This window comes from Niveispirillum fermenti (assembly GCF_048066175.1).
Classification (GTDB): domain Bacteria; phylum Pseudomonadota; class Alphaproteobacteria; order Azospirillales; family Azospirillaceae; genus Niveispirillum; species Niveispirillum fermenti.
On record NZ_JBLTXA010000005.1, the window covers coordinates 288,358 to 334,059 of the forward strand.

The 45,702-nt window shown below is 67.1% G+C and carries 36 protein-coding genes (1 of these 36 only partly in view); 22 read left to right on the forward strand and 14 right to left on the reverse strand.

Features of this window, described 5'->3' with window-relative positions:
- The 9 genes from ACM9LZ_RS07615 to ACM9LZ_RS07655 all read left to right on the forward strand — a co-directional run.
- Nucleotides 1–3,746, forward strand: partial view of a beta strand repeat-containing protein gene (locus ACM9LZ_RS07615; RefSeq protein WP_416618779.1) — the 3' portion only. The gene continues 1,837 nt to the left of window position 1, outside the view; 3,746 of the gene's 5,583 nt are visible here — the last part of the coding sequence; the start codon falls outside the window, past its left edge; it ends in the stop codon at nt 3,744–3,746.
- Between the two features lie 127 nt (nt 3,747–3,873).
- Nucleotides 3,874–6,012, forward strand: a complete 2,139-nt coding sequence (locus ACM9LZ_RS07620; protein ID WP_416618780.1) for a glycosyltransferase family 9 protein — start codon at nt 3,874–3,876, stop codon at nt 6,010–6,012.
- 39 nt (nt 6,013–6,051) lie between these two features.
- The gene (locus tag ACM9LZ_RS07625) at nt 6,052–6,456 is read left to right on the forward strand and encodes a hypothetical protein (protein WP_416618781.1); all 405 of its coding nucleotides are present in this window, start codon (nt 6,052–6,054) and stop codon (nt 6,454–6,456) included.
- 50 nt (nt 6,457–6,506) lie between these two features.
- Entirely contained in the window at nt 6,507–8,216 is a 1,710-nt protein-coding gene (locus ACM9LZ_RS07630; RefSeq protein ID WP_416618782.1) for a glycosyltransferase family 4 protein, read from the forward strand.
- A complete protein-coding gene (locus ACM9LZ_RS07635) occupies nt 8,216–9,427 on the forward strand; it encodes a glycosyltransferase family 4 protein (RefSeq protein WP_416618785.1) in 1,212 nt (403 codons plus the stop codon). Before ACM9LZ_RS07630 ends, ACM9LZ_RS07635 begins: the two co-directional genes overlap by 1 nt.
- Nucleotides 9,428–9,454: 27 nt before the next feature.
- The gene (locus tag ACM9LZ_RS07640) at nt 9,455–10,021 is read left to right on the forward strand and encodes a hypothetical protein (RefSeq protein WP_416618786.1); all 567 of its coding nucleotides are present in this window, start codon (nt 9,455–9,457) and stop codon (nt 10,019–10,021) included.
- Between the two features lie 166 nt (nt 10,022–10,187).
- The gene (locus ACM9LZ_RS07645) at nt 10,188–11,942 is read left to right on the forward strand and encodes a type I secretion system permease/ATPase (protein WP_416618787.1); all 1,755 of its coding nucleotides are present in this window, start codon (nt 10,188–10,190) and stop codon (nt 11,940–11,942) included.
- Nucleotides 11,943–11,978: 36 nt separating this feature from the next.
- Nucleotides 11,979–13,340: an HlyD family type I secretion periplasmic adaptor subunit gene (locus ACM9LZ_RS07650; protein ID WP_416618788.1), complete on the forward strand. Its 1,362-nt coding sequence runs from the start codon at nt 11,979–11,981 to the stop codon at nt 13,338–13,340.
- A gap of 20 nt (nt 13,341–13,360) precedes the next feature.
- Nucleotides 13,361–13,795 carry a hypothetical protein gene (locus ACM9LZ_RS07655; RefSeq protein ID WP_416618789.1) on the forward strand — a complete coding sequence of 145 codons (435 nt, stop codon included), beginning with the start codon at nt 13,361–13,363 and terminating at the stop codon, nt 13,793–13,795.
- Between the two features lie 211 nt (nt 13,796–14,006).
- Here ACM9LZ_RS07655 and ACM9LZ_RS07660 read toward each other — a convergent pair whose 3' ends face one another.
- On the reverse strand, nt 14,007–14,939 hold the full coding sequence (locus tag ACM9LZ_RS07660; protein ID WP_416618791.1) for a 3-keto-disaccharide hydrolase: 933 nt from the start codon (nt 14,937–14,939) through the stop codon (nt 14,007–14,009).
- A 161-nt stretch (nt 14,940–15,100) separates the two neighbouring features.
- Here ACM9LZ_RS07660 and ACM9LZ_RS07665 point away from each other — a divergent pair, with 161 nt between their 5' ends.
- Complete coding sequence (locus ACM9LZ_RS07665) at nt 15,101–15,568, forward strand: low molecular weight protein-tyrosine-phosphatase (protein WP_416618792.1); 468 nt, start codon at nt 15,101–15,103, stop codon at nt 15,566–15,568.
- 106 nt (nt 15,569–15,674) lie between these two features.
- Nucleotides 15,675–16,421: a helix-turn-helix transcriptional regulator gene (locus ACM9LZ_RS07670; RefSeq protein WP_416618793.1), complete on the forward strand. Its 747-nt coding sequence runs from the start codon at nt 15,675–15,677 to the stop codon at nt 16,419–16,421.
- A 5-nt stretch (nt 16,422–16,426) separates the two neighbouring features.
- On the opposite strand, the gene ACM9LZ_RS07675 is transcribed toward ACM9LZ_RS07670, so the two are convergent.
- The 4 genes from ACM9LZ_RS07675 to ACM9LZ_RS07690 all read right to left on the reverse strand — a co-directional run bounded on the left by ACM9LZ_RS07675 (nt 16,427) and on the right by ACM9LZ_RS07690 (nt 19,506).
- Nucleotides 16,427–16,717: a sigma factor-like helix-turn-helix DNA-binding protein gene (locus tag ACM9LZ_RS07675; RefSeq protein WP_416618794.1), complete on the reverse strand. Its 291-nt coding sequence runs from the start codon at nt 16,715–16,717 to the stop codon at nt 16,427–16,429.
- A gap of 125 nt (nt 16,718–16,842) precedes the next feature.
- Entirely contained in the window at nt 16,843–17,589 is a 747-nt protein-coding gene (locus ACM9LZ_RS07680) for an autoinducer binding domain-containing protein (RefSeq protein WP_416618795.1), read from the reverse strand.
- Nucleotides 17,590–17,641: 52 nt separating this feature from the next.
- On the reverse strand, nt 17,642–18,364 hold the full coding sequence (locus ACM9LZ_RS07685) for an autoinducer binding domain-containing protein (RefSeq protein ID WP_416618796.1): 723 nt from the start codon (nt 18,362–18,364) through the stop codon (nt 17,642–17,644).
- Complete coding sequence (locus ACM9LZ_RS07690) at nt 18,361–19,506, reverse strand: MFS transporter (protein WP_416618797.1); 1,146 nt, start codon at nt 19,504–19,506, stop codon at nt 18,361–18,363. Before ACM9LZ_RS07690 ends, ACM9LZ_RS07685 begins: the two co-directional genes overlap by 4 nt.
- A 277-nt stretch (nt 19,507–19,783) precedes the next feature.
- Between ACM9LZ_RS07690 and ACM9LZ_RS07695 the strand changes: the two genes are divergently transcribed.
- Nucleotides 19,784–20,260 carry a YbjN domain-containing protein gene (locus tag ACM9LZ_RS07695; RefSeq protein WP_416618798.1) on the forward strand — a complete coding sequence of 159 codons (477 nt, stop codon included), beginning with the start codon at nt 19,784–19,786 and terminating at the stop codon, nt 20,258–20,260.
- Between the two features lie 203 nt (nt 20,261–20,463).
- Here ACM9LZ_RS07695 and ACM9LZ_RS07700 read toward each other — a convergent pair whose 3' ends face one another.
- Entirely contained in the window at nt 20,464–21,396 is a 933-nt protein-coding gene (locus ACM9LZ_RS07700) for a LytTR family DNA-binding domain-containing protein (protein WP_416618799.1), read from the reverse strand.
- A gap of 80 nt (nt 21,397–21,476) precedes the next feature.
- On the opposite strand from ACM9LZ_RS07700, the gene ACM9LZ_RS07705 reads away from it, so the two are divergent.
- From ACM9LZ_RS07705 to ACM9LZ_RS07720, 4 genes are all read left to right on the forward strand, one after another.
- Entirely contained in the window at nt 21,477–22,652 is a 1,176-nt protein-coding gene (locus tag ACM9LZ_RS07705; RefSeq protein ID WP_416618800.1) for an acyltransferase family protein, read from the forward strand.
- Nucleotides 22,653–22,763: 111 nt separating this feature from the next.
- A complete protein-coding gene (locus tag ACM9LZ_RS07710; RefSeq protein WP_416618801.1) occupies nt 22,764–23,330 on the forward strand; it encodes a PAS domain-containing protein in 567 nt (188 codons plus the stop codon).
- A gap of 120 nt (nt 23,331–23,450) precedes the next feature.
- Nucleotides 23,451–26,132 carry a DNA mismatch repair protein MutS gene (gene mutS / locus ACM9LZ_RS07715; RefSeq protein WP_416618820.1) on the forward strand — a complete coding sequence of 894 codons (2,682 nt, stop codon included), beginning with the start codon at nt 23,451–23,453 and terminating at the stop codon, nt 26,130–26,132.
- A gap of 170 nt (nt 26,133–26,302) precedes the next feature.
- Entirely contained in the window at nt 26,303–26,938 is a 636-nt protein-coding gene (locus ACM9LZ_RS07720; RefSeq protein ID WP_416618802.1) for a class I SAM-dependent methyltransferase, read from the forward strand.
- Nucleotides 26,939–26,998: 60 nt separating this feature from the next.
- Here the strand turns inward: ACM9LZ_RS07720 and ACM9LZ_RS07725 are convergent, their stop codons facing one another.
- From ACM9LZ_RS07725 to bioD, 7 genes are all read right to left on the reverse strand, one after another.
- The gene (locus ACM9LZ_RS07725) at nt 26,999–28,837 is read right to left on the reverse strand and encodes a GMC family oxidoreductase (protein WP_416618803.1); all 1,839 of its coding nucleotides are present in this window, start codon (nt 28,835–28,837) and stop codon (nt 26,999–27,001) included.
- 20 nt (nt 28,838–28,857) lie between these two features.
- Nucleotides 28,858–29,340: a hypothetical protein gene (locus ACM9LZ_RS07730; protein ID WP_416618804.1), complete on the reverse strand. Its 483-nt coding sequence runs from the start codon at nt 29,338–29,340 to the stop codon at nt 28,858–28,860.
- Nucleotides 29,341–29,397: 57 nt separating this feature from the next.
- Nucleotides 29,398–30,807 (reverse strand): hypothetical protein, encoded by a 1,410-nt coding sequence (locus ACM9LZ_RS07735; RefSeq protein ID WP_416618805.1) that lies wholly within the window; start codon nt 30,805–30,807, stop codon nt 29,398–29,400.
- Nucleotides 30,808–30,923: 116 nt separating this feature from the next.
- Nucleotides 30,924–31,931, reverse strand: coding sequence for an asparaginase (locus ACM9LZ_RS07740; protein WP_416618806.1), 1,008 nt, complete (start codon nt 31,929–31,931; stop codon nt 30,924–30,926).
- A 141-nt stretch (nt 31,932–32,072) separates the two neighbouring features.
- A complete protein-coding gene (locus ACM9LZ_RS07745) occupies nt 32,073–33,035 on the reverse strand; it encodes a diguanylate cyclase domain-containing protein (RefSeq protein WP_416618807.1) in 963 nt (320 codons plus the stop codon).
- Nucleotides 33,032–36,751 (reverse strand): PAS domain S-box protein, encoded by a 3,720-nt coding sequence (locus ACM9LZ_RS07750; protein WP_416618808.1) that lies wholly within the window; start codon nt 36,749–36,751, stop codon nt 33,032–33,034. The genes ACM9LZ_RS07745 and ACM9LZ_RS07750 overlap by 4 nt, the downstream gene beginning before the upstream one ends.
- A 147-nt stretch (nt 36,752–36,898) precedes the next feature.
- Nucleotides 36,899–37,609: a dethiobiotin synthase gene (gene bioD / locus ACM9LZ_RS07755; protein WP_416618809.1), complete on the reverse strand. Its 711-nt coding sequence runs from the start codon at nt 37,607–37,609 to the stop codon at nt 36,899–36,901.
- Nucleotides 37,610–37,796: 187 nt separating this feature from the next.
- Here bioD and bioB point away from each other — a divergent pair, with 187 nt between their 5' ends.
- The 6 genes from bioB to ACM9LZ_RS07785 all read left to right on the forward strand — a co-directional run bounded on the left by bioB (nt 37,797) and on the right by ACM9LZ_RS07785 (nt 44,629).
- A complete protein-coding gene (bioB, locus tag ACM9LZ_RS07760) occupies nt 37,797–38,804 on the forward strand; it encodes a biotin synthase BioB (RefSeq protein ID WP_416618810.1) in 1,008 nt (335 codons plus the stop codon).
- Nucleotides 38,801–40,081, forward strand: coding sequence for an adenosylmethionine--8-amino-7-oxononanoate transaminase (locus ACM9LZ_RS07765; RefSeq protein ID WP_416618811.1), 1,281 nt, complete (start codon nt 38,801–38,803; stop codon nt 40,079–40,081). Before bioB ends, ACM9LZ_RS07765 begins: the two co-directional genes overlap by 4 nt.
- Nucleotides 40,078–41,274 (forward strand): aminotransferase class I/II-fold pyridoxal phosphate-dependent enzyme, encoded by a 1,197-nt coding sequence (locus tag ACM9LZ_RS07770; protein WP_416618812.1) that lies wholly within the window; start codon nt 40,078–40,080, stop codon nt 41,272–41,274. The genes ACM9LZ_RS07765 and ACM9LZ_RS07770 overlap by 4 nt, the downstream gene beginning before the upstream one ends.
- On the forward strand, nt 41,271–41,942 hold the full coding sequence (locus tag ACM9LZ_RS07775; RefSeq protein ID WP_416618813.1) for an alpha/beta fold hydrolase: 672 nt from the start codon (nt 41,271–41,273) through the stop codon (nt 41,940–41,942). The genes ACM9LZ_RS07770 and ACM9LZ_RS07775 overlap by 4 nt, the downstream gene beginning before the upstream one ends.
- A complete protein-coding gene (locus ACM9LZ_RS07780; protein WP_416618814.1) occupies nt 41,936–42,694 on the forward strand; it encodes a methyltransferase in 759 nt (252 codons plus the stop codon). Before ACM9LZ_RS07775 ends, ACM9LZ_RS07780 begins: the two co-directional genes overlap by 7 nt.
- A 141-nt stretch (nt 42,695–42,835) precedes the next feature.
- The gene (locus ACM9LZ_RS07785) at nt 42,836–44,629 is read left to right on the forward strand and encodes a PHA/PHB synthase family protein (protein WP_416618815.1); all 1,794 of its coding nucleotides are present in this window, start codon (nt 42,836–42,838) and stop codon (nt 44,627–44,629) included.
- Nucleotides 44,630–44,681: 52 nt separating this feature from the next.
- Here ACM9LZ_RS07785 and ACM9LZ_RS07790 read toward each other — a convergent pair.
- Nucleotides 44,682–45,702 (reverse strand): LysR family transcriptional regulator (locus tag ACM9LZ_RS07790; RefSeq protein ID WP_416618816.1); only part of this gene is annotated, 1,021 nt, incomplete at its 5' end.

Here is a 45,702-nt window from a genome sequence, read left to right on the forward strand (position 1 = left end):
TGACGCTGGGCGCCAACGCCGCCGCCGCGGGTATCACCACGCTGACCGAATCCGGCACCGGCGCGCTGAGCCTGACGGTTGCCAGCGGCTATACCGGCACCCTGACGGTCAACCTGAGCGGTTCCGGCGACTCGGTCTCGGTCGCTTCCGGCTCGACCGCCAATGTGGTGGTGAATGCCAGCGTCGCCAGTGTTTCCGGCCTGACCTTCGCCGGCTCCACCGGCACCGGCTCCACCGACACGCTGTCGGTCACCGGCACGGGCTCGGTCACGATCGGCACGGGCGTGACGGACATCGACGTGCTGAAGCTGACCAGCACGGGCGCGCTGTCGGTCACGACCAGCAACGCCAATGTCGGTTCCGGCCGCATCCTGTCGGTCGATGCCTCGGCGGTCTCCGGTTCCACCGGCACCGGCGCCAATGGCCTGACCTTTGACGGCACTGCCGAGAATGATGGCCGTTTCTCCATCACCGGTAGCGCCGTCAATGACAGCATCACGCTGAGCAGCGGTGCGCACACCGTTGTGGCCGGCGCCGGCAATGACACGATCGACGCCACGGCTGGCGGCAATGTCAGCCTGGATGGTGGTGCGGGCAACGACACCTTCGTCGTCGATCTGACCACGCTGGGCACCGGCGCCACCATCAATGGCGGCGAAGGCTCCGATACGCTGTACGTCCAGGGCACCGGCACGGTCACCTCGGCCAACCTGGCCAATGTGTCCAATGTCGAGCGTCTGGTGTTCGATGGCAACGCCACGCTGAACACGGCGATCCAGTTCTCCACCTTCGATCTGAGCGGCTCGACCGGCGCCAACACGCTGACCCTGGCCTCCGGCTACACCGGCGCCACCACGGTCACGCTGGGTTCCGGTGACATTGTCGACAATACCGGCGCGCGCGTCGACCTGACGGTCAATGTCACGGCGGCCGATTATGTCGCCACCAAGGGCGACGTGATCCGCGGCGGCAGCGGTTCGCACACCGTTACCCTGAACCTGGAAGCCAGTGTCGAAGGCACCGGCAGCCAGGTGGTCCTGGGGACCGGCGCCTATGTCGACGTGCTGAACATCGTCGATGGCGGTGACGTGGCCTCCGGCACCGGCGCCAATGCCGGCAAGGATGTCTCGGTCCAGCTGGCTTCGGGCTACAGCAACAACATCATCGTGAACGCCTCGGCGCTGGACGCCGGTACGTTCAGCACCGGTGGCTCGCCGAACGCCGACTTCGAGAACCTGCTGTTTGACGGTTCCCAGGCTCTCGGCACCATCGTCGCCACGGGCGGCGCCGGTAACGACACCATCTCCGGTGGCATGGGCAAGAACACCCTGCTGGGCGGTGACGGCGCCGACTACCTGTATGCCGGCAACGGCGGCACGGGCAGCTTCGACAGCATCAATGGCGGCAATGGCGACGACATCATCGTCTTCACGTCCGGCAATTTTGACGGTAACGACACCGTTGATGGCGGTGCGGGCAACGACATGCTGGTCGTGGCGCCGGGTACCGGCGGCATCCAGGATCTGGCTTTCCTGAATGTCAGCAATATCGAGACGCTGGGCCTGAGCGGTGGCGGCACCGGTACGGTCGTTCTGGATACCCGTGCGCAGGCTGCCGGCCTGACCGGCATCAAGCTTGCGGCGACCGGAAACTTCGTGGTCAACGCTGCCGGCTTCACGAACGGCCTGACCTTCGACGCCACCTTGAGCACCGGTGACGTCAGCCTGACCGGTGGCGCTGGCAACGACACGTTCGTCTTCGCCGGCTCCGGCCTGAATAACAGCGACCTGATCGTTGGCGGCTCCGGCACCAACAATCTCGTCCTGTCGAACAGCGGTGGCGGGGTCTCGGCCCAGATCGGCACCAACATCTCCGGCATCAGCGAGATCGTGGTCCGTGACGACGCGACCGGCACCGGTAGCACCGCCGGCGCCACCATCACGCTGAGCGGCTACACTGGTTCGGCGCTGAAGATCGATGCTTCGGCCCTGAACGCCACCGGCGAGACGCTGACCTTCACCAACAACACCAGCGTGGTCGTCACGGTGGTCGGTGGTTCGGGCAACGACATCATCACTGGTGGTTCGGGCAACGACGTCCTGTCGGGCGGCGCTGGCAATGACAGCATCATCGGCGGTGCGGGCAATGACCTGATCGTCGGTGGTGCCGGCAATGACACGCTGAGCGGCGGCGTCGGTGTCGACACCCTGACGGGTGGCGATGGCAACGATGTGTTCGTGTTCACCCCCGGTGATAACACCAGCACGGGTGCCGACGTCATCACCGACTTCGGTTCGGGTGACGTGATCGTCCTGAAGCACACGGTTGGCGCCAATGCGTCGATCGATGCGAACTACAAGGGCGCTGCCAACACCTACGCCGACGCCCTGTCGCTGCTGCAAGGCTCGACGGGCACCAACGCCGGCCAGTACGTCTACATCAACAGCCTGAACCAGCTGGTGATCGACGTGGACGGCAATGGCCTGATCCAGGCGAACGACCTGTACATCACCCTGCAGGGCACGAGCGGCTTCACCAGCGGTTCGGTGGCACTGGACCTGACCGTGACGGGCGCCGGCTCGACCATCTCCGGTGGTGCGGCGGATGACACCATCACCCTGTCGGGTGCCAGCTCGGCGACCATCGTCGGTGGCGCTGGCAATGACACGCTGAAGGTTGCCGGTTCGGGCAATACCGGCAGCTTCACGGGCGGTGCGGGTACCGGCGATGCCGTGATCTTCCTGAGCGGGGCCACCAGCGGCGCCGTGACGGTGACCACGGTGGAGACCGTTACCCTGGCGTCCGGTGCGGGCGCTGGCAATAACGTCACCTTCGGTGCCACCGGCAGCAGCCTGACCGTGTCCAACCTGAACGGTACGGGCACCTTGCTGACCGTCAATGGCTCCACCGGTGCGGACAGCCTGACGATCGCCTCGGGCAGCAGCGGCGCTGTCGGCGTCATCAACACCGGCGGTACCATCACGGTGACCGGTTCGGATGGTAACGACTACGTTGCCTTCCGCGGCACGGGTGGCACCATCAACCTGGGCAGCGGTGACGATACGCTGCTCCTGACGGGCGCCAGCTCCGTCACGATCTCCGGTGTCGAGCACGTTTCCGGCGCCACGGGCACCGGTGACATCTTCACCGTGACCCTGGGCAACACCGGCAGCGATGTTGTCCTGCTGGGCGGTGCGACCGGGTCGGGCGCCACGGTGTCCTTCAGCGGCTTCAACAGCGGTGACACCATCGACCTGGGTGCTTCCGGTGGCAGCGACACTGTGGTGTTCGGCACGGGTTCCACGGGTTCCGGCCCGGCGATCTCGAACTTCGACGCCGGTGCCAGCGGCGACGTGCTTGACTTCTCCGCGCTGAACGATGCCGGTTCCATCAACAACATCGGCGCGGCCTACAACCTGTCCGGTACGGGCGCCGACCTGTCGGTCGGTACCGGTGACGGTGTCGTGCTGGTGTATGGCAACGGCGGCGTGCTTTCCGAGGCCGATTTCACGGGGGTGGCGGGTGCAAACTCCGCGCTGGTTGTGGATGCGGCCAACAAGTTCATCGTGCTGTCCGCGGCTGACACCACCTCCACGTCGCTCAACGTCTACCTCGTTGATACGTCGCTGGCTGGTGGCGGTGCGACGGTCGATGCGGGTGATGTCCAACTCATCGGGACTATCAACCTGCTGACCGGTGACAACATCAACAGCTTCGTCGCAGGCAACTTCGGCGGCATCGTCTAAGTCGTCGGTTTGTTCACGAAGACTGAGTGACGTTTCTACCTCCGCCGCCCCTTACCGGGGCGGCGGATTTTTTTCGAGATGATGACGGCGGGTGCCGGTGGCGGCCGCCGACCAAGAGGTTTTCCGCATGCAGGCTTTTCTTCCCAGCGAGGACCATACGCTGTCGACCAACCGCTTCGTCCGTCATTATGTCGGCGGCAGCATCGACAAGGAGGTGCCGGTCGATCGGTTGATCATCGATATCGGGGGAGAAGCAGATATCCTGAAGAAGGCGCTGCTGCAGGCCCACAAGGAGCGGCATGCAAAGGACGAGGTCCTGCAGATCGGCAGCGGAGAGGCCGGCACGGCGGCGTCCGGTGCCGACGCGGCGTCCGGCGCTGCCGCGGATGGTTCCGGCGCTGCCGATGGGGCCACGGCCGATCAGGACGCACCCAAGGTGCATGTTGTGCAGGAGCATATGCTTCTGCCCTGGAGCGCCTTCCCGCCGCGGCTTGGCCGGGTTTCAAGCCGTTACGTCAATGACGGCCTGTTCCGGCATCCCGATGAGGGGGATGTGCTGTCCGGGCAGTTGACCGCGCTGAAGGCCCGCCATCCGGCCAAGAAACATTTCCGCCTGGCGGTCGTGAATGCCTTCGGCACCAATCTTGGCGACTGCATGCTGGGCATGACGGCGATGCGGCACATTGCCGGATATCTGCGCCGCCACCTGGACAGCGTGACCATCGATCTGCTGCTGGGCGCCAATTCCGGGGCCACCAATTTCGACATTGCCGGACATGAGGACTGGGTCGGCGAGCAGCACCTGCTGGGGCCGACACTGAATGATTTCGCCCGGTATGATGCCTATTTCGATTTCACGGGGCTGATCGGCCTGCCCCGGATCACCGAGCTTGCCATCGGCGACTGGTATCTGTGGTGGAGCGGCCTGGACCCGGCGACGGTACCCGTCCAAGAGAAACGCAACATCATGTATCATTCCTGGCCCGTCTGGCAGGAGGTGAGCCAGCACCTGCAGGGGATCAAGGGTCGCAAGGTCTTCTTCAACCCCAAGGCCAGTGTGCCGCTGCGCACCTTCCCCGACGAGCAGGCGGCCAAGTTCGTCAAAAGCCTGCTGAAGGCAGCACCCGAGTTGCATATTGTCGTGGACCGCGAGTTGAAGGTGAGCCACCCGCGCCTGATCGACCTGTCGAAGGAGATCAACTCCGCGACCAAGTTCGCGGCCCTGGTGGCCCAGATGGACGGCATGATCAGCGTCGACAGTTTCGCGCTGCACGCCGCCGACGCCGCCTCGGTGCCCAGTGTCGGGCTGTTCGCGTCCATCGATCCCTACGCTTATCCCTACTATCCGCATCACAAGGGGCTGCTGATCCCCGGCGGGGAAACGCTGCCCGCCTATAAGCGGTTCAAGATCGATGACGAGCAGGAATGGGCCAAGATGAAGGATGCCTATACCGGCGCCTGGGCCCAACTGAAGGCGGCCGATGTGCTGTCGGTTCTGCAGGACCGGATGAACGCCCGCAACGGCGTGCCCACCCATAATGGCATCCGGTTCGCCAATACCCCCCACGCCGTGCGTCGCCATGTGGAAACACCGCAGGGCCGCACGCCGCCGCATGAGAACGTGCCGGAGATCTGGCAGAAGGGGTACAATCGGGTGATGGAGATCGCCCGCACATTGGTGCGTCCCCGCACCAATACGATCCTGGTGACACCCGGTTCAGCCCCGCTGGCCGTTCAACTGGCCAACAATGCCGGCCTTGAAGGCCAGTTGCATATTTTCGAGCCGCGCCGCTTGCGCCGGGAACTGCTATCCCTCGACCTGATGGAGCGGGCATCGCAGGCGCGGGTGCATTGGCACGACACCATTCCCAGCAATGCCGAGCTGTTTGGCATGCCGCTGGATGACGAACTGTCGGAGACCAGCCCCGCCGCCTGGGGCAATCTGCGGCAGAAGCGGCAGATGGTCGGTGGCAGCATCGACAAGCTGGGGCTGACACCGCTGAATGCCATCATCATGGTGGCGCCCATGGCCTTCAAGATGGGGCTGGAAACCGCATTCCAGTCCTTGGAGACGTATCAGCCTGCCATCCTGTGCGGCCCGATCATGCAACTGGACGAGGTGCGCCAGATGGCGGCAATGCTGCATCCCCGCAAGTACCAATGCTGGATCGAGCAGATGCAGGCCGGCAACGCGCAGGCGTGCATCATGCTGGCTGTTGCGGCACATGTGAAGGTGCAAGGCCTGAAAAAGGTGCAACTGGACTGACCCGGCGGGCCGATCCCGTCTGACCATGGAGTTGAGTACATGTCCGCGAACTGGACCGATATTCCGCAATTGCCCGTCGCCTGGGGCGAGGTCTTCGACAAATGGACCATCCTTGTCATCAAGGAGGAGCGCATCGGCGATGCCGCGAAAATGCGCAATGTCCAGCGGGAACGGGTGGAGATCGAGAAGGTGATCGGCGACCGCACCCGGTTTCCCGCCGGGCTGGACGGGCTGGTCGAGGGGCTGCACGCGATCAATGCCGCGCTGTGGGATATCGAGGATGGCAAGCGCCGCTGCGAGCGGGAGAAGCAGTTCGATGACGGCTTCATCCAGCTGGCCCGCCAAGTCTATATGAAGAATGATGAGCGCGCCCGCCTGAAGAAGGAAATCAACCTTCTGCTGGGCAGCGCCATTGTGGAGGAGAAATCCTACAAGCCCTATTGATCCGGCCCGGCCCGCCGGGCCCTTTTTTCGTCCCCGTCGGGAGCCGACCCGTGCCTGCCAATACCGCAATCCTGTTTCATCCCGAAGCCTTCGACACGAACAGTCCGACGCTGATGGGCCGGCATGCGGCGGGCGAGGGTTTCCTGAAGGCATGGGCCCGGCATGCAGGGCATGAAAGGCTTTACTGCTATATCCAGCAGGCTCCCCATGCCGACGCATTCTTGCAGGTAGCAGCAAGCGCCGGCTGGCGGGGCCAGGTGGAGGGGATCGGTTGGGACAACCCGGCCGCCCTGGCGGGGCCGGGCGGTCTTTTCATACCGGGTCCCGGTCTGGACCGGCAGGCGTGGTTCCGGCATAGCCATGGCCTGTCGCATGCCTATTCGCTGGTCGGGATCACCCATACGACCGCCTCCGCCATGGCGCTGGACGATATCGGCAGCCTGCTGACCGGACCGGTGGAGGAATGGGACGCCGTCATCTGCACATCCGAGGCGGTCCGGTCGATGGTGGAACGCACCCTGACGGACCAGTTGAACCATCTGCGCCAGCGGCTGGGTGTCACCGGCACCCCGTCCGCCCCGCGCCTGCCGCAACTTCCCGTCATCCCGCTGGGCGTGGATTGCGATCAGTTCACCCCCCGGCCCGCCGCCCGTCAGGCCTGGCGGGAACGGTTGGGTATCGCCGCTGCGGATGTGGCCGTGCTCTTCATGGGCCGCCTCAGCTTCCATGCCAAGGCGCATCCGGTTGCCATGTACAAGGCCATGCAGGCCGCACTGCCGTCGTTGCCCGCCGGTGCCCGCCTGCACCTGATCGAAGCGGGCTGGTTCGGCAATGATGCGATCCGCGAGGCCTTCGACGCGGCCGCAACCCTGCACTGCCCCAACATCGTCCGGCATGTGGTGGATGGAAGGCAGGCGGATGCACGGCAGGAGATCTGGCACGCGGCCGACATCTTCTGTTCGCTGTCCGACAATATCCAGGAAACCTTCGGGCTTACACCCGTGGAGGCCATGGCGGCGGGTCTGGCCTGTGTCGTTTCGGATTGGAACGGTTACAAGGAAACCGTGCGCGACGGCATTGACGGGATGCGCATCCCCACCTGGATGCCGCAGGCGGGAATGGGTGCGGATTTCGCGCTGTACCACGCCATGGGTTTCCTGGAGTACGACCTTTATTGTGGTGCTGCCTGTCAGTTCGTGGCGGTCGATATCGCACGGGCCACCGACGCCTTCCGCGCACTGATCGCCGATCCCGCCCTGCGCCGGCGCATGGGGGAAGCAGGGCGTGCCCATGCCCGTGCCCGTTTCGACTGGCGGGTCGTGATCCCGGCCTATCAGACGCTGCTGTCCGGTCTGGAAGCACGCCGGACGGCAGCGCGGCAGGCCAGGGGCGAGGGGCCGCGGCGGGCCGGCACTTGGCCGTTGCGCGCCGACCCTTTCCATGCCTTCGCGCACTATTCCACCCATCATCCCGACGCCGATGTGCGGGTGGCCCTGGCACCGGACAGCACCACCGCCGATCTGGACGGGCTGCTGTCCGGTGCCATGGTCCGATATGCCGCCCCCCTGTTGCCGAAACGGGCCGACATGGCGCATGTGATCGCCACGCTGTCGGCCGCCGGTGGCATGATGACGGTGGCCGGTCTGCTCAACACCGTTCCAGCGGGACGCAAGGGCTTCTTCCTGCGTTCTCTTCCATTCATGGCCAAGCACGGCCTGTTGCTGTTGGCCCCACCCGACGGGCCGAGGGGACCCGCCTGATGCGCATACTTTTCGTCCACCAGAATTTCCCGGGACAGTTCAAGCACCTGGTTGCCGCCCTGGTCGATACCGGGCATGAGGTCGTCGCCCTGGCCATTACCGGCCAGAACATGCCCGGTGTCAGACTTGTCGACTACAAGCCCACCCGCGGCACCACGCCCGGCATGCATCCCTGGGCCGCCGACACGGAGACCAAGGTGATCCGGGGCGAGGCCTGTGCCCTGAAGGCGCAATGGCTGAAGGAACAGGGCTTCACACCCGATGTGATCGTCGGGCATCCGGGCTGGGGGGAGATGCTGTTCCTGAAGGATATCTGGCCTCGCGTGCCGCAACTGCATTTCCTGGAATTTCACTACAGCCCGGCCGGCGCCGATGTCGGTTTCGATCCGGAATTTTCCCAGCAGGGCTGGCGGGCACAGGCCCGCATCCGGGCCAAGAACGCCGTCGGCCTGCTGTCGCTCAACAGCATGGACGCGGCCTACAGCCCCACCCAATGGCAGAAATCGAGCTATCCCACGCTGTATCACGGCAAGATCGATGTCGTGCATGACGGCATCGACACCGATGCGCTGACGCCCAGCCCGCAGGCATCCGGCAAGCTTGGGGACCTGCCGGTCCGCGCCGGGATGGAGATTGTCACCTTCGTCAACCGCAACCTGGAACCTTATCGCGGCTATCACAGCTTCATGCGCGCCCTGCCGCGGATGCAGGCCCTGCGGCCGGAGGCGATCTTCATCGTTGTGGGGGCGGACGGCGTTTCCTATGGTGCTGCCGCGCCGGCAGGCCAGACCTGGAAGAACATCTTCCTGGAGGAGATGGGCGACCGTATCGACCGGTCCCGCCTGTTCTTTCTGGGCACTGTGCCCTATACCGCCTTCATCACCATCCTGCGCATGAGCGCCGTCCATCTCTATCTGACCTATCCGTTCGTACTGAGCTGGTCGATGATGGAGGCCATGAGTTGCGGGGCACTGGTCGTGGGCAGCCGGACGGAGCCCGTGGAAGAGGTTCTGGAGCATGGGCATAACGGCCTGCTGGTCGATTTCTTCGATTATGACGGCATCGCCGACACCGTGGCCGAGGGGCTGGCCAACCCCCAGCGGTATCTGCCATTGCGCGCCAACGCCCGGCAGACCATCATTGACCGCTATGACCTGCGGCGGCATTGTCTGCCGCGCCAGGGCAAGCTGATCGAGAAATTGCTGGCGTGACCGGCTGGTGCGGGTTTCAGGTGCTGTATGGATTTTTTTGAGGCGACGGCCATCGACATCCGCTTCCTGGTCGAGGAAGACCGGATGCATTTCACCCTGCGCACACCGGAGCAGGCGATCGACCTGCTGATGACCCGGCGTCTCACCCGGATGATGCTGGGCGGGATCGTCGAATTGCTGATGCGGTCCAATGTCGATATCGCCAATGCGGCCGCCACGCATCGCAACGATGTCCTGCTGTTCGAGCATATGTCGGCCGCCACCGCCTGGGAGCGGCAGAGTGCCGCGGCAGGGGCGGTTGCCGGCACGCCGGATACCGTCCCGGAACCTGGCCCCGCCGCCCCGTCCGCGATGGCCGGCAGCCCGCGCCTGATCACCAAGATCGACCTGACGGTCAAGGGCGGGGGGCTGAATTTCGTCTTCCACGACGCCGATGGTCCCCGCAGCACCATCGATCTGGTGCGGGATAAGGCCCATCACCTGCTGTCCTTCCTGCTGGAACGGTCGGTGGAGGCGCAATGGGACCTGCAGGAGCTTTACTGGCTTCACCGCCGCACCCATATCGTGGTTCCCGACAGGCCGCACCTGTGCTGACACCCATGCATGGCGTATGGGGGAGGGCACGAAAGTGCCGATGGATGTCAGTGAGTCACTGATGTTGCTCCGCACTATGCGTGGCTGTAAGATAGGATTTGTGTAGCTGTATGCCGCGGACCCGCGGCGCTACGTTTCAAAGCAGGCGATTGCAATGAAGATAAACATGCCCAACCGTCCGGCTGGCGCCACCTCGCCGTTGCGACAGGCGCTGCAGAAGTCGGCCCGGGCTTTCGCGTTTGTTGGCGTGTTCAGCTTTTTTGTGAACCTGCTGATGCTGGCGTCCCCCATCTACATGCTTCAGGTCTATGATCGGGTGCTGACCTCGCGCAGCGAGGCGACGCTGCTTTATCTCAGCCTGATCATCGCGGGCATGATGCTGGTGATGGCGATCCTGGAGGTCATCCGGTCGCGCGTGCTGGTCCGTGTTAGCGGGCGGCTGGATCAGGCGCTGGGCGGCCGCGTGTTCGACAGCATCTTCGCCCTGAACCTGCGCAGCCCCGCCGCCAATCGCAGCCAGTCGCTGCGCGACCTGGACAATCTGCGCCAGTTCATCACCTCGCAGGGACCGTTCGCCTTCTTTGATGCACCCTGGGCGCCGATCTTCATTGCCATCGTCTTCGTTCTGCATCCGATGCTGGGGCTCGTGGCCCTGGGCGGTGCGGTCATTCTGTTCGTGCTGGCCTATCTTCAGGAAGTGTCGACCAAGAAGCCGCTGTCGGATGCCAGCGGTCATGCCATCCGCGCCGCCTCCTTCGCGGAAGCCAGCCTGAAGAACAGCGAAGTGCTGGCGGCCATGGGCATGCTGCCCGCCATCCGCCGCCGCTGGCGCACCGCGCACAACAAGGCGCTGTACCTGCAGGCCGTCGCCAGCGATTCCGCCGGCACGATCTCGGCCTTCACGAAATTCTTCCGCCTGGCCATCCAGTCGGCCATCCTAGGGCTGGGTGCGTTCCTGGCGCTGGAAGGGCAGATCACCCCCGGTGTGATGATCGCCGCGTCCATCATCATGGGCCGTGGTCTGGCCCCGGTGGAACAGGGTATCGGCTCCTGGAAGCAGTTCATCAACGCCCGCGGGTCCTATGCACGGCTGAATGACCTGCTGATGGCTTTCGGTCAGGAGACCGAGGCCATGGAACTGCCGCCGCCCAAGGGCAACCTGACGGTCGAGCGCGTGGTGGCCGTGCCACCCGGCGGTACGAACCCGACGATCAAGGGTGTCAGCTTCGCCCTGGCCGCCGGCGAATCCCTGGCCCTGGTCGGCCCCAGCGCCGCCGGCAAGTCGACGCTGGCCCGGCTGCTGGTGGGCGTGTGGCCGCCGCATTCCGGTTCCGTCCGTCTGGACGGGGCCGATGTGTTCGCCTGGAAGCATGAGCAACTGGGCCCCTATATCGGCTATCTGCCGCAGGATGTCGAAATCTTCGACGGCACGATCAAGGACAATATCGCGCGCTTCGGCGAGGTCGATCCGGCCAAGGTCGTGGATGCCGCACAGTTGGCCGGCGTGCATGACATGATCCTGCGCCTGCCGCAGGGGTACGACACGCTGATCGGGCCGGGCGGTATCGCCCTGTCCGGCGGCCAGCGTCAGCGCATCGGCCTGGCCCGCGCCGTCTATGGCAACCCGCGCTTCCTGGTGCTGGACGAACCCAATTCCAACCTCGATTCCGAGGGGGAGGCGGCGCTGGTCCAGGGGCTGGCCAAGCTGAAGGAGCGTCAGGCCACGGTGGTGCTGATCTCCCACCGCCCCAGCATCATGAACCATGTCGACAAGATCCTGGTTCTGCGTGACGGCATCGTGGAGATGTTCGGGCCCAAGCAGGAGGTGCTGAGCCGCCTGACCCGGCCCGTGGCCCAGCCGCAGGTGCAGCAGGCAGCCGCCCCAGGCCAGATCGCCCCCAGCGCCGGCAAGGGCGCCTGACGCCGGTTGTCCCTTCAGAAGGTGAAAGTCCGTACCATGTTCAATCTTCTCACCAGTCCCAAGGGCAACCTGCCGGCCAAGACGGACGGACAGACGGAGGAGGGACAGAACGTCGTCCCCACCGACGATACGGCCGTCATCCGCGCGGGGCTTCTGGTCATTGCCATCGCGTTCGGCGGCCTGCTGATCTGGTCGGTATTCGCGCCGATCGCCAAGGGCGTCGTGGCGCCGGGATCCGTCGTGGTCGACACCAACCGCAAGACCATCCAGCATCTGGAGGGCGGCATCGTCGCCGAGATCCTGGTGCGTGATGGCGATCAGGTGAAGGCCGGACAGGTGCTGATGCGCCTGGACGAGGTGACGCCCCAGGCCCAGCGCGACGTGCTTTATGGCCAGTACCTGACGGCCAGGGCCCAGGAGGCGCGCTTCATCGCCGAACGCGAAGGCGCCAAGGCCGTGACCTTCCCCGAGGAACTGACCGGCGAAGGCGTCCATGGCCGCAATGCCGCCATCCGCGCCACCGAGGAAGAGGTCTTCCGGTCGCGGCGCGAAGCCATGAACGGTCAGCTTTCCATCTATGAACAGCGCATCCGCCAGCTTCAGGAACAGATGAAGGGCATGGAGGCGCAGGTCGAGGCCAATACCCAGCAGATCACCCTGATCGATGGCGAGCTGGAAGGCCTGCAGCAATTGTTCGAGAAGGGCTATGCCTCCAAGACCCGGCTGCTCCAGCTTCAGCGCGAGCGGGCCGAACTGGACGGCAACCGCGGCAATTACGTGGCGGAAATCGCCCGGTCGCGCGTCGCCATGGGCGAGGCGCAGTTGCAGATCCTGCAGATCCGCCGGGCGTTCGAGGAGGATGTGGCCAAGGGCATGCAGGATGCGCGGTCCCGCATCTATGATCTCCAGGATCGGTTGACCAGCGCCAACGACGTGCTGAGCCGGCGGGAGGTGCGCGCGCCCGGTGACGGCATCATCGTCAATTCACGGGTCCATACCGTGGGCGGCGTGGTTCGGGCCGGCGACCCGCTGATGGAACTGGTGCCGATGGAAGATGAGCTGATCATCGAGGCGCATGTCTCACCCATCGATATCGACGTGGTCAGCGTGGGCATGATGTCGGAGGTCCGTTTCTCCGCCCTGGCCCAGCGCAACATGCCCACGCTGATGGGCACGGTCATGACCGTGGCGGCCGATGTCACAACCGACCAGAACGGTGCCCGCTACTATGTCACCCGCGTCCGGGTGGACGAGGATGAAATGGTTAAGCTGGGTGACCAGAAGCTGGTGCCCGGCATGCCGGCCGACGTGCTGGTCAAGGCGGGCGAGCATTCGGTCGTGGCCTATCTGCTGATGCCGATCGCCGACGGCGTCTTCCGCGCCTTCAAGGAGATGTGAGACTGGGCGTATCGACCGCGATGACGGCCGGACAGGGGCCGTCGGGACTGATCTGGCGTTTGCAGGCGGCCCCGCGTGATCTGGCGCGGGGGCTCGATATCTGCGGGCTTTCCCCCAATTGCCTTGTCGTGCCCGATGCCACCTGGATGGACATGGTGCCCGATGCCGCCTATGTCGAATGCCCGACCTATTTCCTGGAGGACAAGGCCGGCTTCGTCGCCATGCTGGCCTTCTTCGTGACCAATGCGCTGCGCTTCCGGCTTTATGCCCGCGCGCCCAGCAGCGAGGCGGAAGGCCTGCTGATGGCTTATCCCCGCCTGGATGACGCGACCCTGGACATGCTGCGCCAGTTCGATCCACGGTCCGCATCGCAGATCGCGCTGCTGTGGGAGCGGCTGGAAACCTTCCTGGGCCGGATTTCCCGGCAATTGCCCTGGGACGAGGATTGGGAGTGAGACCAGGGGCATGAATTATGCCCCTGGTATGGGCCGGCGACTGCCGGCCCGGCGCTTGAGGTGCCGGAAACCTTGACCTTCGGCGGTTTGGTGGCCGCCGGATGGCAGCGCCCGGCACATGAGGGGCGCCTTGAGGTTGACCGACGGTCAGCCTCAAGGCGGATTGATATGATCAGGAGGGCCCCGGACTTGGACCCGGTGCCCGGCCGGCCTACTGCACGAGGATGCGGGGCATCTTGTCGATGGGGGCCAGGGTGATGCGGCGGAAATAGGTCACCGCCCCTTCCGACTGGAACTGGATGCGGCCGCGGGTCAGCGGCTCGCTCCCACCATCGGGCAGCAGACGGACGATGCCGGTCACTTCCATGACGGGCACGCCGTTGACCACATGGATCGCCCGGTCGCCCAGCACGTAGAGATCCAGGACATTCCATTCACCCACGGGCTTTTCCGCATCCGTGGCGGCCTCCACATTCCAGACGGGCGGCTTCACCGTGACGGGGCGCCCGCCGACCATGAACCGCCGCTGCAGCTCGACCAGCTTGGGGTCGCGCCCGACCTCGGTGTCGACCGTCACCGCGGTGCCGACGGGAACGACCATGCCCGTCGAGCCATACATGATCTCGAACTCCACCGATGGCATCCAGGTGCCGAAGACCGACCCCTGCTCCCCATGGGAGTGGTAGAGAAGGCCGTTATTCTCCGGCAGGTCGAGGCGGGGGGCGTAGCGCTCCCCGCTCCATTTGAACTCCATGCGCAGATGATAATCGCCATAATCGCCGCGATGCACGATGGCGCCCCAGGTCTTGCCATCCACGCGCATCGCCGGTTCCCCATCCTCCACAACCACCGTGAACATCGGGTCGCCGTCCGGGCGCGCCCCGATGGGCTTCGCCGGGTCGGGCAGGAAGGTCAGGGCCGGGTCCTCATACCCCAGCCAGATGTCCCAATCGGCCAAGTCGCGGCCGTTGAACAGGCTTTCCGCCGGGCCCGTATGGGTGGGGATATCGACCAGGACCAGCCGCTGCGGCGTGAAGGCCGGATCATCCGCCATCACCTGTTCCACGGTTTCCTCGGCCATGGCCTGAATGGGGGATATCATCAGCAACAGGGCCAAAAGGCCCGAACCCTTCATATGTCTCATGCAACTGCCTCCCTGTTTTGTTGCGGTCATTAGGCCCTTCAATAGACAGCGCTGTCAATCCCCTCGGCGTATCGATGGCGGGATAAGGGTTTTGCTTGGCGGCGCGGCCCGGTTGAAGGAAGGTGAGGGGGATCAAGATCACAGCCGGTTCGAGCATGCCCATGAAATCCGTCCTGTTCGTCTGCACCGGCAATATCTGCCGTTCCCCCACGGCCGATGGCGTGTTCCGCCAGATGGTGGCGGCGGCGGGACTGGCGGGGCGGGTGCGGGTCGACAGTGCCGGCACCCATGGCTATCACATCGGTGATCCGCCAGACCCGCGCACCGTGCGTGCCGCCGCGACACGCGGCTACGACCTTTCCCCGTTGCAGGCCCGCAAGCTGATGGCGGCCGATTTCGACCGGTTCGACCTGCTGCTGGCCATGGACCGGGGGCATCTGGACATCATGCGGCGCATGGCGCCTTCCGGCGGCACGGCCGAACTGGCCCTGTTCACGGCCTGGGCCCCCGCGCCCTTCACGAACCGGGATGTGCCGGACCCCTATTATGGCGGTGATGCCGGGTTCACCGAGGTGCTGGACATGGTGGAGGCCGGGGCTCGGGCCTTGCTGCGACGGGTCGTGGACTAGGGTTGCCGGCGGGACCGGCCCCCGGTCGGCACCCCTGCCGCGCGGTTGTCCTTCATGCTATCAAGGGTGCTTCCGGTTTCAACCAGATGCGGGGGGGCATTCGGGCATGGAAGGGGAGCGGCGCAGGGCGGCGACGGGCCTGCTGGATGCGGTGGCGGATTTCCGCGCCGCCACGGACAAGGCGGACCTGTGGTCGCGGCTGGACAGGCATCTGGCGCCCTTCGGCATCGGGGGCAGCATCTATGGGGCACAGGCCATCGCCTGCCATGACACCACGCTCAACCATATCGCCAACAGCATCCGGACCGACTGGCTGGACAACAAGTTCGCGCAGGACCTGTTCTATTGCGATGATTTCGTGCGCCATGCCCGCGTGGCCCACCAGCCGACCCTGTGGGCCGATGCCAGCCGCCTGCCGCACCTGACGCCGGAGGCATTGCGGTCGCTGGAGATGGATTACGATTATGGAGTGGTCACCGGCGTCACCATTCCCATGCGGTTTGCCGACGGATTGGGGGTCAGCGCCCTGGGCTGCCACGCGCCGGACCTGTCCTTCGCGGCGTTCGAAGCCGTCTGGCACCGCTGCCGGACCCGGATATCGCGGGTGGCCAGGGCCTTCGACCTGTGCCTGCGATGCCGCCTCAAGGAGGAGATGTTCACCTTGTCCCTGCGGGAGAAGGAATGCCTGCTGCATGTCGCCGCGGGGCATCGCGCCGCGCGGATCGCCGCGCGCATGGGCCTGACGGAAAAGCAGGTGCGGGCCGTGGCGGGCCACGCTTGCCGCAAGCTGAATGCCACCACGCTGTGTCAGGCCGTGACGGTGGCCCTGGTCTTCGATCTGATCCTGCCGTGAGGGGATCAGGCCGGCTCCTGCCCGTTCTCCTCCATGCCCGGGGTGTCGGGATGCAGGGATTGCGGGGCGATCAGCCGTTGCATGACGGCGATGGCCACCGCCTGCTCATTGGTCAGCGCCCCCAGCCGTTTGCGCGCGTTGCGCAGCGTTTCGTCGATGGTCTTGCGGGCGATGCCCAGCCGGGTTTCGATCTGTCCGATCCGCAACCCGCATGCCAGCAATTCCAGACATTGCCGTTCCCTGGGGGGTAATCGCGGCCGGGCCGGGGGTTCTTTCGTCGGTAAGGCATTGGTCATCGGAAAGGGCTTCTTGCTTGGGAGGGGCCGGCCGGTTCACCGGAATGGCCGACCCGGCAGGCAGAACATTATTCCGGCAGCCGGTCTTCCCGCCATTAGGGCATTTTTCCCGGCCGCCTGGCAGGTCAGGGGGTGATGAGGCCGAAAATCAGCGCCGTTGCGATGGCCTGTTCCGGCGAGGCGGCCCGCAGCTTATGGATGGCCCCGGCCAGCAAGGAACGGATCTGCCGTTCCGTCCGCCGCATCCCGTGGGCGATCTGCTTGATACGGCTGCCCGTGGCCAGATATTCCAGGCAGGAGCGCTCCGCCTCGTCCAGGGGGAAGATATCCGCCGCGAACCGTTCGCGCAGGGCCGTGTCGAAGGCATGGACGATGGCGCTGATCGTCCGGCCATGCGCATGCCACATCGCATCGAACTCGGCAAAAGAGGTGCCGGCCGCATGGCAGCCGATGCTGCTGCCCCCCAGCCCGCCGGCGAAGCGCATCGGGATGGTGACCCCGGCCAGGATGCCGTGATCGAAATCCAGTTCCACGGAAGCCCGCGCCGCCGGCGACAGGTCCGACAGCAGGGTCGTGTCGCTCCACAGCACGGGTGAGGGCTGGAACCGGGCCACGCTGACATACTGGTCGCAATAAAACAGGTCCTGGTCGATCTTCTCCGCCAGCCAGCCGCCCTGGATGGAATTGATGATCAGGCACGCCTCCTTGTCCCGTTCGGGGAAGGCGTCCGTCCCGTAAAGGCTGCCCGTGATGCCGAAGCCGGCCAGATGGGCATTCAGCGATGTCCACAACCCGTCCCTGTCGCGCACATCCGCGAAATCCTGCGCCGCGTCCAGGGCCGCGTGCGTCGATGGAGATGCCCGTTTCCGCATGCTCCTGCCCCCTCTCTCATCCCATCCCCGCCTGATCGATCCCCTTCCCCCGTCAGGGATCGATCAGGCCATAGACCAGTGCCGTGGCGACCGCCTGTTCCTGCGTCAGGGATTTCAGCTTGCCCCGCGCCCTTGTGGCGATTGCCCGCATCTGCCGTTCCGTGCAACGCATCCGGTCGGCGACCTGCTTGATCAGCAGGCCGGAGGCCAGATATTCCAGGCAGGATTTCTCCTGCACGCTCAACCCGAACATCTGTGCCGCGAAGCCGGTGCGCAAGGTGGCGTCGAAGGCATTGACGATGGTGGTGATCGCCGTTCCCTGCTGCCGCCAGAGATGCGCGAAACCGGCCAGCGACAGGCCCGCCGCATGGCAGCCGATGCTGCTGCCGCCCAGCCCGTCGCAAAAGCGCATCGGCACCGTCACGCCCGTGATGATGCCGTAATCATAATCAAGCGCCAGCGAGCGGCGGGCCGCATCGTCTATATCGTGCAGGTTGTCGATGGCGTCCCACAGAACCGGCGTCGGGTCGATGCGGGCGACACGCACATACTCGTCGCAATAGAACAGTTCGTGGGCGAACTTGTCGCCCAACCATTCATGGCCGATGCTGTTCAGGATGAAATTCGCTTCCCGCCCGGGACCGGGCAGCGCCTCCGTCCCATAAAGGATGCCGGTGATGCCGAGCCGGCCCAGATGCGCGTGGAGAGCCTGCCACAGCCCGTCGCTGCTACCGGCCGCCCGGAACGCCTCGATTGCCGGTAACAAAGGGCTCATGCCCGGACACCCCCCAAACCGCGCCACGGCAACAGGATGGCGCAGAACGCGGCCAGCAGCAATGCGGCGCTGATGAACAATCCATCGGGCGGCCATGCATCCATTGCCAGCCCGTGGGCCAGCGGCCCCAGCAGGGCGCCCAGAGCATAGAGCGTGCCGAACGTGGCATTGCCGGCCGCCAGTTCCGGGCCGGAGAACAGATCGGCCAGCAAGGCCAGCGACACGACATAGAGCGTGCCCGCCACCCCGCCCCAGGCCAGCATCATGGCAGCCAGCAGGACGAAATCCGTGCCCGCCGCGGGCACCAGCACCGCCAGGGCCAGGGCACCGGCCGCGCACAGCGCCAGGACCCGCCGTTTGCCCAACCGGTCCGCGGCCAGGCCGAGCGGCACCAGCAGCAGCACCTGTCCCAGCAGGAAGGCACTGGCCAGCCAGGCGGCCTCCGTCTCCGCCAGACCGGCGCGCACGGCATGCACGGGCATCAGCGTATAGGGCACCGCCTCGAACATGCCGAACAGCAATGCGCCGGCCATGGCGACCATCCCCAGGCCGGCCAGGGCGCGCAGGGGCATGGCCGGTGCCCGTTCCACGGCCGGCGGGCCGGAACGCAGGGCCGCGAACACCGCAAAACCGGCTGAGGCCAGGGCCAGCATGAACAGCACGGGTGGCCATCCCGCCAGACCCACCAGAGGCAGCACACCGGCCCCGACCGCGGCCCCGCAGCAGAAACAGACGCTGTAGATACCGACATTGCGGGCGCGGTGCCGGCTGTCGGAGCCGGCACTGATCCAGTATTCCACCAGCCGGAACACCATGCCGCACCCGCCGCCGAACAGGAAACGCAAGGCCAGCCAGGCGCCCTGATGATCGGTCAGGGGAAACAGGCAGACCGCCAGGGCCGCCACCCCCAGCAGCAGCAGGACCGCCCGCGGCGGGAACCGCCGCAGGGCCCAGGGCATCAGCGGTGTGGCCAGAAGCCAGCCCAGTGCCGGCATGGCGCCGTTCAATCCGATCGCCGCGGCCGTGGCGCCCATGCGGTTCAAGGAAAGGTCGACATAGGCGTAGGACGCGCCGACCGAGGCAGCCAGAAGTGCCGACGCGACGCAAAGTGCGGGCAGGGGCAGACGTGCTGGATATTGCATCGCGTCCACAGTGATATACGTTTTGGGCAGTTCCCGGACGGAGGAAGCCGGAAAACCCTTAGGGGAGAAAATACCGGGATATACTGCGGCCCCGTTCTGGGCAACAATGGATTGGGGTGAGTGGAAAATAAACCGCCGGCCATGTCGCATGCGCGGAAGGTAAAAATCCCCTAATTGACCGATTGCGTCGGTCCAGTATATTTTTATTTCTCCGGATGCAGAATTTCGCAAATATAAATCCGGGATAGAAAAACAATCCAGGATGCGGAGAGATTCCATGAAGAAGAAAATGGGATGTTTAAGTGTAGCGCTGGTCGGCGTCTCTATGCTGTTTTCGCCGGTGGCGGCCAGTGCCGCCACCATTATCTCCGCCGCCAATCCCCAGGCGATCTATGAAGTGGCGCGGGGGTTCGGCGCAGCGGAGATGGGCAAGGATTCCACTGGCGATCCGAAGATCACGGGGATGATCGAGGGCCGCAAATACAACATCATCTTTTCAAGCTGCAAGAATAACAAGGATTGCAAGGTCATCCAGTTCTGGGCCGCCTGGAGCGCCAGCAATGTCACGCAGTCCCAGATGAACGAATGGAACAAGGGCCGCGTCTTCGGCAAGGCCTATCTGGACAGTGACAATGACCCCAATCTGGAACTGACCGTCAACCTGAAGGGTGGCGTCACCAAGGAGAACCTGGAGGATACGTTCGACTGGTGGCGGGTGGCCCTGAAATCCTTCGCCAGCTTCATCACGGATTGATGCCGGGCGCCTGTCTTTCCGGCTGATCCGCCCTTGTGGGGAGGGCGGGGCAGCTGGGACCGTGACGGGCACGACGGCCCTTTTCGGAAGGTTTCGCAGCACGGATGCCGGCCGGCCTGGCCGGCATTTCCGTTTCCGCATTTCCGTTTCCGGCGGAACCTGTCCGCAGGCACTGCTGGCGGGAGGCCCTTCGCGTCCCGGCCCTATCCCTGCCCGCGCAGGGCTGCCAATGCTTCGGGAAAACGGCGGGACAAGGGGGCTGACTGCCCGCCCGACAGGGTCAGGGTCTGGTCACCCGACCCGTCCGGCGCCACGGCCCGGACATGCGCGGCATTGACCAGCCATGACCGGTGCGTGCGCAACAGGCCATGGGCCGACAATTCCCCCGCCAACTGGGTCAGTGTGGACCGCATCAGCAGCCGGCGGCCATCGGCCAGCAGAAATTCGGCATAATTGCCGGCCGACCGTACCGCCAGGATGTCGGCCACATCCACACGCCACAGCCGGGCCCCGTCGCGGATATCGAAAAGGGGCGGCCCCGGCATTGTTTCCTGCGCGCGCGCCGGGTTCGGCGCCGGCCCGGCTGTGCCCGCTATCCCTGCCGCGTCCGGTGCCCCGCCCGGCTCCGCCAAGTGTGCCGCCGGCCGGCCGTGGCCGAACAGCAGGAAGATGCCGGCCAGCAGCAGATAGGTCATGAAATCCTTGCGCGCTTCATAGACCAGCACGCCGCCCGTGATGGGAAAATCATATCCAAGGTCGAACAGGGCCGATGCCCCCTCCCGCAGCAGGCCCATGCCGGCCGTGTGCAGCAGGGTGAAGGCCAGGAAGGCCGGCCCATGCACCAGCGGCACCCGCCACCAGGGCCGGCCCAGCGGTGCGCGGGCCAGCGCCAGCCCCGGCAGCCAGGCCAGTGCCAGGATGACCACGCTGCTGCTGGTCTCGGTCAGGACCGGCAGCCAGACCGGCCAGTTCCGGTCATCCCAGGCCGACAGGATGTTGACCAGGCAGAAGGCCAGCGTCAGCAGCACTATCATCAGATAGGGCATCAGATAGGGCATCAGATAGGGCCGCCAGCCGCCCGTCCCGGATGGGGTGCCGTTCGTCCCGGCCGCGTCGCCGCGGGTGCCGTCCGTCACCGGCACCTTGCCCCGCCGGTGCCGGCGCCGCCAGAAGCGGGAGCCGGCACCCGTTTCCCGCGAACCCGATGATGATGAAGATGACGACGACAAGCCCTGCCCCATCCGTCACGACCGCCAGCGGCCAGCGCCTGCCCTTCCTGGACTGGGTCCGGGTCGGCGCCTTCGGCCTGCTGATCCTTTACCATGTCGGCATGTTCTATGTGAGTTGGGACTGGCATGTGAAGAGCCGCCATGCCGGTCCGACGCTGGAGCCATTGATGCTGCTGTCCAGCCCGTGGCGCCTGTCATTGCTGTTCCTGGTGTCGGGCGTGGCCACGCGCTTCATGGCCGACCGCATGGGACCGGGCACCCTGTCGCGCACCCGGCTTTCGCGCCTGGGCATCCCGCTGCTGTTCGTCATGGCCGTGCTGGTCGTGCCGCAACCCTACTTCGAGGTCGTGGAGAAGCTGGGCTATGCTGACGGGTTCGCCGCCTTCTGGGTACGCTATCTCAGCTTCGATCAGTCCTTCTGCCGGGGGGAGGATTGTCTGATTCTGCCCACCTGGAACCATATGTGGTTCGTGGCCTATCTGCTGGTCTATACGCTGCTGCTGGCCTTGCTGCTGTCGCTGGGCGCCGGGCGCTGGCTGGCGCGGCTGGGACAGGGCGTCCGCCTGCGGGGGCCTGGCCTGCTGCTGGTGCCCGTCATCGTCCTGGCCCTGCTGCGCATCGCCCTGCTGGACCGGTTTCCCATCACGCACAATCTGGTCTGGGACTGGTACAATCACGCCCTTAGCTTTGGCATGTTCGTGACCGGATATGCCATTGCCCGTAACGCGGACCTGTTCGACAGGCTGGCCGTGCTGCGCTGGGCCAGCCTTGGCCTCGGGCTGCTGGCCTGGGCGCTCTATGTCTGGTACGCGCTGACCTTCTGGCATGACGCCGCAGAGCCGCCGGGCGAGGGGCTGCGGATGGCCAGCCGCGTGGTCTATGCGGTCCAGCAATGGTGCATGATCCTGGCCGTGCTGGGCTTTGCCCGGCGCCACCTGAACCGGTCGGGCCCCGTGCTGCGCTATCTGTCGGCGGGGGTCTTTCCCTTCTATATCATCCATCAGACGGCCATCGTCGTGGCGGGCCACATGCTGACGCCGTTCGCCCTGTCCGGGGTGGCCGAGTCGGGCCTGATCATCGCCGCCACGCTGACGGCCTGCCTTGCCACCTATGAGCTGGCGCGGCGGGTGGGGGTGTTGGGCCCGTTGCTGGGCGTGCGGTGATAGCCGACATCCATCAAGGGAATCTTTACACCTCGCCCCGCATGATGGGCACCGGCCGGTTCGGGGTTGGAACCGGCAATGGGCCAAGAACGGGGCCGGGGGAATGCGATCGTGACAGGCGTGGCCGACATGCAGGACAGGGCCGTTGCGCGGCCGGCCGGACCCGCCGGGGACCGGCGGTTGCGCGAACTGGTCGACTACTGGGCCGGCAAGCGCGGGCCGGCGGGGGATGCCCCCCGCCGTCACGATCTGGACCCGGCGGAGATGCGGCCGCTGCTGCCCTGGCTGATGCTGCTGGATGTGCTGGAGGATGACTATCGCTACCGGCTGGTGGGGACGGGCCTGGACGGGCTGTTCGGCCGCCCGCTGACGGGGCTCACCCTGCGCGCGGCGTGGCCGGCGCGGCTGGGCGACCATTGGCGCCACTGGATGGACCATGCCAGCCGCACCGCGACCCCCGTGGCCACGTCGGCCACGCTGCATGGGCCGCGCGGGCCCCTGCGGCTGGATGCCGTGTTCCTGCCTTTGTGCAACCGGCCCGGCCGGGTGGACATGCTGCTGTCGGGCATCAGCGGCACCTGCCTGCGCCGCGCCACACCCATGCTGCTGCTGCGCCCCGGGGTGGAGGTGCTGGAAGATGCGGTGACGGGCTTCACCGCGGAAACGCTGACGGTTTGATGCGGGGTGCATCCCGGTGCTAGGGTGGCGGCCCTTCCCGGCACCGCAGATGATCCCCCGCCCGTGACGACCAGCAGCAAAACCCGTTCCGATGGCGGCTCCGCCGCCGCCATTTCCCCCATGATGGCCCAGTATCTGGACATCAAGCGGCAGCATCCCGGCTCGCTGCTGTTCTACCGCATGGGCGATTTCTACGAACTGTTCTTCGATGACGCGGTCCAGGCGGCCGGCGCGCTGGATATCACCCTGACGCGGCGCGGCCAGCACCAGGGGGAGGATATCCCCATGTGCGGCGTGCCCGTCCACAGCCATGAGCAATATCTGTCCCGCCTGATCCGGGCCGGATTCCGCGTGGCCATCTGCGAGCAGACCGAGGATCCGGCCGAAGCCCGCAAGCGCGGCGGCAAGTCGGTGGTGCGGCGCGACGTGGTGCGCGTCGTCACCCCCGGCACCATCACCGAGGACGGGCTGCTGGATGCCCGGTCCAACAATTACCTGGCCGCCCTGGCCGAGGCCGGGGGGGAGGGCGGCCTGGCCTGGCTGGACCTGTCCACAGGCGAACTGACCCTGTGCCCCGTGGAAAGGGACGGCCTGGCCTCGCTGCTGGCCCGGCTGTCGCCGGGGGAACTGCTGTTGCCGGAACGGCTTTTCGCCGCCGAGGGGATGGGGCCGCTGTGGGATGAATGGCGCGCGCGCCTGACGGTGCAACCCAATCCCCGGTTCGACAGCGAGAACGGGCGCAAGCGCCTGCTGTCGCTTTACAATGTCGGTACGCTGGACGCCTTCGGCGCCTTCAGCCGGGCCGAGGTGGCGGCGGCCGGCGCGCTGGTCGATTACGTGGAGCTGACGCAGAAGGGCCGCCTGCCGCGCTTCGACATCCCCCGCCGCCAGCCCGCCGGCCAGGTGATGGAGATCGACCCCGCCACGCGCCGCAACCTGGAACTGACCCGCACCCTGACGGGTGACCGCAAGGGCAGCCTGCTGGCCGCCATCGACCGGACTGTGACGGGGGCGGGCGCGCGGCTGCTGGCCGGCCGGCTGTCGGCCCCGCTGACCGACCCGGCCCGCATCGACCGACGCCTGGACATGGTGGCCCATCTGGCCGGCGAGACGGCGCTGCGCGTCGATATGCGTGAAGAACTGCGCCGCACGCCGGATGTGGAGCGCGCCCTGTCCCGCCTGACCCTGGACCGCGGCAGCCCGCGCGACCTGGCCTGTGTGCGCGATGCGCTGGAACGCGCCGTGTCGCTGCGCGGGCGCCTGGCCTACGGCGATGGTGGCCTTGCCATGCCGCTGCCGCCGGGGCTGGCGCGCATCGCTGTCGGCCTGGCCGGCGGTCCGGGTGCCGATCACGAGGGGCTGATCGCCCTGCTGTCGCGCGCGCTGGGACCGGACCTGCCGTTGCTGGCGCGCGACGGCGGGTTCGTGGCGTCCGGCTATTCCGCACCGCTGGACGAGTTGCGCATGCTGCGCGACGACAGCCGCCGCCATATCGCCAACCTGCAGGCGCAGTATGTCGAGCAGACGGGCATCCCGTCCCTGAAGATCCGGCACAATAACGTGCTGGGCTATTACATCGAGGTGACGGCCGTCCATGCCGACAAGCTTATGTCGGAAAAGCACAGGGCCGATTTCATCCACCGCCAGACCATGGCGGGGGCCGTGCGGTTCACCACGGTCGCCCTGTCCGAACTGGAACGCAAGGTGGCGGAGGCCGGTGACCGGTCGCTGGCCCTGGAACTGGAGATTTTCGCGCAACTGGCCCGGGCGGTGATCGATCTGGCCGATCCCATTGCCGTGACGGCCCGCGCGCTGGCCACGCTGGATGTCACCACGGCGCTGGCCGATCTGGCCGTCGATGCCGGGTGGTGCCGGCCCGAAATGGCCGCTGACCTGTCGTTCGAGATCAGGGGCGGCCGGCATCCCGTCGTGGAACAGGCCCTGGCCGAGGCCGGCGGCGGCCCCTTCGTGGCCAATGATTGCGACCTGTCGCCGGGCGGGCGGCTATGGCTGCTGACCGGCCCCAACATGGCGGGTAAATCGACCTTCCTGCGCCAGAACGCGCTGATTGCCGTGCTGGCGCAGATGGGCAGCTTCGTGCCCGCCCGCGCCGCCCGCATCGGCACCGTCGACAAGCTGTTCAGCCGCGTCGGCGCCGCCGACGATCTGGCCCGCGGCCGGTCGACCTTCATGGTGGAGATGGTGGAAACGGCCACCATCCTGAACCAGGCGACCCGCCATTCCCTGGTGATCCTGGACGAGATCGGGCGCGGCACGGCCACATTCGACGGATTGTCCATCGCCTGGGCCTGCGTGGAGCATCTGCACGAGGCGGCGCGCTGCCGGGGCCTGTTCGCCACCCATTACCATGAGTTGACCGCCCTGTCCGCCAAGCTGCCCGACCTGTCCTGCCACACGATGCGGATCAAGGAATGGAAGGGCGAGGTGATCTTCCTGCACGAGGTGGCGGCCGGCGCGGCCGACCGATCCTATGGCATTCATGTCGCGCGCCTGGCCGGATTGCCACAGGCAGTCATTTCGAGAGCGGAACAGGTGTTGCAGATACTGGAGAAGGGGGATCAGGCCAGCGCCGCCGCCCGCCTGGCCGAGGACCTGCCGCTGTTTGCCGCCATGGGGGCGCGGCCGCCGCCGCGGCAGGTCGTATCGGAACCGGAATCATCATTGGTGGAGGCCGAGCTGCGCGATATCAATCCGGACGAGTTGACCCCGCGTCAGGCGCTGGACGCGCTGTACCGGCTGCGGGGCCTGCTGGGAGCCGGCGGGGGTGGCCAACCTGCTTGACAAGCGTCGGGCGGGAAAATCATATGGGGATTGCAAGGATTGCCGGCGCCGACATCCGTCGGCTTGGCTTCACGCGACATGGGCCGCGCGGCGGCGGTCGCCGCCATGCCGAGCGTCGATGAGTTCTACTCATCGACGCTCGGCATGAGCATCTCAGAATGGGCGATTGCATGACGCAAACACAGAAAATCTTCCAGGACGTTTACAAAAGCGAGATTTGGGGAAAAGACAAATCCGGATTTTGCAGCGGCCTGGGCAGTGTCGACCCGGATATCGTGCTGCCTTATTGCCGGGCCGTGCTGTTTTTCCTCAACGCCATCGGCCAGAAGCAGAGCGTGGTCGATTTCGGCTGCGGCGACTTCAAGGTCGGTTCCAGGCTGCGTCCCTATTTCGCGGCATACACGGCCTGCGACATCGTGCCGGAACTGATCGAAAGCCATAAGCAGCAGTACAAGGATCTGAATGTCGATTTCCGTTGTATCGATGCGACAGTGGAGGAATTGCCGCAGGCGGAAATCATCATCATCCGCCAGGTGCTTCAGCATCTGAGCAATGCCGATATCCTGAAGCTTCTGCCGAAGTTCAAGAAATTCAAATATATCATCTTCACCGACCATACACCGGTTCACCGGAAATTCACGCCCAACCTGGATATCACGACGGGCGGCTATACGCGCATGCAGGCCGGGAGCGGGCTGGACCTGCTGTCCCATCCCTTCTATCTGGAACCCCGGGTCGAATATCTGCTCTGTGCCGTCCCGTCGGAAAGCGGCATCATCAAGACCAGCGTCTATCAGATGCATTGAGCGGGTGCAGCGCGGCTTTCGGCTTCGACCCTGCAGGATCAAAGCCGGAAGCCGCTGCCTTCATGCGGTTTTCAGTACCGTGGCGGCCGCGCGCAGTGCCATGGCGGCGATGGTCAGCGTGGGGTTGGCCGTGGCGATGGTGGGAAAGGTGGAACTGCCCAGGATATAGAGATTGCGATGGTCGAAGCAGCGCAACTCGCTGTCGACCACGGCTGTCTTCGCATCGTCGCCCATGCGGCAGGTGCCGACGATATGGCCGGCCCCCGAATAGGCGTATTTCTGGCCATTATAGGTGAAGGTCTGCGGCCCGTCGGCGGGGTTCTTGTCGGTCGCCTGCTCGGCCCCCATCCAGTCGAACAACTGGTCTGCCGCCTTGCGCGCCGCCTCGAACCCCTTCTTGGTATAGTCGGACAAGCTGTAATGGATTTCCGGGCGGGGCAGGCCCAGATGGTCGCGGTACTGCGCCGACAGGGTGACGCGGTTGTCGGGATCGGCCGTCTGTTCGACCAGGAAGCCGATGCGGAACTGCTTGGTGTAGAGCCCGTTCAAGGCCGCGACCAGCGCCGCCCCGCCGATGCCGGGGCCCGTGCGGTTGCCCTGATTGTCCTGGCCCGTGACCAGTTGCATCAGCGACCGGTCGGGGTCGCCATAGGGGAAATTCCAGCCCTCGTTCCCGATCTCGATCCGGAAGGCCGCCCGATCCTTGCGGAAGGCGCCGTCGCGCAGGCTTTCGATGCCCGAGGTCGAAAGCGGCCCGCGATAGGGATAGATATCCGACGAGGCCTTGGCCCAGGCCAGATAAAGCGGGTGGTCCATCAGATTGCGGCCCACCTGATCGCTGCTGTTGCCCACCCCGCCCGGCGTGCGGCCGCCATTGGTGGACATCAGGAGCAGTTTGGGCGTTTCGATGGCATGGGCCGCCAGCACATAGGTATGCGCCGTGGCGGTGCCGCGGGCCACGACGGGACCGCTGGCGCCATCATAGCGCACCCAGTCGATGCCCGTGATGTCCTGGCCATAGCCGCCCGTATTCACCGATACGGCGACACTGTTGTACTGGATCGTGACATTGCCCGTCTGCAGCGCCGCCTTCAGCGTCACGGACGGGTCATATTTGGCCTGGATGGGACAGATGGGGATGCAGTTGGTATTGCCGCCGCAGGCCCGCCGCCCCTGATAGGGGCGGGAATTGCGGGCGGCGGGCGTGATGGTGACCTTGACCGGATTGCCGTCGAGCGTCTTGCCATCCACCCCGGCGGCCACATACTGATCCACCATCGTGTTGGGCAGGGCCGGCATGGGATATTCATAGCCGGCCGGAAAGGTGATGCCGAGATAGGTCTGGTCCGCCTTGTCCGCCGAAACCCCGATCTCCCTTTCCGCCTCGCCGTACCAGACGTCCAACTCGGCATAGGTGACGGGCCAGTCGGTTTCCACGCCATAGGCCGTCTTCATCTGGAAATCATTGGGCACGTGTCGCAGGCAGGTGCCCAGCCAGTGCCGCGCGGTGCCGCCATTGATCCGTTCATAGGTGCTGCCGAAGGCCAGCGGCCCCTTCTGGATCAGATAGGCCTGCCGCGCATTCTGCCAGTTGCGGGCCCCGTTGGTCAGCACGGTCGGCCGCGGCGCGTTCAGCGTGGTGGGATCGGTCAGCGTGAAGGTGGCGTTATCGCTGAACAGGTCCGGCGTATAGGGCGATTCCGGCACCTTCGCGGGCGACAGGAAGAACCGCTCCATATAGTCATTAACGTTGGGCGGCATCTCGTCGCCCGCTTCCAGGATCAGGACCTTCCGGCCGGCCAGGGCCAGTTGCTTGGCCATCATGGCCCCGGCGATGCCGGACCCGATGATGACGGCGTCATAGGCGGGGGTGGCGGTGCTGTTGCTGCTGTCGGTCATCTTGCGGTCTCCCCCTGGCGTCACGACGTGACCGTGATGAAATCGGACAGCGGCGGCGGCGGGCTGTTCCAATAGCCGAACGGATAATCGGCCGAGCCCATGGGATGCGCCTGCGCCACCTGCCACATGTAGCCGGCCGTATAGGCATCGGCCGACAGGACATAGCTGATGCCGCCCTTGTACAGGCCGGCCGGCCGGTGCCATGTCCCGCTGTACCAGGCCAGGATGATCGATCTGGCCAGCAGGCCCCTCGGTCCCGTGTCGCTCAGTATCTTTTCCACAATCGCCGCGTCACTCATGTGGGTGGCGCGATCGATCTTGAAGACATCGATCAGCAGCTTGTAGACCATGCCGTCGGACCGGGCCGCATTCATGATCTGCAGGTACACGTCGTTGACAGGAAAGGCCGGCTTCAGCAGGCCCGGATCGATACCGGTCAGGACACCCGACAGGGCGATGAAATCATCGATCTCCGCCGGGGTTGGGGGAGTGGAACTGGTCATGTGGGGGCTCTCCGTCGCGCATCGGGGCGTGGGGGTGTGACGGGAACGCGCGCGGGCTCAAGGGGCCGCGCGCTCCAGGATATAGGTGAAGTCGGACGGCGTGCCGGCCGTGTCCACGGCATTGTTGTGGCAGAAGATGCAGGAACTGCTGCTCTGCGGCACGGTGCCCTGGATGTAGGTTTCCATGGTCGTGTTGGCCAGGAATTGCGGGAAGGGGAAGCCCGTGGGGTTGGCCTTGTTGTTCTGCTGCGTCGGCCATTGCGTGCCGATCAGCATATAATGGGCCCAGACCGACCCTTTCAGCGGTGCCTGCCATTTGGCATTCATCTGCTTGTAGGCCTCCACCAGGGCGATCACACGGGTCACCTGGCTCTTGTACCCGTTGGGGAAGGGCTGGACGGCGGGGTTCCAGGGGTGCGGCGGCGGCTTGTTCACGGGACAATCCGCCGGCGAACAGCCGACACGGTAGAAATTGAACGTGTCCGTGGATTTCAGGCGCGCCACATCATCGGCCTGCGGGACGTTGCGCACATGTTCGAACGTGGACCAGACCCATTGCGGGAAGCGCTGGACCTTATTGCCGATATGCAGGCCCACCAGCCCCATCTTCTGCTTCTGGCAGGTATCCTTGTCCGGTGTGGCGCCCTTTGTGTAGACCAGCGCATCCATGGTGTGGAAGGTGGCGGGATCATCGGTGCGGCCCATCACCTTCCAGGCCAGCTTCAGCATGACGGCACCGTCATAGCCGGGGGCGGTGGCCACGGGCTGGCCCGGCGTGACGGACCCCGTCACCAGCCCGCCGGGAAAGGTCATCATCGGCCGGGTGGCATTGGGCGGTGTCTGCGTCGGCTTGTAGGCGGCCTGCCCGGCGCGGGTGTTCAGCTTGTTGCCGATGATGAAATCGTACATCGGCTTGTTGATCAGGATCTGATAGCGGACGTAAAGCCCGTTCTGGTCGATCAGGGGACCGGTGTCGAAGGGCTGGTCGGCCGCCTCCAGCAGATCGGGGGTCTTGCCAACCATGCTCATCATCGGCGTCGTGCCGTCCACCAGCGCCGCGCAGGCGGCCGGCGGCGGCGCCACCTGTCCCCAGGCCGGCGGGTCGGGCGTCATGATGGTCAGCGCATCGGCCCAGCCCTGCCACGCGGCGGGCGCATCACCGCCGGGGCCCGCCCCCTGGCCGATCGCCGTCCGTCCATCCAGCGGCGAGGCGAGCGCCACGAAGCTCTGCCAGGAGAAGGTGTCGAAACTCTGCTGGATCAGCGTCGGGTCGTTCTTGTCGCCGCTGGTCGGCACGTCGCAGGGCATCAGCGGCGACAGGGCCGCCGGGTCGGCGCGCGTGTTTGCGTTGCAGGTCGCCGGCTGGGAATAAGGGTCGGGCGTGCCGGCCGCCAGGGATGCGGCCGGGCCGGACAGCAGCAGCCCCAGGCCCGTCAGGGCCAGGGCCGGCAGGTTGAGCATGCGCACCTTCGTTCCCTCCGATGGATTGGATATACGAAAGGTGGCATGAATAAGGGGATATATGCAAGTTTAGCGTTTAAATGGTTTTATGATTATTCAAACCCTTTGTTGTTGATGTGGAATCATATGAACCCGATTCCGGCCCATGGCGCCATGGCGGGACGTACCGCAGCCGGGCCGCCGCCGGCCAGCAGCACCGTCAGCAGCAGCCGTGCCTTGCGCGCGTCCAGGTTGCCGCCATCGATCAGTCCGCTGGCCAGCAGATGCGCCGCCGTGCCCGTGCCCCGGTAGGTGCCATGCGGGTCGGTGTCGCCCTGGGGACAGCGGCTGACCAGCAGCACCGGCCGGGTCGCGGCAATGGCGGCCAGCGGGGCGGCCAGCGCCTCGGGCACATGGCCGGACCCCATGGCTTCCACCACCAGCCCGCCCCAGGCGGGGTCCTGGAAGGCGGCGGCGTGCAGCGCATCGGCGTCCAGCGTCACCGATAGCAACCCCACACGCGGGATGCGGGCACCGGCCGGCCAGGATAACGGGCCGGGCGCCGGCAGAGGGGCCTGGGACAGGCGCAGCCGGCCTGTGACGATGGTGCCCGCGGGGCCGAAGCCGGGTGATGCGAAGGCCCCGACCCGCCCGGCATCCATCTTGCGCACGAAGCGCGCCGCGTGCAGTTCACCGGCCATGCAGACGAAGGTGCCGGGCAGGTGCCGGGGCAACGTCCGGGCCGCGACCAGCGCGTCGCGCAGGTTGCCGGGCCCTTCCGCCCCCGGCGCATCCGCCGTGCGCATGGCACCCGTCAGCACGATGGCCGCATCGGCCGGGACCAGCAGGGACAGCAGGAAGGATGTTTCCTCCATCGTGTCTGTCCCCTGCACCACAACGAAGGCGCGTGCGCCGGCAGCGTGCCGGTCCGCGATGTCGGCGGCCAGGCCTGTGATGTCGGCCAGGGTCAGGTTCTGGCTGCCCACGGTGCGCCGGGGCACGATGGTTACATCCGCATCGTCGGGACCATCGGCGGTGACGCCCGCCGCCCGCAACAAGGGCGCGCTGTCGGCCGGGCTGGCGCTGCCGGCCACCGAAAGGATTGTGCCGCCCAGAAGGTAGAGGATCGTCGGTCCGGCCTGGCCGTCCATGATAAGGGGGCTCCCCATATAAGCGGAAAGTGGCTTGTTTGTCGGACAGTATGACAAAATAAGACTAAAGGCCAGCGCGCGGGCCGTGGAAACCTGCCGGGCCGGCACCCTCATCCACCGGTGCCCCGCCCCAATGTCTCTTCAGGCGGGGGCGGGATCACCGCCGGCCACACGGTTGCGGCCGCGGGCCTTTGCCTGATACAGCGCGCGGTCGGCATCGGCGACAAGCGTATTGGCATGGGAGGTCCACGCCTCTGTGCCGGCCAGTGGCGGCAGCATGGTGGCGACCCCGATGGAGACCGTGACATGCCCCTTGCCCGGCCGCGCGGCATGCGGCAGGGCAAGGTCGCTGACCGTGCGGCGCAGCCCCTCCGCCATCGTCCGGGCCTGGGCCGGGTCGCACCCGGGCAGCAGCACGGCGAATTCCTCTCCGCCGAAACGGGCGACCAGATCGCCGGCCCGGCGGGCCGTGCCGGCCATGGCGCGGGCCACGGCGCGCAGGCAGTCATCCCCCGCCTGATGGCCATAATGGTCGTTGTAGAGCTTGAAATGGTCGACATCCAGCAGGGCCAGCGACAGCGGCGCCGTGCCGCGTGCCAGACGCCGCACCTCCTGCACCAGCACGGCATCGAACTGCCGGCGGTTGGCGATGCCGGTCAGCCCGTCGATGGTGGCCAGCCGCAGCAGGGCGTCGCTGCGCTGCTTCAAGGTCAGATGGGTGCGCACGCGCGCTTCCACGATGCGCGCGTTGAAGGGCTTGGCGATGAAATCGACCGCGCCCGCCTCCAGCGCCCGCACTTCCGATGCGGCGTCGTTGTGCGCCGTGATGAACAGGATGGGCACGCCCTCCATTCCCGGCATAAGGCGCAGAGCCGCGCAGGTCTCGAACCCGTTCATCCCCTCCATCTCTGCATCCAGCAGGACGATGTCGGGGCTTTCGTCGCGGGCGGCGGCCAGGGCATCGGCCCCGCCCGTGGCGAAGACGACATCACCCAGCCCCGTAACGACCTGGGCCAGCAGACGGATGGTGCCGACATCGTCATCAACGATCAGGATGCGGGATCGCGGTGCGGCACCGTGCGCCATGAAGAGAAGGGCGGTCACAGGGAAAACTCCGCGTCCAGCAGGGCCAGCGCCTCGCCATAGCGCAGCCCGTCAACAAGCTTTGACAAGGCTTGCACCTTGTCGGCGCCCAGCCGATCGGTCAAGGCATGTTCCTGTCTGGACAATATATCCAGGGCTGAAAGACTGCGCGACCGCAGGGAAAGCCGCAGCGCATCGAGGTCCAGCGCGGCATCCCCGGCGGGGACGGCCGGCGGGGGGCGCTGAGCCCTGGGGCGGGCGCGGATGGCCTTGCACAGCGCCTCCATCTCCAGGATCAACCGGTCGGTTGCCGGTCCCAGCTCGCTGTCATGGGGATCCCGGCGCAGCGCGGTTTCCAGCAGCGATGCCTGGCGGCTGATCTCCACGGCGCCGATATTGCCCGCGGCACCGCGCAGGTCATGCAGCTTGCGTGCGGCCTGTTCCCAATCCCCTTCGGCCAGCCTGCCCTTCAGCCGCCCCCCAAGGCTGCTGAACCGTTCGGCGAAATGGTCCAGGACGCTGTCCAGCAGCGCACGGTTGCCCAGCACGCGGCCCATGGCCTGTTCCAGGTCGATGCCGGGAATGACGGGGGACGCGGCCGGCTGCTGTCCGGGTTCCGGTGCCGGCTCCTGGCCCCCCGCCGGCGGGGCCTTGGACCCGGCATCCCCGGCTGTACCGGAAACGCGGACAGCACCAGCCAGCCAGCGGCGCAGGGTGGACAGGAGTTGCTCTGGCGCGAAGGGTTTGGGGATGTGGTCATTCATCCCGGCGTCCAGGCAGCCCTGCAATTCGCTTTCCTGCACGGCCGCCGACAGGGCCAGGATAGGGATCGCCTGACCGTTGGGCAGGGCGCGGATGGCACGGGTGGCCTCCAGCCCGTCCATGCCGGGCATCTGCACATCCATCAGGATCAAGTCGAACGCCGCACGGGTGACGCAAGCGATGGCCGCGGCCCCGTCATCGGCCAGATGCACCTCGGCACCGGCCTGCTGCAGAAAGCCGCGTGCGATCATCTGGTTCAGTTCGTTATCCTCCACCACCAGGATGCGCGCACCGGATAGGACATCGGCAGCGGCGGGAGCCGGTGGCAGCGGGGCCGGATCGGCGGCGACGGGCAGGCTGAGATCGATGGTGAAGCGGCTGCCCTGGCCCTGCCGGCTGTCGACACGGATGCTCCCACCCATCAGCACAACCAGCCGGTAGGTGAGCGCCAGACCCAGCCCGGCGCCGCTATGGTTGCGCTGGTGGCTGGCGTCGCCGGGGTTGAAGGGCTGGAACAGGCGGGCCGTCTGGTGCGCGCTCATCCCGATGCCGGTATCGCTGACCTGGATGGCAAGCCCCACCCGGCCGCCGGCGCGGCCCGTCTGGCGTACCCCGATGGCGACGGATCCGGTGTGGGTGAACTTGGCGGCGTTGCCGACCAGATTGTCCAGGATCTGGCGCAACCGCCTGGCATCACCCGTGACATGACCCGGAAGGGCCGGGTCCAGGTCCAGTTTCAGCGCGATGTTGCGGGCCTTCAGGTCCGGTGCGACCTGGTCGACGACGCCGTCCAGCGGGTCGCGCAGGCGGAACGGCTCGTCATTCAGCCGCAGCAGGCCGGCATCGATGCGCGAATAATCCAGGATGTCGTTGATGATGGCCGAAAGGGCCGTGGCGGACCGCAGAATATTGCCGGCCAGCACATGCTGGGTACTGTCCGCAGCCGCCTCGCGCAGCAGCAGGTGGGACGATCCGACGATGCCGTTCAGCGGCGTGCGGATCTCATGCCCCATATTGGCCAGGAAGGCGGATTTGGCCCGCGCCGCCGACTGGGCGGCGGTCAGCGCCTCACGCAGGCGTTCGGCCACCTGCCGCTGGGCCGTCAGGTCGCTGATGACGGCCAGATAGCCCGTGACGGTCCCGCCGCCGTCCCGCAGGGCCGTGGCGGCCAGCAGCACGGGCACGCGCAGCCCGTCCTTGCGCAGCAGGGTCCATTCCCGTGTATCCGGCCCGCCCTGTCCGGCCCCGGCCATGAAGCTGCCGGGGCCCTGTGCCGGGTCGATCCGCCGGGCCGACAGCTCGGCCGGGTCGCACAGCATGGCTGGTGTCGCCTTGCCCACCAGTTCCCCGGCACTGTGACCCAAAAGCCGCTCAGCGGCCGGGTTGAACAGGCTGATCGTGCCCGACCGGTCGGTCGCGATGATGCCGGACCCGGCATGTTCCAGCACGGCGTTGCGCAGAGCGGCCAGGGACTCGATCTCCTGCGTGCGGTCGCGCACCTGCTGTTCCAGCCGTGCGTTCAGCATCCGGATGTTCTGCTCGGCGGCGACCTGCCCCGTGATGTCACGGATGATCATGGCGGCGCCCGACACCCGGCCCTGGTCATGGACCGGGCTGATAGACACGCTGACATCGATGATGCGGCCGTCGGTATGCCGGCGGCGGGTGGTGAGGTCCAGCACGGGCGTGCCGCGGATGACCTGGTTCAGCGCATCCGCCTCCTCCCCCGCCAGGGCCGGGGGGACGATCAGATCGGTCGTGGCCCGGCCCAGGGCACGATCGGCCTTGATCCCGAAAAGGGCGGCGGCGGCCGGGTTCCAGCTTGTCACCTCGCCGTCGCGCGACAGACCGATCATGGCGTCGTGCGCACTTTGAACGATGGCGCCCAGCCAGGCGTCGCGAGTGCGTGAACGCCGGCTGCGCTGCGCCGACCCCCGCCAGAAACCCAGCAGCAGGCCGACCACCCCGATCAGGATCACCCCGAAGGTGACGACCCACAGGCGCGCAGTCTGTACGTCGGTTTCGATCATGGCATCGGGGACCGCCACGGCAATGGTCAGGAAGCGGCCGGGGTCATTGTCGTCCAGCGCCACACGGTGACGCACGGCATGCACGAGGCCGTCCGGCGTCTCGTAGCTGACCATGGCCGATCTTTCGTTCAAGGCATCCACGGGACGGAACTCTTCCGTCCAGCGGTGGGGCTGTCCGAAGGCCCAGCCGAAGGTCTGTGCGGCATCGGGATGGATCAGGAAATCCTCCCGCGCGTTCATGGCATAGAAACGCAGTGAGGGGTTCAGGTCGGCCGTTGCCTCCGCCATCAGGCGGCGGGCGTCGATGGCGATGACGAGGACGCCATACATGTTCCCGTCCGGGCCGGGAACGGCAAGGGCCACGCGCAGCAGCGGCAGGCGCGGCAGATCCACCGCTTTGTTGCGCCTTGCCAGCTCCAGGTCGGATACGAAGGCGTCCCGGCGGTCGCGGTGCAACAGGTCTGGTATCAGATAGGCATCGCCATCCCCGCCATCGGCCATGCCCATGTCCATGTCCGAGGCATCAACACGCACCAGTTCGGCCCCGGTCGCCGTGGCGATGTAGCTGATGCGCACCACGCCCTGCCGCGAGGCGACAAAGCCGGAGAAGATGGCGCCGAGCCGCTTTCGCCATAAATCCGCGCTGCTGTGCTCCTGTTCGTCGAACCCGTTGCTGGCGGCGGCACGGGCAAGGCCGGCCACGGGGGGCGTCAGGGACATGAAGCGCACCTGACTGCGCCAGTCATCGATGGTGCGGACCATCTGGTTCGCCCGCTGCTGGGCCAGAACGCGCAGACGCTGTTCCGTTTCCGCCAGGCGCTTTTCCCGGACGGCGTGACCGGCCAGCCCCGCCGCCGCCAGAACCAGGAACAGCAACCCGCCCACCAGCAGCAAGGTGAGGCGGGGGCTGACCCCTTCCTCGTCGATACGCCTCAGAAAACGCACAACACCATCCCCCGCATCCGGTGCCACGCCCCGGCCGCCAATCGTCCATGATCACTACCCATGGTCACAAGGTGGCGCGAAAACACGTCGAAGGGTAGATATCCGGTGGGCTAGGATCGGGTTTCGAAAATGTCGACCGCCCCCCAGTCAGGCGCCGGCCGCCAGCAGGCCGGCCAGCCGCCGGATGGCGGGATGGTCGGCGCCGTCCTGCCCGGCGGCCAGCCGTGGCAGCGCCACGGCCGGCACATCGGGCAGGAAGGGGGCCAGCGCCGCCAGCGTGGCATCCACCGGCACGGTGGCCCCCGGGGTGGTGCCCGGCGTTTCCGAAAGGACAAGGGCGGCAACCCGCAGCCCGCGCCCGGCCAGCACGGCATGGGCCGTCAGGATATGGCTGATGGTCCCCAGATAGGTGCCGGCCACCAGCAAGGCGGGCAGTCCCAGGTCGCCCATCCAGTCCAGCACGGTGCGACCATCATCCACGGGCGCCATCACGCCGCCCACCCCCTCGACCAGCAGCATCCCGTCGGTGCGGGCCAGCCGGCGGCGGCAGGCGGCCAGGACGGCCGGATAATCCACCTGCCGCCCTTCTGCCCGTGCCGCCATGTTGGGTGCCAGGGGGGCGGCGAACCGCCAGGGCGACATGCTGTCCAGGTCGGCCTGCGACGACGGGTCCCGGCCCAGGGCTTCCAGCAGCACCGCCGGATCGCTGCCGGCCGGGTCGGCGGGGTCGATGCCGCTGACCAGCGGCTTGAACGCATCGGCCGGCACACCGGCCGCGCGCCAGTGGCGCAGCAGGCAGCTTCCCACGAAGGTCTTGCCGATATCGGTGCCGGTGGCGGTGACGAAAAAGGCGGGCATGGGCTTTCCCTCCGAAACAGGTCACGGCATTCATGGCGATGACGGGGCGCGCCGTCATCTTCCCCTGCGCTCAACCCTGGCATACGTCATTTGACGGATCAGCGGTGAAACAAGTCTGTGCGGGCCACGTAACAGCCATTATACCACTACCCGGAACTTCGACCGTCCTTGTGGGAAGGGAACAGACATGAGCATCGCGTCCTTCGCCGAACACGCCGCCCAGGCCGGCAATCCGATCCGCACCGATTGGACGCAGGCCGAAGTGGAGGCGCTGTTCAACCTGCCCTTCATGGACCTGCTCTATCGCGCCCAGACCCTGCACCGGCAGTTTTTCGACCCCAACGAGGTGCAGATTTCCACGCTGCTGTCGATCAAGACCGGCGGCTGCCCGGAGGATTGCAACTACTGCCCGCAATCGTCGCAGTTCGATACGGGCCTGAAGGCATCCAAGCTGATGCAGGTGGAAAAGGTGCTGGCCGAGGCGCGCGCCGCCAAGGAGCAGGGTGCCTCGCGCTTCTGCATGGGGGCCGCCTGGCGCTCGCCCAAGGACCATGATCTGGAGACGGTCTGCGCCATGGTGGAGGGCGTGAAGTCCATGGGCATGGAGACCTGCGTCACGCTGGGCATGCTGCGCCCCGATCAGGCGCTGAGGCTGAAGGATGCGGGGCTGGATTACTACAACCACAACCTGGACACCTCGCCCGAGCATTACGACAAGGTCATCACCACCCGCACCTACCAGGACCGGCTGGACACGCTGGATGCCGTGCGGTCGGCCGGCATCAATGTCTGCTGCGGCGGCATCATGGGGCTGGGGGAAGGGCGGTCGGACCGGGCGGGCCTGATCCGCACGCTGGCCACGCTGCCGCAGCATCCCGACAGCGTGCCCATCAACCTGCTGGTCAAGGTGGAGGGCACGCCGCTGGATCAGGCCGACAGTGTCGACCCCATCGAATTCGTGCGCACCATCGCCGTCGCCCGCATCACCATGCCGGCCTCGGTCGTGCGCCTGTCGGCGGGGCGTGAGGACATGAGCGACGAGATGCAGGCCCTGTGCTTTGCCGCCGGTGCCAATTCCATCTTCTACGGCGAACGCCTGCTGACCACGCCCAACCCGGCACAGCAGCGCGACGGCCTGCTGTTCGACAAGCTGGGCCTGCGTCCCATGCAGGTAGAGGCGGGCGGCGAGGAATGACGGGGCCGCTGTCCGCGCCCGGCTGGCTGACGGACGGGATGCGGCATGTCTGGCTGCCCTATTGCCAGATGAAGCATGCCGACCCGCCGCTGCCCGTCGTGGCGACGGCGGGCACCCGCCTGCATCTGGCCGATGGGCGCGAACTGATCGACGGCATCGCGAGCTGGTGGACGGCCTGCCACGGGTACAACCATCCGCACCTGCGTGCCGCACTGGAGCGCCAGGCGGCGACGCTGCCGCATGTCATGTTCGGCGGCCTGGCGCATGAACAGGCGTTGGTGCTGGCCCAAAGGCTGGCGGCACTGCTGCCCGGCGATCTGGAGCGCGTGTTTTTCGCCGAAAGCGGGTCGGTCGCCGTGGAGGTCGCCATGAAGATGGCGACGCAATACTGGCTGAACCGGGGGGAGCGGGGCCGGACCCGCATCCTGTCCTTCACAGGCGGCTATCACGGTGACACGATCGCCACCATGGCCGTGTGCGACCCCGAAGAGGGGATGCACAGCCTGTTCACCGGCCTGCTGCCCGAACATCATGTGCGCCCCCTGCCGCGCGACCCGGACAGCCTGGCGGCGCTGGAGGCGTTCCTGGAGCGGCACGCGGGGGAGATCGCGGCCATCCTGGTGGAACCGCTGGTCCAGGGTGCCGGCGGCATGCTGTTCCATGATGGCGCGGTGCTGCGCCGCCTGCGGGACTTGGCCGACCGGTACGGGCCGCTGCTGATCTTTGACGAGATCTTCACGGGCTTCGGCCGCACGGGCACGATGTTCGCCTGCGAGGCGGCGGGCGTGGTGCCCGACATCGTCACCCTGTCCAAGGCGCTGACGGGCGGCACGCTGCCGCTGTCGGCCGCCGTGGCGCGGACGCGCGTCTTCGATGCCTTCTGGTCCGACGACCCCATGGCCGCCCTGATGCACGGCCCCACCTATATGGGTAACGCGCTGGCCTGTGCGGTTGCCAACGCCTCGCTGGACCTGTTCGAGCGGGAGCCGCGGCTGGCCCAGGTTGCCGCCATCCATGGCTGGCTGTCGGCGGGGCTGGAACCGTGCCGCGGCCTGCCCGGCGTGAAGGATGTGCGCACGCTGGGTGCCATCGGCGTCGTGCAGATGGAGCGGATCGGCGACCTTCGCGCGCTGAAGCGCCGGCTGGTCGCAAAGGGCGTGTGGGTCCGGCCCTTCCGCGATATCCTTTACCTGACGCCGGCCTTCACGGCGACGCAGGAGGATGTGATGCGGCTGTGCGGGGCCATCACCGATGTCGTGCGGCAGGGTGTGCCATGACCGGCCCCGCCGGCCTGCTCGACATGGCGGCGGCGGCGGCGCTGTCCGCGCTCGACAGGGCCGGCCGGCGGCGCGTCCTGCGTGCCTATGACCGCGACGGCATCCGGCTGCGCCTGCCCGACGGGCGCGTGCTGGTCGATGTGGCCTCCAACGATTATCTGGGCCTGGCGCAGGACCCCGGCATCATCGACCGTGCTGCGGAATTCACGGCCCGGTACGGCGCAGGCAGCGGCGCCTCCCGCCTGGTCTGCGGCACGCTGACGGCGCACCGGGAGGTGGAGGAGAAGCTGGCCGCCTTCCTGGGGACGGAGGCGGCCCTGCTGATCGGCACGGGATATCAGGCCAATGCCACCCTGCCGGCCGCCCTGGCCGAACTGCTGGGCGGCGATGTCGATCTGCTGGTCGACCGGCTGGCCCATGCCAGCCTGTTGCAGGGCTGCTTCGGCCAGGGGCTGAAGGCGCGGCGCTTCCGGCACAATGACCTGGACCATCTGGAGGATCTGTTGCGCACCTCCACGGCGGCCGCCCGGATGGTGGTGACGGAATCGGTGTTCAGCATGGATGGCGATGCGGCCGACCTGGGCGCGCTGCTGGATCTGGCCGACCGCCACGGCGCGCCCGTCTATCTGGACGAGGCGCATGCCATCGGCGTGCTGGGGCCGCAGGGGCGGGGGCTGGCCGCGCATTTCCCCGGCCGGGTGGCCGTCACCATGGGCACGCTGGGCAAGGCGTTCGGCGGGTTCGGCGCCTATGTTGCCGGTTCGCGCCTGCTGATCGATTATCTGGTCAACCGCTGCGGCGGCGTCATCTATACCACGGCCCCGCCGCCGGCCGTGCTGGGCGCCCTGGATGCGGCGCTGGACGTGATGCCTTCACTGGACATGGAGCGCATGCGGCTGGCCGGCATGGGCGATGCCGTGCGCATGGCCGTGCGCGGCGCCGGATATGACACGGCGGCCAGCAGCACGCAGATCATCCCCGTCATCGCCGGTGCCGAACAGGCAGCGCTGGACCTGCAGGCGCTGCTGGAACAGGCGGGCTTCCTGGCCGTGGCCATCCGCCCCCCCACCGTGCCCGCGGGCACCGCCCGGCTGCGGCTGTCACTGTCGTCCGCGCTGGACGACCAGACGGTCGGGCAGTTGCTGGGCGTCCTGACCTGCCTGCCGCCGCGGGGGATGGACGGGGTACCATGACAGGGCCGCTGCTGCTGTTCGTCCATGGCTGGGCCGGCACGCCCCGCCTGTGGGACCCCGTCCGCGCCGCCTTGTCGGCGCGCGGGGTGGACTGCGCCGATATGGCCTGTGTCGACCTGAACGGGCTTTACGGGACGCTGCCGGCCGGCGGCATCCGGTGGGACGGCCAGGGCGATCATGAGGGCCGGCCCGTCATCGGCATCGGCCATTCACTGGGCAGTGCGCTGCTGCTGGCCCATGGGCCGGTGCTGGCCGGGTTCGTGGCCCTGAACGGCTTCACCCGTTTCACCAGCGCGCCGGACTTTCCGGCCGGCACCCCTCCGCGTGTCCTGGCCCAGATGCGCCGGCGGCTGCTGGCCAATGCGCCCGCCGTGCTGGCCGATTTCCACGCCCGCGCCGGCCTGCCCCCACCCGCCGGCCTGCCGGGGGCGGATGTGCTGGCATCCGGGCTGGACCTTCTGGGCGGGATCGACGCGCGGACGGCGCTGGCCGCGCTGGACGTGCCCTGGGTGGCGCTGGGCGGTGCCGATGACGCCATCGTGCCGCCGGACCAGTCGCGCGCCAGCTTTCCCGCGGTACTTTTGGTGCCGGGTGGCGGCCATGCCCTGCCGGTCCTTCAGCCGGACCTGTGTGCTGCGCATATCCTGTCGGTGGCGGCACGATGCTGAAGCCCGCCGACAAGCTGGCCGTGGCGCGGCGCTTCGGGGCCGCCGCCGCGCAGTACGACGCCTCGGCCCGGGTGCAGGCCCGCATCGCGCAGGCCATGGCCGACCGGCTGGCCGCCCTGGCCCTGCCGCCCGCGGCACGGGTGCTGGAGATCGGCTGCGGCACGGGCCTGCTGACGGCGGCCGCCCTGGCCCGGCTGCCCGGCGTGGGCGCCTGGCTGGCCAGCGACATCGCGCCCGCCATGGCCGGCGCCTGCCGTGCCCGCCTGGGCGGCGATCCGCGCCTGATGGCCGCCGCGATGGACGGGGAAGTGCCGGCCGTGACCGGTCCGTTCGACCTGATCTGTTCCAGCCTGGCGCTGCAATGGTTTCCCGATGCCGGGGCGGCGCTGGCCCGCTGGCGCGGATTGCTGCGGCCGGGCGGGGTCCTGTGCGTGGCCACGCTGGGGGCCGGCACCTTCAGCGAATGGCGGGCGGCCCTGGCCATGGCCGGGGCGCCGGCTGCGGGGCCGGCCTATCCCGATGCCGCGACGCTGGCCGGCTGGCTGGGGCCGCAGGGCCGGGCGGAGCGGCAGGGCTTCGTGGAACATCACCCGGATGCGCGGCACTTCCTGCTGTCGCTGCGGGGCATCGGGGCCGATTACGCCCCCGGCCGCCTGTCCGCCCCCGTCCTGCGCCGCGCCATGCGCGCGCTGGAGGCGGCGGGGCCGGTCGGCGTGACCTATGATGTCTGCTGGCTGACGGTTCGCGGGTAACAAAGCGTCGCCGGGGTGACGGTGTGAAAACAGGCATCCCATCGGCCTGCTTTTCGGCCTGCCTTGACGCAGGTCATGGCCGGGCCATTGTTCCGCTGCCACAATGCCGGTGTCATGCCCGTCCGGAAGGGAGATGCCGCCATGCCCGATGGACTGTCCACGCCACCCGTTCCCCCCTGTTCCGACGGGGAAGGGGAGATGCCGGCCCCCGCCGGGGCCACCCTGTCGGTGCTGGACCGGCTGGTCCATGCCTGGATGGGGCGCCTTTCCGGGTCCATATCCCCGGCCGCGCTGGCGCTGGCCTGGGCCGACTGGGCCATCCACCTGTCGGTTTCGCCCGGCAAGCAGGCCGAGCTGGCCCACAAGGCCGTGCGCAAGACGGCGCGGCTGGCCCAGTATGCGGCCCGCTGCTGCGGTACGCAGCCGGTGGGCGGGCGCTGCATCGAACCCCTGCCGCAGGACCGCCGGTTCGAGCATCCCGACTGGATGCTGCCGCCCTTCAACCTGATCCATCAGGCGTTCCTGTTGCAGCAGCAATGGTGGCACAACGCCACCACAGGCGTGCGCGGCGTGGAACAGGGGCACGAGGCGGCCGTCACCTTCACGGCGCGGCAGTTGCTGGACATGGTCTCCCCCACCAACTTCCCCATCACCAATCCCGAGGTGCTGCGCACCAGCGTGGAAGAGGGAGGGCAGAACCTGGTGCGGGGCTGGCGCAACTGGATGGAGGATCTGCGCCGGCAGGCCGGCGGCCAGGGACCCGCCGGGGTGGAGGATTTCAGGGTGGGGGAGAATGTGGCCATCACGCCGGGCCGCGTCGTGTTCCGCAACCGCCTGATCGAACTGATCCAATACGCCCCGGCCACGGGCGGGGTGCGGCCCGAGCCCGTGCTGATCGTGCCGGCCTGGATCATGAAATATTACATCCTGGACCTGTCGCCCGACAATTCGCTCATCCGGCATCTCGTCTCCTGCGGCTATACCGTCTTCTGCGTTTCCTGGAAGAACCCGGATGCCGGGGACCGCGACCTGTCGATGGAGGATTACCAGCGTCTGGGGGTCATGGACGCGCTGCGGGCCATCGCGACCATCGTGCCCGGTGCGCGGACGCATGCGGTGGGCTATTGCCTGGGCGGCACGCTGCTGTCCATCGCCGCCGCCACGATGGCGCGCGACGGTGACGACCGGCTGGCCAGCATGACCCTGCTGGCTGCCCAGACGGATTTCACCGAGGCGGGGGAACTGACCCTGTTCATCGATGAAAGCCAGCTCACCTATCTGGAGGACGGGATGTGGAGCCAGGGCTATCTGGACACCACGCAGATGGCCGGTGCGTTCCAGTTGCTGCGGTCCAACGATCTGGTCTGGTCACGCATGGTGCGCGAGTATCTGCTGGGCCGGCGGGAGCCCATGTCCGACCTGATGGCCTGGAACGCCGACAGCACGCGCATGCCCTATCGCATGCACAGCGAATATCTGCGCCGGCTGTTCCAGCACAATGACCTGGCCTCCGGCCGTTATCGCGTCGATGGCCGGCCCGTGGCGCTGTCGGACATCCGCGTGCCCGTCTTTGCCGTGGGCACGGAGACCGACCATGTGGCCCCCTGGCGCTCCGTCTATCGCGCGCGACTGCTGCTGGATACCGACCTGACCTTCTGCCTGACCAATGGCGGGCACAATGCCGGCATCGTCAGCCCGCCTGGCCATCCCCGCCGCCGGCACCGGATCGAAACCATCCCCCATGGCCAGCCCTTCACCGATGCGGAAGGCTGGCTTGCCGCCAATGAGCCGCAATCCGGGTCCTGGTGGCTGTCCTGGGTGGAATGGCTGGACGCGCATTCCGGCCCGTCCGTGCCGCCTCCGCCCATGGGCCGCCGCGACGCCGGCCTTCCGCCGCTGGACGCGGCACCGGGCCGGTATGTCCATGGCCGGTAGACAGGCGGGGTCGGTAGACAGGCGGGGCCAGCCAGCCGGATTGCCGGATCCGCTATGCCGCCTGTGCCGACAGCCAGGCGGTGAAGGCGGACAGGGCGGGGCCGGGCATCCGCGATTTGGGCCAGGTCAGCCAATAGCGCCCCGTGCCGATCCGCGTGGGGAAGGGCTGGGTCAGCCGCCCTTCGGCCAGCAGCCGCGCGAACAGCATGACGGGGGCCAGGGCCACCCCATGCCCCTGCAATGCCGCCTCCACCATGATCCAGGAACTGTCGAAGACGGGGCCGCGGATGGGCGGGCAATCGCAGCCGGCCGCCGCGAACCAGGCCGGCCATTCGTCGGCGCGGTAGGAGCGCAGCAGCCGTTCGCCCGCCAGATCGGCCGGCCGGTGCAGACGGGCCGCCATGGCGGGCGTGCAGAGCGGCGCCATCGGCGCCTCGAACAGGGGTGCTGCCTCCATCCCGTGCCAGGCGCCGTCGCCAAAGCGGATGGCGGCGTCCAACCCCTCCGCCTGGATATCGACACGGTTGTTGTTGGTGGACAGCCGCAGGTCGATGAAGGGATGGGCGGCCAGGAAACCATCCAGGCGCGGCAGCAGCCATCCCGCCGCGAAGGTGCCCACCACGCCGACCGACAGCATTTCCGTGACCGGGCCGGTGTCGAACCGGTGCAGCAGCCGGGCAATCTGGTCGAAACTGTCGCGCAGGCCCGGCAGCAGGGCCAGCCCCTCATCTGTCAGGGCGAGGCCCCGGGGCAGGCGGCGGAAAAGCGGCACGCCCAGCCGCGCCTCCAGCCCCTTCACCTGATGGCTGATGGCGGCCTGCGTCACGCAAAGCTCGATCGCGGCGCGGGTGAAGGACAGGTGGCGGGCCGATGCCTCGAAGGCGCGCAGGGCGTTCAGCGGCAGGTGGGGACGGGTCATGGCGGGACGGCCATCCAGGGGGGCGGTGGTGGAAACTATCCCCGATCGATAGGCCGGCCCGCCCCCGGCCGCAATTAAAAATCCCCCGCCCGGCGGGCCGGGCGGGGGTTCAGGCTGGAACTGCCCGATGAAGGTGTTCGGAAGGGTTGGAATG

Coding starts and splice junctions, on each gene's coding strand:
- ACM9LZ_RS07620 (WP_416618780.1), top strand. CDS start 3,874: ATGCAGGCTTTTCTTCCCAGCGAGGACCATACGCTGTCGACCAACCGC.
- ACM9LZ_RS07625 (WP_416618781.1), top strand. CDS start 6,052: ATGTCCGCGAACTGGACCGATATTCCGCAATTGCCCGTCGCCTGGGGC.
- ACM9LZ_RS07635 (WP_416618785.1), top strand. CDS start 8,216: ATGCGCATACTTTTCGTCCACCAGAATTTCCCGGGACAGTTCAAGCAC.
- ACM9LZ_RS07640 (WP_416618786.1), top strand. CDS start 9,455: ATGGATTTTTTTGAGGCGACGGCCATCGACATCCGCTTCCTGGTCGAG.
- ACM9LZ_RS07645 (WP_416618787.1), top strand. CDS start 10,188: ATGCCCAACCGTCCGGCTGGCGCCACCTCGCCGTTGCGACAGGCGCTG.
- ACM9LZ_RS07650 (WP_416618788.1), top strand. CDS start 11,979: ATGTTCAATCTTCTCACCAGTCCCAAGGGCAACCTGCCGGCCAAGACG.
- ACM9LZ_RS07655 (WP_416618789.1), top strand. CDS start 13,361: ATGACGGCCGGACAGGGGCCGTCGGGACTGATCTGGCGTTTGCAGGCG.
- ACM9LZ_RS07660 (WP_416618791.1), bottom strand. CDS start 14,939: ATGAGACATATGAAGGGTTCGGGCCTTTTGGCCCTGTTGCTGATGATA.
- ACM9LZ_RS07665 (WP_416618792.1), top strand. CDS start 15,101: ATGAAATCCGTCCTGTTCGTCTGCACCGGCAATATCTGCCGTTCCCCC.
- ACM9LZ_RS07670 (WP_416618793.1), top strand. CDS start 15,675: ATGGAAGGGGAGCGGCGCAGGGCGGCGACGGGCCTGCTGGATGCGGTG.
- ACM9LZ_RS07675 (WP_416618794.1), bottom strand. CDS start 16,717: ATGACCAATGCCTTACCGACGAAAGAACCCCCGGCCCGGCCGCGATTA.
- ACM9LZ_RS07680 (WP_416618795.1), bottom strand. CDS start 17,589: ATGCGGAAACGGGCATCTCCATCGACGCACGCGGCCCTGGACGCGGCG.
- ACM9LZ_RS07685 (WP_416618796.1), bottom strand. CDS start 18,364: ATGAGCCCTTTGTTACCGGCAATCGAGGCGTTCCGGGCGGCCGGTAGC.
- ACM9LZ_RS07690 (WP_416618797.1), bottom strand. CDS start 19,506: ATGCAATATCCAGCACGTCTGCCCCTGCCCGCACTTTGCGTCGCGTCG.
- ACM9LZ_RS07695 (WP_416618798.1), top strand. CDS start 19,784: ATGAAGAAGAAAATGGGATGTTTAAGTGTAGCGCTGGTCGGCGTCTCT.
- ACM9LZ_RS07705 (WP_416618800.1), top strand. CDS start 21,477: ATGACGACGACAAGCCCTGCCCCATCCGTCACGACCGCCAGCGGCCAG.
- mutS (WP_416618820.1), top strand. CDS start 23,451: ATGATGGCCCAGTATCTGGACATCAAGCGGCAGCATCCCGGCTCGCTG.
- ACM9LZ_RS07720 (WP_416618802.1), top strand. CDS start 26,303: ATGACGCAAACACAGAAAATCTTCCAGGACGTTTACAAAAGCGAGATT.
- ACM9LZ_RS07725 (WP_416618803.1), bottom strand. CDS start 28,837: ATGACCGACAGCAGCAACAGCACCGCCACCCCCGCCTATGACGCCGTC.
- ACM9LZ_RS07730 (WP_416618804.1), bottom strand. CDS start 29,340: ATGACCAGTTCCACTCCCCCAACCCCGGCGGAGATCGATGATTTCATC.
- ACM9LZ_RS07740 (WP_416618806.1), bottom strand. CDS start 31,931: ATGGACGGCCAGGCCGGACCGACGATCCTCTACCTTCTGGGCGGCACA.
- bioD (WP_416618809.1), bottom strand. CDS start 37,609: ATGCCCGCCTTTTTCGTCACCGCCACCGGCACCGATATCGGCAAGACC.
- bioB (WP_416618810.1), top strand. CDS start 37,797: ATGAGCATCGCGTCCTTCGCCGAACACGCCGCCCAGGCCGGCAATCCG.
- ACM9LZ_RS07765 (WP_416618811.1), top strand. CDS start 38,801: ATGACGGGGCCGCTGTCCGCGCCCGGCTGGCTGACGGACGGGATGCGG.
- ACM9LZ_RS07770 (WP_416618812.1), top strand. CDS start 40,078: ATGACCGGCCCCGCCGGCCTGCTCGACATGGCGGCGGCGGCGGCGCTG.
- ACM9LZ_RS07775 (WP_416618813.1), top strand. CDS start 41,271: ATGACAGGGCCGCTGCTGCTGTTCGTCCATGGCTGGGCCGGCACGCCC.
- ACM9LZ_RS07780 (WP_416618814.1), top strand. CDS start 41,936: ATGCTGAAGCCCGCCGACAAGCTGGCCGTGGCGCGGCGCTTCGGGGCC.
- ACM9LZ_RS07785 (WP_416618815.1), top strand. CDS start 42,836: ATGCCCGATGGACTGTCCACGCCACCCGTTCCCCCCTGTTCCGACGGG.